Below are 55,741 nucleotides of genomic sequence, written 5' to 3'. Positions count from 1 at the left end.
GTTTACCCGGGCAGCCGAGCGACTTGGCATCACGAAAGCCGTCGTCAGCCAACAGGTCGCCCGCCTTGAAGCCGAATTGCAGACCACGCTCCTCGTGCGCACGACGCGGAGGCTCGAGCCGACCGAAGCAGGCCGCCTTCTGCATGCACGTTGCGTCATGATCCTGCGGGACGTTGAAGAAGCGGTCGCCGAGGTCGGCGAGGGCAACACCGAAGTGGCCGGTGTGCTGCGCGTTTCCGCGTCCAATGATTATGGGACGATCGTGTTGGCCCCGATCGCCGCCCGTTTTCGGCAGAAATTTCCGGCCTGCGGCGTCGAGCTGTTCATTTCCGATGCCATAATTGATTTGATCGGCAGCAAGATGGACTTGTCCATTCGGGTCGGCTGGCTGGAGGACTCCAGCCTGCAGGCGCGCCGCATCGGCACCTTCCGGCAGATCCTGGTGGCTTCGCGCGATTTTGCCGCCAAGGTCACGGTGGACCAACCGGAAGATATCTCTTCCTTGCCGCTCGTTGCCAATTCCGGCCTTCGCAAGCCGTTCACCTGGAGCTTCACCCGAGGCGGTTTCGAGCGGCGAACCGTCACCATGCGTGAGACGTTCTCCATCAACTCGACACCGGCCGTGCTGGAAGCGACGCTCGCCGGCGGCGGACTGGCGGTTCTGCCGGACTATCTGGTCGTCGACTATCTATCGCAGGCCCGCCTGGTCCATATGCTCCCTGACTGGGCGCTGCCCTCCGGCGGCATTCACCTGGTCTACCCGCCCGCGCGCTTTCGCCCGCAGAAGGTGACGCGGTTCGTCTCCATGCTCATGGAACAGATCCGCGAATGAAAGCGCATGCCCCCCGAGAGGCGCAGTCGTTCAGTTGAGCGAAGGCTTCCGGTGCGGTCGATGACTGGCCTGATGCATGTCGCCCAGAAGTGTGCAGCGGTTCTGGGACAACGACATGCAGCCAAACAAAAACCTAAAGCGCGTCGCCTGAATCCGTTTCAGCGCGACGCGCTTTAGTTGTCGTGGAAGAACCGGCGGCGGAAGCGCCGCTCGAAATCCGGACGCTTGCAGACATAGACAGCGCAGGATCTGGTATCGGCGCTCGGCACGTAAGCACGCGCCCTCACCTCGCCCGCGTCGCAGAAGCGCTCGTCGCGCACATAGCGGTCGTAGAGCGGCAGCCCCGGCACGCGCGTCGACTGATAGCGCAGGATGACGGCGCCCTGCCTGGCGATCGTCGCCTGCACCCGGTTGCAGCTCATGCGCGTCGGATCGTAGCGCGATGCCGCCTGCGCCTCGGCGGCCATCAGCAGCAAGCAAGCGGCAAGCAGAATGGTCTTCATGGTTCCTCTCCTAAAAGCAATTCCAGGAAAAGTGCGTAGCGGTTAGGCTCGGCGACTTCGCCGTAGCCTTCCGTCCGGAATTGCGCCAAGCAAACGCTTGGAGCGGTTCGAGGTTTCCGTGAAACGGCGGACCGCTTTCCACCGGCGAGCACCTCATTCTCCACAACGCGGGGCGGCTGTCAAAACTTCCATACGCCGCTCCAATTTCTCCACGATGAGGACGAGATGCCGACAGCGCCCGAGCGACACGCCCCGAGCGACCCATCTTGTTTTCTTGCTCAAACTATCCTATATCCGCGGCATTGAATTTGGCCGATCGATCGGGCCGCGATCTTCGCGTTTGCTGACGTCTATCTCCAAAATTTCGATACCGCCGGCCGGGCGTTTGGTCCGGTCAAACAAAAGCAAATGTGAAGGGCATTCTATATGGCAACTGGTACGGTCAAGTGGTTCAACGCCACCAAGGGCTACGGCTTCATCCAGCCTGACAATGGCGGCGCGGACGTTTTCGTCCACATCTCCGCTGTTGAGCGCGCTGGCATGACCAGCCTGGCTGAAGGCCAGAAAATCAACTTCGAGATCGAGCAGGATCGCCGCACCGGCAAGTCCGCCGCTGGGTCTCTGAGCAAGGCAGCCTGATTTGGCTTAAGCATTTTGCAGCCAGGCGTAACCGCTTGGCGCAGCAAGGTGCGACAAAGTAAAGGCGCGCGCCGAACGAAGGTTCGGGGCGCGCGGCAAGTCACGGATGTACTGACGGCCGCGCGATAAGCGCGCCGGAGCGAAAAGACCCGACAAGCTGGAACAGCAGATAGCTGCCAGCCCGGACCAGACGCTCCCGATCAGGCTACCGGCACAGGAAGGCGGGCATTGCCCGCCTTTTTTGTTGTCTGAATTTTGGGCGAAACTGCCTCCTTCTCCCCGTTTACGGGGAGAGTGCCCGGCAGGGCGATGAGGGGCGGCGCCAACGTTTCAGAACTGCCATTTTGGCTGACTTAGTAAGGCCGGCGCGGCCCCTCATCTGGCTGCCGCCATCTTCTCCCCGTGAACGGGGAGAAGGAAGCTGTCGCCCAGCCTTTCGCCAATCGTCGGCGTCAGCTAGGCACCCACTCGATCGGCACGTGCCCGTTATCCGCCTCGACGCGCTTGAGCCATGCGGCGACGGCTGGATAGGCGTCGAGCTGGAAGCCGCCCATCCCGGCGGTGTGGGTGTAGGCATAAAGCGCGATGTCGGCGACGCTGTAAGCGCTACCGGCGAAGAAGGCGTTCTGCTCCAGGTGCTTGTCCATGACGCCCAGCGCCTTGTTGCCGCGCTCCAGCGTCTGCGCCAGCCGTTCCGGCGTGGCGTCCTTCGCCCGTTCCGGGAATGTCAGAAGCGCCTTGCGCACCGCGATATAGGGCTCATGGCTGTACTGTTCGAAGAACAGCCATTGGTAAGCCAGCGCGCGTCCATACTTGTCGCCCGGCAGGAAGCGCGTGCCTTCGGCAAGATAAAGCAGGATGGCGTTGCTCTCGGTAATGCGCCTGCCGTCGTCGAGCTCGAGCATCGGCACCATCGCGTTCGGATTCTTGGCGACGTAGTCGGGCCTGCGCGTCTCGCCGGTGTGCGAGTTCACCTCGACCCGGGTGAAGGCAATGCCGAGCTTGGCCATCAACAGCCGCGGCTTGTAGCAATTGCCGCTGCCCGCCATGTCGTAAAGGATCATGCCACATACCTCGCGCGTTTGATCGCTAAATGCATGTCGCCCAGAAGTGTGCAGCGGTTCTGGGACAACGACATGCATCAAAACAAAAAGCTCAAAGCGCGTCGCCTGAATCCGTTTCAGCGCGACGCGCTTTAAGCCTCTAACGCGCCACGGCGGGTTTCATCCAGTGATTTGTTTTTGAGAAGAACCATCAGCGGCGCTGATGGTTTTGGGATCGAGCATCAGCGACGCTGGTGCAGGGGCACGATCTTGTTGTTGGCGTCGAGCAGAGCGTCGACGGAAAGCGGTTCGTCCTTGAAGATCACGCCGGCAGGCGCCGGGCGGGCAAGATGGAAACCCTGCAGCAGATCGACGCCACCCTCGAGTGCCACGCGCAGATGCTGCGCGTGCTCTATGCCTTCGACCAGCACCTTGGCGCCGCGCTCGTGCAGCATCCCCACCAATGGCCGGAAGAAGCGCTCGGCGGCGGCATGGCGGCAGAGCTCGGCGAACCAGCCGCCGTCGATCTTGACGATGTCGGGCTCAAGCAGGTTGATGCGCGCCTCGGTCGAATGTCCCGTGCCGAAATCGTCGATGGCGATGCGGATGCCGTCGCGCCGCATTTCGCGCACGAGGCTGGCAAGAACGTGATCGTCGGCGGCCTGCTCGGTGATCTCGCAGACCAGCAGGCCCGGCTCCAGCTCGAAATCGCCGAGACGCCTGGTCATCAGCCGGATTTCGGCGAGCGCGCGCCCGAGATGGTCGTTGATCAGCGGATTATAGTTGAAGAACAGCGTCAGTCCCTCGACGCCGATGTTGCGGTAGTTGCCGAGATGCAGCATCCGGCACATCGTCTCGACAAACAGCCGGTCGGCCGCGGGAATGCCGTCGAAAAAGATCGACGGGGTCACCGGCTCAGCGATACGCCGCGGCTCGATCAGCCCCTCGACGGCGACCGCCTTGAGTACCCCGCCCTCCGGCGCGAAAATCGGCTGGTAGGCACTCCACAACCGGAATTCGCCATAGATGCCGAACTGCAGGCCGATTTCGTCGGCGAAGATCGCCGTGGCGACGTCGCGCCGCCTCTCACGCCTCCCGCTCATGGCGAGACCTTGCGCCCGAACACTTTCGCTGGCCGGGCCCGCCGCGCCGAAGCCGTAGGGTTTGGGGCAGCCGATGCCTTGCTCTCGTCGGCCGCCGGCTGTTGCGCGCCCGTGCTGAAAACGCGAAAGCTGGTGGGGGCAAGCTCGGGCCGGGCGAGCACATAGCCTTGCACCATGGAGGCACCGGACCTCTCGGCAAGTTCCAGCTGCCAGCCTTCCTCGATGCCTTCGAAGACGGTGCGGATACCTTGGTTCTCGAAGCTCTGCACCATCGCCGTCAGCAACGCGAAGCCGGCGCCGGATTCCATCAGCTGGGTGATCCAATGCGCATCGAATTTGACGATGTCGGGCTTGAGCTCCTTGATCCGGTTGATGTCGGATTCATCGGCCCCATAGTCGTCCACCGCGATGCGGAAGCCATTGGCCCTAAGCGCCTCGACAAAGGAGTAGAGCGTTTCCTGTGACGCCGACTTCTGCTCGGTGACCTCGCAGACGATGCGGCGCGGGTCGATGCCGGCTTCGTGCAGCACCAGCCGCATGTCGCGCAATGCCTTGTCGGCGATGCTGCGATCGGTGAAGACCGACGGGTCGAAATTGACGAAGACCGACGCCTCTTGCGGCAGGCAGGCGCCGGCGTTCAGAAGATGCAGCGTGCGCGTCAGCGCCTCGATATGCAGCCGGTCGCCAGCCGGGCAGGTACCAAAAAATGCCGCAGGCGACTGCGGCTCGCCGTCGCGAAACGGCCGGATCAGCCCCTCGAAGGCCACGACCGAAAGCTTGCCTTCGTTGAAGGCGAAGATCGGCTGGAACGCGCTTTGCAGCGTATAGATGCCCCAGACACCGGTCGAGGTGCCGTCATCATGACGGATGATGTGGGCAAGCCCGATGCTACGCGACAAAGCTTCCTCGTTCCGTGCAACTGGCGCAATTCGATCTGCGATCCTGCCAGCCAAGGGTTTACCGGCCGTTGATGAATTTAGCGTTGCCGCTCACGCAGGCTTAACCTTGGTCACGCCTCCTTGACCTCTGGCTCATCGCTCAATGCTTGCGCTTCGCCCGATGATGCGACATGAGAGGCGCCGCGGTCGCTCCTGGCCGCCTTTCCTAGGAGACATTTCGTCATGGCCTTTCTTGCCGACGCCCTTTCCCGCGTTAAGCCTTCCGCGACCATCGCGGTGACGCAGAAAGCGCGCGAGCTGAAAAATGCCGGCCGTGACGTGATCGGCCTCGGCGCCGGCGAGCCGGACTTCGATACGCCCGACAACATCAAGAACGCGGCGATCGAGGCGATCCGCCGTGGCGAGACCAAATATCCGCCGGTTTCCGGCATCGTGCCGCTGCGCGAGGCGATCGCCAGGAAGTTCAAGCGCGAGAACAATCTCGATTACCGGCCGGAGCAGACCATCGTCGGCACCGGCGGCAAGCAGATCCTGTTCAACGCCTTCATGGCGACGTTGAACCCTGGCGACGAGGTTATCATCCCGCGCCCCTACTGGGTGAGCTATCCCGAAATGGTGGCGATCTGCGGCGGCACGTCGGTCTTCGCCGACACCTCGATCGGCAACGGCTTCAAGCTGACACCGCAAGTGCTTGAAAAGGCGATCACGCCGAAGACCAAGTGGCTGTTGATGAACTCGCCGTCCAACCCGTCTGGCGCCGCCTACACCGAGGCCGAGCTCCGGGCGCTGGCCGATGTCCTGCTCAAGCATCCGCAGGTCTGGACGCTGACCGACGACATGTATGAGCACCTGACCTATGGCGACTTCGTCTTCAAGACCATAGCCGAGGTCGAGCCGAACCTCTATGAGCGCACGCTGACCATGAACGGCGTCTCGAAAGCCTATGCCATGACCGGCTGGCGCATAGGCTACGCCGCCGGCCCGGTGCCGCTCATCAAGGCGATGGACATGATCCAGGGTCAGCAGACCTCGGGCGCCTGCACCATCGCGCAATGGGCATCCGTCGAGGCGCTCAACGGTCCGCAGGATTTCATCGCCAGGAACAAGGCGATCTTCCAGGGCAGGCGCGACCTCGTCGTCTCGATGCTCAACCAGGCGCGCGGCATCTCCTGCCCGTCGCCGGAAGGCGCCTTCTACGTCTACCCGTCCTGCGCTGAGCTGATCGGCAAGAAGACCAAGACGGGCAAGGTGATCGACAATGACGAGGCCTTCTGCTCGGAACTGCTGGAGGCGGAAGGTGTGGCAGTGGTGTTCGGCTCGGCCTTTGGCCTCGGGCCGAACTTCCGCATCTCCTACGCCACGTCGGAAGCGTTGCTGGAGGAAGCCTGCACGCGCATCCAGCGCTTTACCGCGTCGCTGACCTGACCGACGCAAAGCCGCCAAACGAGAGAACCCGGCTTCACGCCGGGTTTTTTCTTGAGCGTCGATCGACGTCACGCCTGCTGCTTCGCCCGCCTGGCAGAGCGCGCTTCGGCCGGCGCCCGCGACAGGCGCTGATCAGCCGTTATATTGCTCGTCGGAAACTTGCTCCAGCCAGTCGGCGTGGACGCCATCCAGCGCCTCCTGCATGGCAACATGGGTCATGGCGGTTTTCGATCCGGCGCCGTGCCAGTGTTTTTCGCCCGGTGCGAAGGAAATGACATCCCCTGCCCTGATCGCTTGGACCGGCCCGCCCCAGGTCTGGACAAGTCCGGCGCCTGCGGTGACATAGAGCGTCTGCCCAAGCGGATGCGTGTGCCAATGGGTGCGCGCGCCGGGCTCGAAACTGACCAGTGTCGCTCTGAGCCTCGCCGGCGCTTCTTTCTCGATGATCGGCGTCTGCAGCACCCGCCCGGTGAAATACGCCTCCGGCGCGACGATCGTCGGCACGCTGCCGCACGCAATGATCTTCATCTGGCAATCCTTCAGTTTGGGTACCCTGCCCTGCCCTGGTGCTGGCTACCACCCCAGCCGCGGCCAGAAAAGGCCGGCTCGACCGCGATAGGCCTGGTAGTCGCCCGCCAACGGCGTACGCGAAAATTTCTTCTCTTCGCCCAACGCCGCAAACACATAGAGGACGGCCATCCCGGCGACCGGCACCACCGCCCAGATGGACCAGGTCGCGATCCCCCATCCAATCCAGAAGATGATGTAGGACGAATAGAAAGGGTGGCGGATATAGCGGTAGGGGCCATCGGTCAGCAGGCTGTGCGGATTGTCGGACGCGAAGGCGAAGTGCAGCCGCGCCTTGCGCGACGTGGCAATCGCCCACCAGAATAGGGCAGAGCTTGCCAGTTCGACGGCGAGCCCGGTGAGCTTTGCCGGAACCGGCTGCGATTCGATCCACAGTATGGCGAGAAAGAAAAGCGCCGTGGCAATCACCGCCGCCGAAATCACGATGGCGCCTGGTGACGTGGCCTGCAATTGGAAATGCGCCCGCATCGACCAAACATATTGGCCAATGGTCGCAATGCTGCAAATCGAGACCAGAAGATCGAGGACTAGTTCCATTGTCGGGATTCCACGGTGGTTGCGATGCAGCCGGTGGTCATGCCGGCCGTCTATTCTAGAAATCCTTTCTTAACCACATGCCTAAAGAAGATATAGAGCCCCTGATGCGATGTTGGCCGCCAGGCAAATCTGAGGGTCTAATCCAGCATGAGCGTCACTGACCGCACAATCCGCACGCCACAGGCCGATTTGCGCCTCAGCCAGTCGTCTGGTTCGGGCATGCCCATCGTCATGATCCATGGCTCGGGCAGTTCGCGCGCCGTTTTTGCCCGTCAGTTCGACAGTCCGCTCGCCGATGCCCACCGATTGATCGCCTTCGACCTGCCCGGCCATGGCGACTCCTCCGATGCCCGCGACCCGGCCGCAGCCTATACGATTACCGGCCTCGCCCAGACCACAGCCCGCCTTCTCGATAGCCTGGGCATTGGCCAGGCTATCATCTTCGGCTGGTCGCTTGGCGGCCATGTGGCGATCGAACTTGCCAGCTTCCACCATGCGGTGAGCGGTCTGGTGCTGACCGGAGCGCCGCCGGTGTCGAGAGGGCCGCTCGGCATGCTGCGCGGTTTTCACGCCAACTGGGACGTGCTGCTCACCTCCAAGAAGGTTTACTCCGAACGCGACATCGAGCGCTTTGAGGCGCTTTGCTTCGGCGACAGCGCAAGTCCGTCTTTCCGCGAGGCGATAAGGCGCACCGACGGCAGGCTGCGCTCGGGCGTGGCGTTCGGCATGTTTGCCGGCAAGGGCGCCGACCAAAAACAGGTAATCGAGCATGCCCCGTTCCCGGTCGCGGTGATCAATGGAGAGCATGACCCGCTCGTGCGGCTGAGCTACTTCGAGACGGTGGCCTACGCCTCGCTGTGGGAACAGTGCCATGTCATATCCGGCGCCGGCCATGCACCGTTCTGGGAAAAGCCGGACCTGTTCAATCCGCTGCTGTCACGCTTTGCCGAGACGGTAGCGAAGCAGAGCGCAGCCAGGCCGGAGCGCCGAACCGAGGCCGGCTGAGCCTGTATTGACACCTTCCGGTTCTGGCTTCTTGACCATCATCATCGATGGGTGGCGGGGACGACCCAATTGGCGGGCGACGGCTTGGTCTCAATGGCTTTCTAACGGCTGCGCTCTTGCCCCTCGCCGCCTGACAAACAAAATGACGACCCGGCCAACCCAAGCCAGCGAATATCCTATTTTTCTTGCCCTCCCGGCAAACCCGTGTGACGATGGCCTTGGGAAGGGGTGGATAAACCCCGCCCGCGACGGCCGAGCAGGCCGGCCGCCGCTCTGCATAGGGTGCGATCGGACGCAAAACCGGTTTCCACTTTTGCTGATCGCTCTCTTGGGAAACGCCTGAGTGGAGGTCAGCCATGGGTACTCGCGCCGGAGGACGACGCACGGGACCGAAATGCATTGCCATAGTCGGTCCCTTTGCAAGCGGTAAGACAACACTTCTCGAAGCAATACTCGCCCGCACGGGCGCCATTCCCCGCCAGTCACCAGTTTCATCGGGCAACACCGTTTCCGATCATTCGCCCGAGGCCCGCGCCCACGCCATGAGCGTCGAGGCGACCTTCGCTACCACCGAATTCATGGGCGAGCAGCTCACCTTCGTCGACTGCCCCGGCTCCATCGAATTCGCTTTCGAGGCCGAGCCGGTGCTTGCCGCTTGCGACCTCGCGGTCGTCGTCGCCGAGGCCGACGAGAAGAAGATCCCGGCGCTGCAGCTCATCATGCGCAAGCTCGACGATCTCGGCGTGCCGCGCATCCTGTTCCTCAACAAGGTCGACAAGGCGATTGCCGGCGTGCGCGACACGCTGAAGATGCTGCAGCCGGCAAGTTCGGTACCGCTGCTGCTGCGCCAGATTCCGGTGCGCAAGGACGGCGTCGTCATCGGCTCGATCGATCTGGCGCTGGAACGCGCCTATATCTACCGCGAATACGCCGAGAGCGAAGTCGCCGAAATTCCTGGCGACGACAAGGCGCGCGAACTGGAAGCGCGTTTCTCCATGCTGGAGACGCTCGCAGACCATGACGATCATCTGATGGAGCAATTGCTGGAGGAGATTGAGCCGCCGAAGGATGCGGTCTTCGACGATCTCTCGGCCGACCTGCGCACCGGCGCTGTGACGCCGGTGCTGATCGGCACGGCCGAAAAGGGCAATGGGGTGCTGCGCCTGTTGAAGGCCATTCGCCACGATGCGCCGGATGTCGAGGCAACGAGGAAGCGCCTTGGCGCGCCGGACGGCCAGACGGTGGTGCAGGTGATGAAAACCATCCACACCGCACATGGCGGCAAGCTCTCTGTGTCGCGCATGCTTTCCGGCCAACTGGCCGACGCGACCGAGCTTTTCGTTTCCAATGGCGATACGGCGAAGGTTTCCGGTATCTACAGGATGCTCGGCAAGGACCAGATCAAGCAGACATCCGCAAAGGCAGGCGACACGGTCGCGCTCGGCAAGCTCGACAACGTCAAGACCGGCCAGACGCTGAGTTCGGCCAAGGGCGGCATCCGGCCGCTGGTCGCGCTTGAGCCGCCGCAGCCCGTCTTTGCCTTCGCGCTTCGCCCCAAGGAGCGCAAGGACGAGGTCAAGATGTCGGCGGCGATCCAGCGGCTGGCCGAGGAGGATCCCTCCCTCAACCTGCGCCACAACCAGGACTCCGCCGAAACCGTCCTTTCGGGCCACGGCGAAATGCATCTGCGCGTGGTGCGCGAACGCCTCGAGGGCAAGAACCAGATTCCGATCGAGGGCCATGCCCCGGCGGTGCCCTACCGCGAGACGATCCGCAAATCGGTACAGCAGCGTGGCCGCCACAAGAAGCAGTCCGGCGGCCACGGCCAGTTCGGCGACGTGGTGATCGAGATCAAGCCGCTGCCGCGCGGTTCCGGTTTCCAGTTCTCCGACACCATCACCGGCGGCGTGGTGCCGAAGACCTACATCCAATCGGTGGAGTCCGGCATTCGCGACTATCTGAAGACAGGGCCGCTCGGCTTCCCGGTCGTCGACGTTGCCGTCAACCTGTCGGACGGCTCCTACCATGCCGTCGACTCCTCCGACATGGCCTTCCAGATGGCGGCGAAGCTCGCCATGAAGGAAGGCATGGCGGCCTGCTCGCCGGTCCTGCTGGAGCCGATCATGAAGGTCGAGATCGTCACGCCTTCCGACGCCACCTCGAAGATCATCGCGCTGATCCCGCAGCGCCGCGGCCAGATCCTAGGCTATGACGCGCGACCCGACTGGCCGGGCTGGGACGTGGTCGAGGCGACCATGCCGCAGGCGGAAATCGGTGACCTGATCATCGAGCTGCGCTCGGCGACGGCTGGCGTCGCCAGCTACAAGGCCGCTTTCGACCATATGGCCGAGCTCACCGGCCGCCTCGCCGATGAGGCGATGAACGCCAACGGCAAAGCCGCTTGAGCAATTCCAGGAAAAGTGTGAGCGGTTTTCCGTCCGGAATTGCGTAAAAACAAGGAGATAGTGCGTTTCACCGTTTTCGTGAAACGGTGAAACGCACTAGCAGGTCGGCCCGCCTGGCGGCTTCCGCTGCGGATATGAAAACGGCGTCCGGATGATCCGGACGCCGTTCCTATTGCGGACCGTTTTCCTGGGAGGCAACGACGGGTCCGCCGCATCCGGAAAAAATGGTTCGGACGCGGTAGCTGCCTGAGCCCGGTCATTTCGAGTGATGCCCCCATCTCCCGAACCGACCAACCGCGTCCTATGATCTACTTAATCGATAGAGTGCGTCTGCGACATGTTACCTGATGTTACATGTCACTGTTACGTGGCGGATTCAGTCGTTCTTCCGCAGGCTCGAAGGCACGCGGGCAACAAAAAAGCCGGATCAATAAAGATCCGGCTGAGTTTGATTGGAAGTGCCGATTAAGGCTAACCTCCAGAGGGGAACACTCGAGGGCGCTAATGGGAGGAGAACGCGCCCTGGAGATGTGAATATATATGTGCTCATCATGCCCAAGAAACAAGCATCTATTTTGCAACACACGCATGCAAAAAGACGCAGGCTGTGGTCCAACTTGTTCCCGGAACCGATAGGACCAGGAAAAATGGCTGAAATCATGGGCCTTTCCGCGCCAAAAGCGATTGCTGATATGCGAAATGAGCCGATTTTGTTCCGGAAATACGCTGAATCCCAAATGATGTGGATTCGGGCAGCCCGAGTTTATTTTTGCGGCAGGAGAGTCTGATGCGGACTTTTTCGGCAATCGCCGGCAGCGCGCTATTCCTTGTCGTCGCGCCGGGCGTTGTCGCCGGACTGGTGCCATGGCTGCTGACCGACCACTACCGCAAACCTCTGTCGGTTGTGCCGGGCTTCGTGGCTGCGGGCTCCATTCTTGTGGTTGGAGCGGCCGCGGTCCTGCTTCATGCCTTCGCCCGTTTTGCCCTCGAGGGCCTCGGCACGCCCGCTCCCGTCGCGCCAACCGAGAAGCTGGTCGTCGGCGGCATCTACCGCCATGTGCGCAACCCGATGTATGTAGCGGTGCTGTCGATCATCCTCGGACAGGCGCTGCTTTTTTCCAGCTGGTCGGTCATCATTTACGGGCTGATCACCGCGGCCGCGATGATCTCCTTCGTCAAACTCTATGAAGAGCCGACGCTCGCCAGCCGCTATGGCGCTGAATACGAAACCTACCGCCGCGCCGTCCCCGGCTGGCTGCCGCGGCTGACGCCCTGGCGTGGGTGAACTGCGCCCTACTTAATAAGACCAGCTACGGGCCTTCGCGATGATGAAATCGCGGAAGACATGCAGCTTCGCCTGGTTCTTCATCGCGTCGGGATAGGCGAAGTAGGTGTCGAAGGACGGCACCTCGGTTTCGGGCAGCAACTGCACCAGGTTCGAGTCCTTGTTGATCACATAGTCCGGCAGCATGGCGATGCCGGCGCCGCCCTGCACCGCGCGCTTGATCGACAGGATGTCGTTGATCTGCAGCGTCGGCACCCGCTGCGCGCCCTCGAAATCGCCGACCGTCTCCAGCCAGTTCAGCTCCGACAGATGCGATGGCACCGGCACGCCGAAGGTAACGATGCGATGGTTCCTGAGCTCGGCGATCGAGGCCGGCCTGCCGAACTTCGCGATATAGGACGGCGCCGCGTAGAGATGGAAATGCACCGTGAACAGCCGGCGCTGGATAAGATCCGGCTGTTGCGGCTGGCGCAGCCGTATGGCGCAATCGGCCTGGCGCATGGTGAGATCGAGCTCCTCATTGGCGAGGATCAGCTGCAGGCTGATCTCGGGATAGAGCTCGATGAATTCCTGCACGCGCTCGGTCAGCCAGCCGGCGCCCAGGCCCACCGTGGTCGTCACCCTGAGCACGCCCGACGGCCGGTCCTTGGTCTCGGTCAGCCGCGTCTTGATGGTTTCCAGCTTCATCAGCACGTCATGCGCCGTGCGGAACAGCATTTCGCCCTGCTCGGTCAGCACCAGGCCGCGCGCATGGCGGTGGAACAGCGCCACGCCGACGTCATGCTCGAGCGCGCTGACCTGCCGCGAAATGGCCGATTGCGACAGATGCAGCGTCTCGGCGGCATGGGTGAACGACCCGGCCTCCGCCGCTGCGTGAAATACGCGCAATTTATCCCAGTCCAGCGCCATGATTCCCCTCGCGTTGCCTTTGGCGTCTGAATGAAAAATCAGGCTTTTAAACGGCTTTTCTCAGCCGGCTTGTTATTCCGCCGCTTCGCGGTGAACCTCGATTCCCGCCAGGTATTTCTCAGCCTCCAGCGCCGCCATGCAGCCAAGCCCAGCCGCCGTCACCGCCTGGCGGTAGATGTCGTCGGTGACGTCGCCGGCGGCGAACACGCCGGGCACGTCGGTGCGGGTCGAATCCGGCGCCGTCCACAGATAGCCGTTCGGCTTCTGCTTCAGCTTGCCGGCAAAGAGTTCGACAGCCGGCGCATGGCCGATCGCAACGAAGACGCCATCGACCGGCAGCTTCGATTCCTGGCCGGTCACCACATTGCGCAGCGTCAGGCCTTCTACCGAAGGCGGCAGCGGCGTCTTGCCGGGACGGCCGGTGATCTCGTCGACCACCGTGTCCCAGATGATGCGGACATTGTCCTTCTTGAGCAGCCGCTCGCGCAGGATGCGCTCGGCGCGGAAATCGCTGCGCCGGTGGATGACGGTGACGCTCTTGGCGAGGTTCGACAGATAGAGCGCTTCCTCGACCGCGGAATTGCCGCCGCCGATTACCGCGACGTCCTTGCCGCGATAGAAGAACCCGTCGCAGGTGGCGCAGGCCGAAACGCCGAAGCCCATGAAGGTCTGCTCCGACGGGATGCCGAGCCACTTGGCCTGCGCGCCGGTGGCGATGATCAGCGCATCCGCAGTGTAGACGGTGCCGGAATCGCCCGTGGCGCGGAACGGCCGCACATTGAGGTCTACCTCGGTGATGATGTCGTTGACGATATCGGTGCCGACATGCTCGGCCTGCTTCAGCATCTGTTCCATCAGCCACGGCCCCTGGATCGGGTCGGCAAAGCCGGGATAGTTCTCGACATCGGTGGTGATCATCAGCTGACCGCCCTGCTGCAGGCCGGCGACCAGCATCGGCTTCAGCATGGCGCGAGCGGCATAGACCGCCGCCGTGTAGCCGGCGGGACCGGAACCGATAATGAGAACGGGTGCGTGTCTGGTGTTCATGAAAAAAGTCCCCTGCGGCGCAAAGCCGTGGCTTGTTGGGCTTAATGTAAGGGTTGCCACCCATGGCAGCAAGACGAACGGATCGTCGTCCCCGGAAAGCTGTGGCTGAGCAGGTATTCGCGAAATCGCGACTTTTGTTACGCCTGAAAAATCGCTTCGGCCAATGCATGTCGCCCAGAAGTGCGCTGCGGTTCCGGGACAACGACATGCATCAAAACAAAGACTTAAAGCACGTCGCCTGAATCCGTTTCAGCGCGGCGCGCTTTAGGGCTGGCGCGGACACAAAAGTCGTTTAATTACAAAATTGCGAAAGATTCTTGCGCACAGCCGGGACAGCCATGCCGCTCAAAGCCGACCTCGACGCCATCGACTGGAAGATCCTGCGCGAGCTGCAGAGCGATGGGCGCATGACCAACGTCGAATTGTCCGGCCGCGTCGGCATCTCGGCGCCGCCTTGCCTGCGTCGCGTCAGGCGGTTGGAGGAGGCCGGCATCATCCGTGGCTATCGGGCCCTGCTCAACGCGCCGGCGCTCGGCATGGATGTCGTCGCCTTCTGCCTCATCGGCCTGCATCATCAGGCCGATGCCGAGCTGAAGACCTTCGCCGAACGCACGCGCGGCTGGCCGATCGTGCGCGACGCCTGGATGGTCTCGGGCGAATCCGATTTCCTGCTGCACTGCGTGGCGAGCGACCTCGGCACCTTCCAGACCTTCGTCATCGAGGAACTGGCCTCCGCCCCGAACGTGGACACCGTACGCACCGCCTTGACCATCCGCCGCGTCAAGGACGAGGGGCTGGTGGCTTTTCCGGCCTGATGTGCCGGATTCCGAAAAATTCTTCGAAAAAGCAGCAGCTTAGCGCCCGGCCTTGAATCAATCTGCGATCAGAGCGATCGGATCGCGGTGAGCAGGCCCTTTAGGTCCGTCGCATCGCGCAACGGCGAAACCGAAAGCCTGCCCATCGCGGAGGCATCGCAATCGACTAGCCAGCCTTGCTGTAAGCCAGCGCGCCGGCCGGCTTCCATATCGGCTGTTTTGTCGCCGACGATCAGCGAGCGCCTCAGGTCAAGCTCAAGCCGGCGGCCCGCCTCCAGCAGCATGCCCGGATTGGGCTTGCGCATCGGATGATCGGCAATCGCCAATGGGCCGGCGCCGGCCTCGTGGTAGGCGCAGGCAAGCACCATGTCGACGAAGGCATTCCGTTCGCCCAGAAGATCGAGCACGCGCTTGTTGACCCGGGCGAAGGCGTCCCAACCGAAATAGCCGCGCGCGATACCGGACTGATTGGTCACGACAACGACCGGAATGCCGTGTTGGTTCGCGGCCTCGATGACCGGCGCGACGCCGTCGCGCAGCACCATCGCCGCCGCATCGTCGGGATAGCCGGTATCGACATTGATGGTGCCGTCACGATCGAGGAACAGCGCCGGCCGGCCGGCTGGAAAGCTTCTGGCGCTGGTCCGCTCGACCCACAGGCCGGGCTCGGCAAGCGGAAAGCCCGAGCTCTCAGCCATCGCTGAGACGCGCTTCGACCGCCTCGCACAGATGATGGTAGAGGCACAGATGCCCCTGCTGGATGATCGGCGTCGAGGTTGACGGCACGTTGAGCAGGATGTCGGTCAGCGGCTTGAGCTTGCCGCCGCTCTCGCCTGTCAGGCTGATCACCGTCATCCCCATCGCCCGCGCCTGCTCGGCGGCGGCAAGGATGCTCGGCGAGTTGCCGCTGGTCGAAATCGCCAGCAGCACAGCGCCTTCCGAGCCATGCGCCTCGACCTGGCGCGAGAACACGGTGTCGAAGCCGTAGTCGTTGCCCCAGGCGGTCAGCACAGCGGCGTTGGCCGGCAGCGCAATGACGTTGTAGGCCTTGCGTTCCTTCAGGAAGCGGCCGACCAGCTCGCCGGCGATGTGGATGGCATCGCTGGCCGAGCCGCCATTGCCGCAGATCAGCAGCGCCTTGCCGTGTGAAAGCGCCGTCACGACCGTGCTCACCGCGCGTTCCATCTCGCCGGTGAGGTCGCGCTCGACCATCGTCGAGATCGCCGCCGCGGAGCGGACCAGGTAGTCGTTCAAATCGGACATGAGACCCTCAGTTTGCGGCACGCAGCTTGCCGATCGTGTTCGTCGTGCTCTTGCCGGCGACAAGGTCGACCAGCACCACGCGCCCACCCGCCTTTTGCACCACATCGGCGCCGACCACGGTCTCGATCGTGTAGTCCGCGCCCTTGACCAGGATGTCCGGCAGGAGCGCCTCGATCAGCTTGAGCGGCGTGTCTTCCTCGAAGACGACGACGGCATCGACCGAGGCAAGCGCGGCCAGCACGCAGGCGCGGTCGTGCTGGTTGTTGACCGGGCGCCCCGGCCCCTTGAGCCGGTGCACCGAGGCGTCGCTGTTGAGGCCGAGCACCAGCCGGTCGCACTGGCTGCGCGCGGCATGCAGCAGGCTGACATGGCCGGCATGCAGGATATCGAAGCAGCCATTGGTGAAGCCGACAGCCAGCCCCTCTTCCTTCCACGCCGCGACCATCCTGGCTGCGGCATTGGCGTCAAGAATGGCGTCGGTATGGGCAGTCGGCCCATGTGAGCGGAACAGCGCGCCGGACAGCTCCTCGACGTTCAGCCGCGCAGTGCCGCGCTTGCCGACGACGACGCCGCCGGCCGCATTGGCGATGACGGCCGCGTGCACGCGGTCGGCCCCGGCCGCGAGTGAAAGGGCGAATGTCGCAATAACCGTGTCGCCGGCGCCCGAAACGTCGAACACTTCACGCGCTTGCGTGGAGATGTGGCGGGCATCCTCGGCGGAGACCACGCTCATGCCTTTCTCGCTGCGCGTGGCGACGATGAATTCGAAATCATGCGTGGCGATCAGGTCGCGCGCAGCGTCCACGATCTCGTCGTCGCCGAACACCTTGCGCCCGACGGCCTCGCCAAGCTCCTTGCGGTTCGGCGTCACCGCCGTCGCGCCGGCATAGCGCGCATAGTCTCGTCCCTTCGGATCGACCAGAACCGGCTTGCCGGCATCGCGGCAGATCGCGATAAGCTCACCGGCGACACCGTCGAGCAGGATGCCCTTGCCATAGTCGGAGAGGATGACGATGTCGGCGCGGCCAAGCGCTGCCTGGAAACGATCGATGAGCTTCGCCCGCTCGGCGGAAGAGAGCGGCTTGATCTCTTCCTCGTCGAAACGCAGCACCTGCTGGTTGAGCGCGCTGAAGCGGCTTTTCGACGACGTCATGCGGTCCTGGCGCTGCAGAAGCCCGTCCGTGTCGACGCCGATCTCGCCGAGCATGCGCATCAGATTGTTACCCGCCTGGTCGGCACCGATCACCGAGACGGGTATGGCGGCCGCACCCAGCGAAACGATGTTGGAGACGACATTGCCGGCGCCGCCCATGTTCAACGTCTCGCCCCTTCCATGCAGCACGGGGATCGGGGCTTCCGGCGAGATGCGCTCGATCACGCCGCTGACGAAGCGGTCGAGAATGAAATCGCCCACCACCAGCACGGTGACGTCGCCGAACCGGGCGATGGTGCGATGCAAAGGTTCGGGGGAAGGCAAAGGGTGCTTGATCATCTCACTGCGCCTGAGGGCGGATTCCGGTCGGTTTGAAGCTCGGGATTTCTGGCACTTGTCACGTTCGCGATGCCGATATACCGCAATTCGGGCGAGCGCAACGGCAGGCCTGACGCCGACCGCGGCCGGCTGAGCAATCAGCTCCTCTGCAGGGCAACATGGACGCCGAGGCCAACCAGCACCGCGCCGCCTGCCCGTCGCATCAATCGCTGAGCGTGCCCTGAACGCCGCAGCCGCTCGATCACCGCGCTGGCCAGGAACACGCACGCTATGTCGGCCGAGGAGAACATCAGATTGACGATGGTGCCCAGAACGACGAACTGCATCCAGACTGGAAACCCGGCCGAGGTGTCGATGAACTGCGGCAGGAACGCCATGAAGAAGATCGCCGTCTTCGGATTGAACACCTCGACCGTGATGCTCTCGGCGAAGGCGCGGCGGGCCGATTTCCGCTCGATCAGGGGTAAAGCGACGTCGCCTTCCGCCTTGGCGCGGAACAACGAGATGCCCAGCCAGATCAGATAAAGCGCGCCGACGAGTTTGACCGCCATGTAGAGCGGCGGCACAGCATGGAACAGCACCGACAGGCCGGCGGCGGCGGCAAAGACATGCACATATCCCCCGAGATGGATGCCGAGTGCCGCAGTCAGGCCGGACCAGCGCCCGCGCGCCATGGTCTGCGCGGCGGCGTAAAGCATGGCGGGGCCTGGGATGTAGGCGAAGATCGCCGTCGTGGCGAAAAACGCGATAAGCAGTTCGGTCGACGGCATTTGTCCCTCATGGTCGGGTTTCAGGTTATTCAGTCCGCACGCGGAATGGCTTTGGATTGGCCTTTGCGGACAACCGCAATGAAAGCAGCCATGACTTTCTTGTGGAACGACGGACTGAATGCGCCGATGCGCGCACCCGGTTCGAAATAGGCTGACGATTCCAGGATATCGTGGTTGTACTCATCGACTATGACCCAAAGAGGGATAGGGTCAAGGCTGACGCGGCGACGTTCAATTTCCGGAATGGCAACGGCGACACGATCGCGACCCGGCTGCGTGGAGGTGATTGCGAGGATGAAGAGGTTCGTGCCGCCGGCTTTCCCGGGAAGGACGGCCACGAAGGCAACGGGGCGTTTCTTGCGGCCTTCTTTCTCGCCGCCACCATGTTGGCGATACCACAGATATGGATATCGCCAGACATCGGCGGCTATGGGTCTAATCACGATCCAGCTCGGCAGTGTATTGCTCAAGCATCTCGACATGTTCGGCCGGAGCGTCCTTCGCCGCGTAAACGCGGCGGCTATCGTTGACGAAGCGAGCCTCGTAAGTCTCGATGCTCATCAGGACGTATCTCGGCTTGTTGTGACGCGTGATGGAGACAGGATGCTGGCTCGCAGCCGCAAGCACATCTCCGAGATTCTGTTTCAGATCGGTCGACGGATAGTGTTTCATGAGCGCTCCATTTTGTACATAATAGACAAAAAAGACAAAATAGACAAGTTCGAGAACCTCAAGGCGGCGCGACGCCTGCTTTGTCGACAGCCCGGCTGGCCTCCCCTATAAGAGCCGGAATCGGAAGCAAACAGAGGCCTTCATGATCATTGTCACGGGCGGCGCCGGCATGATCGGCTCCAACATCGTCGCCGCGCTCAATGCCGAGGGGCATGACGACATCGTCGTCGTCGACGATCTCACCGACGGCCACAAGATCGCCAACCTCGCCGATCTTCGCATCGCCGACTATCTCGACAAGGACGATTTTCTCGCCCGGCTGGAGGATGGCGGGCTTGGCCGCATCGAGGCCGTCTTCCACCAGGGCGCCTGTTCGACCACCACCGAGTGGAACGGCAAGTTCATGATGGAGGTGAACTACGCCTATTCGAAGCGGCTGCTGCATGCCTGCCTGGCGCTGCGTGTGCCCTTCCTCTATGCCTCCTCAGCTTCGGTCTATGGCGGCGGCAGCGAGTTCCGCGAGGAGCCGGATTTCGAGCGTCCGCTCAACGTCTATGCCTATTCGAAAAAGCTGTTCGACGATTACGTCCGCCGCAACGTCTTCGATACCGACCATTCGCAGGTCGCCGGCCTGCGCTATTTCAACGTCTATGGACCGCGCGAGGCGCATAAGGGCGCCATGGCCTCGGTCGCCTTCCATCTGTTCAACCAGGTCGAGCGCGGTGAAAACCCGAAATTGTTCGGTGCGTATGGCGACTTCGGCCCTGGCGAGCAGAGCCGTGACTTCATCCATGTCGGCGATGTCGCGGAAGTCAATCTGTGGCTGTGGAAACGCGGCGCGAGCGGCATCTTCAACTGCGGTACCGGCCGCGCCCAGCCGTTCCGCGCCATCGCGGAGACGGTCATCGATACGCTGGGCAAGGGCGAGATCGAGTTCATTCCCTTTCCCGATCACCTCAAGGGCAGCTACCAGAGTTTTACGCAGGCTGATATGTCCCGCTTGCGCGCGGCCGGCTACAATGGCCAATTCCGCACTGTCGAAACCGGCGTCAGGGACTATGTCGAATGGCTGAAGGCCCAACGATCCTCGTGATCGGCCCACGCTGGGTGGGCGACATGGTGATGGCGCAGTGCCTGTTTGCGGCGCTGAAGGAAAAGCATCCGAACGCCGCCATCGACGTGCTGGCGCCGGCCTGGGCGGCACCGCTGGTCAAGCGCATGCCCGAGATACGCAGCCAGATCGACTTTCCGCTGATGCCGGGAGCGCTCGAATTCCGCAGCCGCAGGCGCTTCGGCCGCCTTTTACGCGGCCGCTACGACATGGCCTATGTGCTGCCGGGAAGCTGGAAATCGGCGCTGATACCGTTCTTTGCCCGCATCCCACGACGCGTCGGCAATCTGCGCGAAATGCGCTACGGCCTGCTGACCGAAATCGTGCCGCTGCCCGAAGCGCTGAAACGGCGCACGGCGCGCGCCTATTTCGGCCTTGCGCGCGGCGGCACCTTTCGCGCGCCGAGGCTCACCATCGACAAGGCCAATCAAGCCGATTTGCTGGCGCGCTTCGGACTGACCGGCCGGAAGTTCGTCGCCTTGATGCCCGGCGCCGAGTTCGGCCCGGCAAAACGCTGGCCGAGCGATCACTATGCCGGGCTTGCCCGGGACATGATGGCGAGGGGCCTGGGCGTCGCGCTGCTCGGTTCGAAGAACGACGCCGACGTGACCGGCGAGATAGCCGCCCTGGCGCCGGGCGCCATCGACCTTGCCGGCAAGACGCGGCTGGAGGATGCCATCGACCTGATCGCCGCGGCGAAGCTTGCCGTGTCGAACGATAGCGGGCTGATGCACGTCGCGGCGGCCGTCGGCACGCCGATCATAGGCATCTACGGTTCGACATCGCCAGAAAACACGCCGCCGCTCAGCGAACGCTCGGAGCTGATCTGGCTGCATCTGTCCTGTTCGCCCTGCCACAAGAAGGTCTGCCCGCTCGGGCACCTCAACTGCCTGAAGACGCTTGATGTCGCTCGTGTCACCGCCGCGGCCGACCGCTTGCTCAAGGTTCCGGCAGCCGCATGAAAGTGCTGATCGTCAAGACATCGTCGATGGGCGATGTCATCCACACTTTTCCCGCCGTCGAGGACGCAATACTCAATCGCCCCGACATAGATTTCGACTGGTGCGTGGAGGAGCCGTTTGCCGGGATCGTGGCTCTGCATCCGGCAATTGGAACCATCCACAAGGTGGCGATCCGGCGCTGGCGCAAGACCCTTTTCGCCGGCGGCACATGGCGCGCGATGGCCGGACTGCGCGGGGCGCTCCGTGCCTGCCGTTACGATCTTGTCATCGACGCGCAGGGCCTGTTGAAGTCGGCCCTGGTCGCCATACAGGCCGGCGCGCCGATTGCCGGCTTCGACCGGGCCAGCGCCCGCGAGCCTTCGGCAACGCTGTTTTATCAGCGCAAATACGCCGTGCCGCGCGACCTGCACGCCATCGAGCGCACAAGGCGGCTGTTCGGGCTGGCGCTTGGCTACCAACCCGATCTGTCGACGCTTCGCTCCGGCATCGTGCCACCGGCGGGCGATCTTCGCGGCGTCGAAGGCAAAGCCGCCTTCCTGCTGCACGGCACCAGCCGCGAGGACAAGAAATGGCCGGTCGAGGATTGGATCGAAACCGCGCGCCAGCTGACCGACCGGCGGTTCACGCCGGTGGTCACCTGGTCGAATGAGGCGGAAAAATCTGTGGCGGAAGCCATTGCCGGAGCCGTGCCGAGGACGGTGCTGGTCCCGAAATCGCCGCTCGCGGACGTTGCGGCAATCCTCGGTCGCTCGACGCTCGTCATCGGCGCCGACACCGGCCTCACCCATCTTGCCAGTGCCTTCGGCCTGCCGACCGTCGCCATCTTCCTGGCGACGGAGCCAGGCCTGACCGGCCCGCGCGGGCCTTTCGCGTCGACCTTGCTGGCGCCGGCTGGCGGCAAGGTTACGCCGGCTGAAGCACTGGCGGAGGCGGAACGGCTGCTGGCGCTCAGATCGGCAGCGCCAGCGTGAGGACCTTTTCAGAATTCGCTTTGGCGAGTCGAATAGCGCGGTTTTCGAGAACCGGAGCGGAGCGTACTTAAAGTACGTGAGCACCGGAAGCGCAGAAAACCGCGCTAGTCGGCCGCCGGAGTAGAATTATCAAAAGGTCCTCAGATGAACTGGACCTGGACGATCTCATATCCGCGGGCGCCGCCCGGAGCATTGACCTCGATGGCGTCGCCGACTTCCTTCCCGATCAGCGCACGCGCGATCGGCGATGAAATCGAGATGCGGCCGGACTTCACGTCCGCTTCCTGGTCGCCGACGATCTGATAGGTCTTCTTTTCCTCGGTGTCCTCGTCGACCAGCACCACGGTCGCGCCGAACTTCACCTTGTCGCCGGAAAGCTTCGAGACGTCGATGACCTCGGCGCGCGCGATCAGATCCTCGAGCTCGTTGATGCGGCCTTCATTGTGGCTCTGCGACTCCTTCGCCGCGTGATATTCGGCATTTTCGGACAGGTCGCCATGCGAGCGCGCTTCGGAGATCGCCTCGATGATGCGAGGACGTTCCTCCTGCTGGCGCCAGCGAAGTTCTTCCTTCAATGACGCGAACCCCTCGCCTGTCATCGGGACCTTGATCATATGCCTGACCTTTCCTGCCGCCACCCCCGCTTTCCGGGAGCAGCCTTGTCGAATGGGTACAAAAAGAAAACGGTCCGGCAGCCTCGGGCTAACGGAACCGTTTCACCACAATTTCCTCGAATATAGCGATCTTCGCGCGATTTTCACGCCCAAAAAATCAACTTTGGTAAAATCATCAGCGCGTTCGCCGGACCCATGCGGCAAACCCGGCGAGCAGCGGCAAAAAACCGGCTGCGATCGCTCGCAGCCGGTTCGAAAAACCTTGGAGTTGGAATCAGCTCCTCAGGAAATGATCGATCTGCTCGGACAGCATGCCGTATTCGCGCGAACCTTTGCCCGTCCGCTTCTCGATTTGCTGGAGCTGCTCCTGGGCGCCGGCAAGGTCGCCGATCTGCAGATGCGCCTCGCCGAGATATTCACGCACCAGCGTGTAGTTCGGATCGATCCTCAGCGCTTCCTCGTAATAGCCGAGGCCGACGGTGACGCGGCCCGAATGGCGATGCGAATAGCCGAGATAGTTGAGGATGCGCGGATCCTGCTTGTTGGCAGCAAGCGTCAGCACCGAGATCGCTTCGTCATAGCGTCCGGCCATCGCCAGATCGTGGCCCGCCTCATAGATGCTGTCGTCATCCAGCATGCCATATTGCGGCACGACGCATTTCTTCTTCTTCTTGTCCCAGACCTCGCCCTTCTTGCATGTGGTCGTCGTCTGGCCACTGCCACCCTCGCCGGCGGCAAAAGCCGGGGCAACAAACAGCGGCAGCGCCGCGACAGCCATGACCTGAATAAGCAAACGTCTGCGCATCGAAGCCTCCTTGAGGGCGTGAGAATGCCAGACTAACGCCGCTCTGGTATTCTTTCATCCCGAAAATACCGGCGGCGGCCCAACTATTTTGGACGGCTTTACCTCCAGACGTGACGCGCGCCGCAAATCCGCTATCATCGGGCCAAGCGCATCACGTGGAGAAGGCCGTGCAGCAGCGCCTCGAAAAGGAGTGGGAACTTTCGATCGATCCCGACACGGTGCGCCTGTTCATACTCAAGGCCAAGGCGCTGAGCGCCGCCGTCAACGAGGACTATGACGACGGCGCCGAGCACGAGGTCGAGTTCGACGGCGACAGGCGTGCCGGTCATCACCATGACGGCCTTGTCGAGGAAGCCTCGGAAAACCTCACCGAGGAAGAATTCCGCGAGCTGATCAACGATCTCAATGTCGACGAAGCGGCCGAACTGATCGCGCTCGCCTGGGTCGGGCGCGGCGATTATGACGCATCCGAGTGGGCCGACGCGGTCACAGCCGCGAAAGAACGCTCCAACAGGCGCACCGCCAAGTATCTGCTCGGCCTGCCGCTGCTTGCCGACTGGCTGGAGGAAGGCCTTGAAGCCATTGGCGCGTAACGCACCGGTAACCGATTGTGATCGGCAAGGCTGCTGGCGCAGGCAACTTCGCAACGCGACCGCCGTTTCGGGGCGATGGCAGCGCTGAGCTTTTCGCGACTATGCAAACTGGCGCTGCCTTTGGCGGCCGCGATCCTGCTGGTTACGCCGGCCCTGGCCAAGCACCATCATCGGCACAAAAGACACGTGCCGCCGACCAGCCTGAGCGCCGCTCCGGCACCGGAAACGCCCCTGGCGACGCCGGTTCCGGGGCCGCGTCCTCAAGATATGGAGAACGGCGCCGACAAGTCCGGGCAAGACAAAAGTCGCCTCGAAAGCAATGACGACCTCCTCAACCAGGAGAAGTCGCATCCGAAATGGGATGCCCATCCGCCGCGTTCGAAGGGCGCTGAATCCGAGCCGCAGACGCCGGCAGTCGTTCCGACGCCGCCGGAGAAACCGGCCGAACTCGAGCCGGAACCGCCCGGCACGGCGCCGCAGCCGCCGGAAAAACCCGCACCTCCGGGCGAGGAAAAGATGCTTCCCGATCCACGCTCGGCCGACATGCCGGCCGACAGGATGCCGGCGGAAGAAACCGCCTGCCGCGAACGGCTGAAGGTGCTTGGCGTCGAATTCGAGGAACACAAGGCCGAGCACGATCCCGAGATCGGCTGCTCGATCCCCTACCCTGTCGTCCTAAAAACACTCGGCAAATCCATCGGCATCAGCCCTGGCACCGAACTCAACTGCGAGATGGCCGAGGCAGCGGCGCGCTTCATGGCCGACGTGGTTCAGCCTGTGGCGAAGGCCGAACTCGGCGCCGACCTGAAGTCGATCAACCAGGCCTCGGCCTTTGTCTGCCGCCCGCGCAACGGCACGCGCAAACTGTCGGAACATGCCTTCGGCAACGCGCTCGACATCGCCTCTTTCACACTGACGGACGGCAAGAAGATCGAGATCGGCCCGACGCCACCCGAGAAGGACGCGAAATTCCTCGACGCGGTGCGCAAGGCCGCCTGCGGGCCGTTCAAGACGGTGCTTGGTCCGGGAAGTGATCCCGATCATGCGCTGCATTTCCATCTGGATCTGGAGCCACGCCGTCACGGCGGCACTTTCTGTCAATAGGCAAATCCCGGAAGTCTTGGCTATTCCTAGCCAAGAACAGCGCCGCAATTCCGCCCCAGGCATGAATGCCGGCGCTGATCTTTCCTTTACTCTTGCCGACTAGACTTGTGCCATCGGAAGCATGATCCCAATTGGGATCAGCTCTTGGGGACAGGATGCCTTTCGATGGCTGGAAGACTTGGTGCCATGCTTAGCCTGGCGCAACGGAACAAGTGCGCGCAGATCACGATTGTCGGGCTGGCCGCGGGCGCCATCGCCACGATATCGGCCTGCACGACCGGTGACGTCTTCGCGCTGCAGCCGGCCGTCGATGTCGGCAGCCAGACGGCAGCCGTGCCGCAGCCCGAAGCGCCGCAATATTCCGGCATGCAGCGCCTCGTCCCATCCAACCCCTACATGACCCAGGCCGCCTATCCGCGCATGGATGAGCCGATGTCGCCGGTCGAGCAGATACCGGCCAGCGAGATCGACTGCCGCAACGAGCTGAAGCGGATGGGTGTCGTCTATCAGGATGTGCAGCCGATCCATGAAGGCCAGTGCGGCATCGATTATCCGGTGAAAGTCTCGGCGATCGGCAGTGTTGCCATGAAGCCGGCGGCGACGCTGACCTGTAACATGGCCGCGACCTTTGCAGCCTGGACGAAAAACGAGCTGCAGCCGGCCGCCCGCTGGCGCTATTTCTCCGGCGTCAAGGCAATCCACCAGGGCTCGAGCTATTCCTGCCGCAACATCGCCGGCGAAGGCGTCCTGTCCGAGCACGGCAAAGGCGACGCGCTTGACGTGATGAGCATCGAGCTCAACAATGGCGACGACATCGACGTCCGCAAGCCCGGCCTGTTCGCCTTCCGCACCCGCGGCTTCCTCAACAATGTGCGCGCCGACGGCTGCCAGTATTTCAACACCGTGCTCGGCCCCGGCTACAATTACGACCACCGCAACCATTTCCATTTCGACGTCAAGAACCGCAAGAGCGGTTACCGCGCCTGCCGCTGAGGCACTGCTGCCCAAACTGGGCCACACCGCATAGAGTGGTTGTATGGGTCAGGGAGTGGTTTCTCGTGAGTGAGCGAAGCCTTCGGCGGCGTGCGGCGGTCTGGCTGGCGGCCTTCTGCGCGGGCTATTTGGCACTTGCTTATGTCGCGGCGCCGGAATTCTGGACATTCCGGGATCGCGGCTTCCGCACGCACCCCTTCGAGATGGTGACACATACGCCGCAAGGCATTCCCGGCGACCCGGTCAATGTCGGACTTGTCGGCACCAAAAAGGAGGTCGTCCACGCTTTCGCCGTCGCCGGCTGGGACACGGCCGACGCCATCACGCTGCGAACCGCGATCGACATCGGCGAAAGCATCTTGTTTTCCCGCCCCTACCCCGATGCGCCGATGAGCCGCCTGCTGTTCGAAGGCCGCGCCCAGGATCTTGCCTTCGAGAAGCCGGTCGGCGACAGCGCCGACCAACGCCACCATGTCCGCTTCTGGCTGACGGACACGGTCGGCGACGACGGCCGCCCGCTCTGGCTGGGCGCCGCGAGCTTCGATCGTGGCGTCGGCCTCAGCCACGACACGGGCGCAGTCACCCATCATATCGGTCCCGACATCGACGCGGAGCGCAACTTCCTGATCGGCGACCTGAAGGCCGCGGGCCTGCTGGCATCGACCAGTGAGATATCGGGGATCGGCGCCACCAAAGAGGGGCGCAACGGCAGCGGCGATCCCTATTTCACCGACGGCATGGCCGTGATCGGCGTGTTGAAGACGCTGCAATGACGGCGCCTTCTGCTCAGGTCATAACGATCACGATCTTGCCGAACGGTCCTTCTTCCAGATGCTGGAGCGCCTGCGACACGTCGTCGAAGCCATAGACCTTGTCGATGACCGGCTTGATGTTGAGCGCCTCGATCGCCTGGTTCATGCGCTCGAACGCGCGCCGATGGCCAATGGAGATGCCCTGGACGACGATGCGGTTGCGCATGAACGGTATGATCGGAAAGCTGATCTCCATCGCGCCGAGCAGGCCAATGATCGATAGCCGGCCGTCGGCGGCAAGCGCGTTGAGCGACCGCCGCGCATTGTCGCCGCCGACCATTTCCAGCACGTGGTTCACGCCGAGCCCGGCCGTCAGGGCGCGGGCGGCTTCGTCCCACGCCGGCTGGGTGCGGTAGTTGATCGTCTGCCAGGCGCCGAGGTCCCTGGCGCGCTTCAGCTTCTCGTCGCTGCTCGAAGTGACGATGGCGCGCAGGCCGAAGGCGGCGGCGAATTGCAGCGCAAACAGCGACACGCCGCCCGTGCCCTGGATCAGGATGGTCTGGCCCGGCACCGGTCTTGTCGCCTCCGCCATCGCGAACCAGGCGGTCAGCGCCGCGATCGGCAGCGTTGCGGCCTCGATGTCGCTGAGCGAGGCCGGCGCCGGCACCGCGGCGTCCTCGCCGAAGACGACATGCTCGGACAGCATGCCTGAAAGCGAGGAGCCGAGCGTATGTTGGTGGAGCACCGCCGGTGCATCGCCGTCCGGCCAGTCGGCGATCACCTGCCCCAGCACCCTTTGTCCGACCTTGAAGCGGCTGACGGCGCTGCCGACCGCCACGATCTCGCCCACGGCATCCGAAGTCGGCACGAACGGGAAGGAAAGATCGGGGATCAGAACGCCGTCGACGATCATCTTGTCCTTGTAATTCAGCGAGACGGCTTTCGTCCGCACCAGAAGCTCGTGCGGGCCTGGCTCGGGGATCTCGCCTTTCACTGGCTGCAGCTTCGAAAGGCCGAGACCGCTCATCTGCCAGGATCTGTTGCTGTCGGTGCCCATGCGTCGCGCTCCTTGTTGACGGTGCGCGAAAGATTTATGCCATCTAACTATGGAAAATAGTGCCGCAATACGGGATATTCGACGACAAATTGAAGACTTTAAAGCTACAATAGGAAATCGAAATGGACTCGGCTGATCTCCAGGGTGTCGTCGCATTCGTCAACGCCGTCGAAGCCGGCAGCTTCACCGGCGCCGGCGAGCGGCTGCATGTGACGAAGTCGGCGATCGGCAAATCGGTCGCTCTACTGGAGCGGCGGCTGGGCGTGCGCCTGCTCAACCGCACCACGCGCAGCCTTAGCCCGACCAGCGAAGGCATGAGCTATTACGAGGCCTGCGTGCGGGCGCTTGCCGAGATCGAGGCCGGGCAGGCGCTGCTCGCCTCGCGCCGGCGGATCCCGTCGGGCAAGCTCCGGGTCGATGTGCCGCTCGCCTTCGGCCGCCGATGTGTCGCGCCGGTGCTGTTCGACATCTCCAGCCGGTTCCCCGACCTGACGATCGAGATCTCCTTCAACGACCGCCGCGTCGACCTGATCGAGGAAGGCATCGACCTTGCCGTGCGCATGGGCGACCTCGACGATTCTTCGTCGCTCGCGGCGCGCCGCCTTTATGCCCAGCGCTCGGCGATCTGCGCATCTCCCGCCTATCTCGAACGGCACGGCCGCCCGCAATCCATCGACGACCTCGCCCGGCACAGCGTCATCGGCTATGGACGCGAAGGCGTCGTCCGTCCGTGGGCCATACGCGACGGTGCCGGACGTCTCACCACCTTCGTGCCCAAGGCGCGGCTTGTCCTGGGCCACGGCGAGCCGATGCTGGACGCCGCGCTTGCCGGCTGCGGCATCGCCTCGCTGCCGACCTGGCTGGCCGGCCAGAGCCTGAGGCGCGGCGCGCTTGAAATGGTCCTGTCCGATTATCTGGTCGAACACATCGTCGTCCATGCCGTGTGGCCAGTCACGCGCGCGCTGACGCCAAAGCTGCGCGTGGTCATCGACGCGCTTGTCGGGCATTTCTCGGCGCCGATTTGGGATGCGGCCTGAACAGAGCAAATTGTCATGTTCCAAAAATACCGGCAGGCTATTTTCGGATGCACCGCAGCAATGCTATTGACCGCCCATGCTTTACGTTGAAATCGCCGTCGTGGCCGTCCTCATTCTGGTGAACGGCCTTCTGGCAATGTCGGAGCTCGCCATCGTCTCGTCGCGGCCCGCCCGCCTCAAGGCGATGATCGACCGCAACGTCAAGGGCGCCGGCCGCGCGCTGGCGCTCGGCTCCAACCCCGGCAAGTTCCTGTCGTCGGTGCAGATCGGCATCACCCTGGTCGGCGTTCTCTCGGGCGCGTTCTCGGGCGCGACGCTCGGCGAACGGCTGGCGCAATATCTGGCCTCGACCGGCATCCGCGAAACCATCGCCGACCCTGTCGGCGTCGGCATCGTCGTCGCTTTGATCACCTATGCCTCCCTGATCGTCGGCGAGCTGGTGCCGAAGCAGATCGCCTTGCGCGATCCCGAGCGCGTCGCCGCCCGCGCCGCGCCCGCAATGACGGTCCTTGCCACTGTCTCGGCCCCGCTCGTCTTCCTGCTCGACCTCTCCGGCCGCACCATTCTCTGGCTGCTCGGCCAGAGCGGGGAGACGGAAGAGAAGGTTACCGACGAGGAGATCAAGATGCTGGTCGCCGAGGCCGAGCATCACGGCACCATCGAATCCGACGAGCGGCGCATGATTGCCGGCGTCATGCGGCTCGGCGACCGCGCGGTACGCGCGGTGATGACGCCGCGCACCGAGGTCGACTGGCTGAACCTGCAATCCGACGAAGCAGCGGTCAGAAGGCTCTTGATGGAAACCCAACATTCGCGCCTTCCCTGCGGTGACGGCAATGTCGATGCGATGGTGGGTGTGGTGCAGACGCGTGACGTTCTGGCGGCGATTCTCGGCGGCAAGCCGCTGGAGCCGCGCCAGCATGTGCGCGCCGCCCCTATCGTGCATGACCAGGCCGACGCGCTCGATGTCCTGCAGAAGCTCAGGGAATCCGACGTGCCGATGGCGCTGGTCCATGACGAATACGGCCATTTCGAAGGCATCGTCACACCGGCCGATATCCTCGAAGCCATCACCGGCGTCTTCCGCTCCGACCTCGAGGCCGGCGAGGAGGAGAACGCCGTCAAGCGCGAGGACGGCTCCTGGCTGCTCGCCGGCTACATGCAGGCCGACGAGATGGCCGAGGTGCTGGGCATCGACCTGCCCGAGAACCGCGACTACGAAACCGTCGCCGGCTATGTGCTCTCGCATCTCCACCATCTGCCGACGACCGGTGAATGCGTCGATGCGCAAGGCTGGCGCTTCGAGGTTGTCGACCTCGACGGCCGCCGCATCGACAAGCTGATCGCCACCCGCCTGCCAGACGGCCACCGCCCGGTGGCGCGCTGAGTGGTCGGAAAGGTTCGACTAATGCATGTCGCCCAGAAGTGTGCCGCGGTTCTGGGGCAACGACATGCATCAAAACAAAGACCTAAAGCACGCCGCCTGAATCCGTTTCAGCGCGACGTGCTTTAGGCGTCGGGGCGGTTGACGCGGCAGTAAGGCTTCGCTTCCTCACTTAGGATTGACCGGCTAGAAAGCTTTGAAGCGCTGCAAAAGCGTCTATATCGGCACCATGGATGCATCGAGCGAACACGCGCTGAACGACGAGCTTCTTTCGGACATCCAACGTCTGTCCTTCGACTATTTTCTGAAGGAGGCCAGCCCGGTCAACGGGCTCGTCGCCGACCGCAACACCGCTGCATCGCCCGCCAGCATAGCCGCCGTCGGCCTCGCTTTGTCGTCCTATCCTGTTGGGGTCGAGCGTGGTTTCATGACGCGCACCGCCGCGGTCGAGCGGACGCTCGCCACGCTCCGCTTCTTCTGGAGCGCGCCGCACGGGCCGGAGCCCGACGCCACCGGCTACAAGGGCTTCTACTATCATTTCCTTGACATGAAGACCGGCCGTCGCGTCTGGAAGTGCGAATTGTCCACGGTCGATACGGCGCTTCTGCTTGCCGGCGTCCTGGCAGCCGGCGCCTATTTTGATGGTGACGACGCGCCCGAGCTGGAAATCCGTCGGCTTGCCGATGCGCTCTACCGCCGCGCCGACTGGCGCTGGGCGCAGAATGGCGGCGCCACTGTCACCCATGGCTGGCGGCCCGAAAAGGGATTCCTGCGCTACCGCTGGGAAGGCTATGACGAGGCGCTGATCCTTTACATGCTGGGCCTCGGCTCGCCGACCTTTCCGCTCCCGCCCGAGAGCTATGCTGCCTGGCTGTCCAGCTACAAATGGAAGAAGATCTATGGCCGGGAATTGGTCTATGCCGGTCCGCTCTTCATCCACCAGTTCTCGCATATCTGGATCGATTTTCGCGGCATTCGCGATGCCTTCATGCGCAATGTCGGCAGCGACTATTTCGAGAACAGCCGCCAGGCGACTTTTCTCCACCGCGACTATACCATGCGCAATCCCAAGGGCTTCGTTGGCTACGGCGAGAATTGCTGGGGCCTCACGGCCAGCGATGGCCCGGACCTGCGGCAGAACCAGGCGGCGGCCGGCGGACGCCGCTTCTTCGGCTACCTGGCGCGCGGTGCGCCCTTCGGTCCCGATGACGGCACGCTGTCACCCTGGGCGGCGATCGCCTCATTGCCCTTTGCACCGGAGATCGTGCTGCCGGCGCTGCGCTATTTCCACGAGATCGACCTGCACGAAGGCAATCCTTACGGCTTCACCGCGAGCTTCAATCCCACGATCGCCGACGCCGCCGGCCGACCTTGCGGCTGGGTGTCGCCGGACCATGTCGGCATCAACCAGGGCCCGATCGCGCTGATGATCGAGAATTACCGGTCGGACTTCCTGTGGCGGCTGATGCGCGGCGTGCCGGCCATCGCCAAGGGCCTACAGCGGGCCGGTTTTTCGGGCGGCTGGCTATAAGGATGAGCTTACCCTTGGTATCGCCGGGCAGCGTCCGAACCGGCCTCTGCCGGTTCCGCTCAATGCGCGTCCGGCGGCGGCGCCTTGGGCGTCACGTTGCGCAGGAACGGAACCAGTGCCGTGGCAACGACGAAAGCCGCCATGATGACCAGGAACGCATCGGCATAGGCCATCGTCGAGGCCTCGCGATAGGCCAGCTGCCAGAGCTGCTTCAGCGAGGCCGCGTGACCGTCACCGACGGCGCCGGGCAACTGGCCATAGCGCTGCGCCACATTCTCCAGCAGACGCATGGCCGCCTCGTTCTGCGGCGTCAGATGCGAAGCGATCGTCAGGAAATGGAAGTTGGTCCGGTTATTGAGGATCGCACCGCAAATGGCGATGCCGACCGCGCCGCCGAGATTGCGCATGGTGTTGAACAGGCCGCTGGCATATTTCAGCCGGTCCGGCGGCAGGCTGCCGAGGCCGAGATTGACGCTCGGCGCCACGGCGAAGACCTGCGGGAAGCCGCGGAACAATTGCGGGATGAGAAGCTCGGCGGAGCCCCACTGGCTGGTGATGGCGCTGAAACTCCACATCGACGCCCCGAAGGACGCCAGTCCGAACATCATCAGCCAGCGCGTGTCGAAGCGCTTGGCGAGGAATATGTAGACCGGAACGCCCACCATCGAGGCGACACCGGTGGAGAACACCGCCAGCCCGGTTTCGAGCGCGTTGTAGCCGCGCACATAGCCCAGGAACAGCGGCGTCAGGTAGATCGTGGCGAAGATGCCGATGCCGGTGACGAAGGACAGAAAGCAGCCGATGGCGAAATTGCGATTGCCGAAGGCGCGGAAGTCGACCACCGGCTGCGCATAGGTCAGGCTGCGGATGACGAACAGAACCATGGTTATCCCGGCGACGATGGCGCCGTCGCGGATCGTCGCGTCGTCGAACCAGCTCCAGCGCGAGCCTTCCTCCAGCACATATTCCGCCGTGCCGAGACTGACCGCCATCAGGGCCATGCCGATATAGTCCGCGCCCTTCAGCAATGACGGATCGGCTTTGTCGATCTTGACCAGAAGCGCAACGAGGATCGTGATGATCACGCCCGGAACGACATTCACGTAGAACAGCCAATGCCAGTTCAAGGTGTCGGTGATCCAGCCGCCGATGACGGGACCGAGCGTCGGCGCGATCGAGGCAATGCTGCCGACGACCGCAGCGGCGTAGACGCGCCTCGGGCCCTGGAAATAATGGAAGGACGAGGTGAACACCGTCGGGATCATCGACGCGCCGAGGAGCCCTTGTAGCGCCCGGAACACGATCATGCTTTCGATGTTCCAGGCAAATCCGCAAAGCATGCTGGCCAGGGTGAAACCAGCCGCCGATATGGTGAAAAGCCATCTGGTCGAGAAGACGCGGGTGAGCCAGCCCGACAGCGGAATGACGATGATCTCCGCCACCAGGTAGGAGGTCTGCACCCAGCCGATCTGGTCCTGCGCGGCCGAGAGGCCGCCGCCGACATCCTGCAGCGAGGAGGCGACGATCTGGATGTCGAGCAGCGCGATGAACATCCCCACGCACATCACCATGAACGGCAGGACGCTGGCGAGGAAGGATTGCTGGGCGGCGGCTGGCGCTGACATGGCGCTCTCAGCGCGATCCGGTATCGACCGTGACGACCGTCGACAGGCCGGGCCGCAACGCGACCTTGCCTGCCTGGTCTCCGTCGATCGCGATCCTGACCGGGACCCGCTGCACGATCTTGGTGAAATTGCCGGTCGCATTCTGCGGCGGGATGACGCTGAAGATCGCCCCGGTGGCCGGGCCCAGGCTGGTGACGTGGCCCTTGAGCGGCTGATCCGGGGCGACATCGGCATAGACCGTCGCGGCCTGTCCGTCGGCCATCGCGCGCAACTGGTCCTCCTTGAAATTGGCGTCGACCCACAGGCCCGACGCCGGCACGATGGTCAGCAGATAGCTGCCCGGCGAAACATAGGTCCCCACCTGCGCCAGCCTGTTGCCGACAATGCCGTCGATCGGCGAGCGGATTTCCGTGAAGCCAAGGTCGAGCTCCGCCGTATCGAGATCCGCCTTGGCGGCCGCGACTTCGGCCGTCGCTTCCGAAATCTGGGTGTTGAGGACGTCGAGTTGTTGTCTCGACGCTGCAAGCGCCGCCCGGGCGGCGGCGACGGACGCCTGCGCCTGGCCGTCGGCCGCGGCGCTCTTTTGGGCATCCTGTTGTGAACCGGTCCTGGCGCTGGCAAGCACCTCGTAGCGCTTGGCATCCAGTGCCGTGAACAGGGCGGCGGCGCTCTTGGCCTCGAGATCGGCCTGGGCCTGCTCGATCAGCGAGTTCTGCAGCGAGACCTGGGCGCGCAGATTGTCGAGCGCCGATTGCTTCTGCTGCACCGATGCTTGCGCACGTTCCAGAGCCGCCCTGAAGGGCCTGTCGTCGATGCGGATGACCGGTTGGCCAGCCGCGACATGCTGGTTGTCCTCGACCAGGACCCGGTCGATATGTCCGGCGACGCGTGGCGCCAGCGGCGTGACATTGCCGCCGACATAGGCGTCGTCGGTCGTCACCAGGAAGCGATTGGCCTGCCACCACTGCGCGCCATACCATCCGGCGGCGGCGATCGCGATCAGCGCTGCCACGAGCAGCAACGGCTTGCGCCGCTTCCTGGCGGGCTTCGGAACTTCAACGATCGAGGGCTGCAATTCATCCGGGGAAAGAGCCTTGTTCATCTGCTGTGCGCCTCTTCCCGGCCGCCATAAGTGTTCTCGACCAGCGGCAGGCCCGAACCCTCGCTGCTAAAGCGGTAGCGTTGCCGCATGCGATCGCTGGCCTTGGGTCCGGTCGCCATGGTGAAGCCGCCGCTGTCGAGCTCCCTGCCGGTCTGCCGGTCGACAAGAACGGGATCGGCCCAGCGTCCGTCCGCCGTATCCACCACGACAAGGCTCGGGCCTTCAGGCGCCAGATGCCTGTTGCCCCAGGCAAGCAGGGTAAGAAGCACTGGCCGGAAATCGCGGGCCTTGGCGGTCAGCACATATTCATGGCGAAGCGGCCGTTCGCAGTAGACACGCTTCTCGAACAGCCCGCGCTCGACCAGGCTGTTCAGCCGCCGCGTCAGGATGTTCGGGGCGATATCCAGGCTCTTCTGGAACTGGTCGAAGCGCGTGAGGCCCTGGAATGCGTCCCGCAACAAAAGGATGCTCCACCACTCGCCGACCTCGTCAAGGCTGCGCGCTATGGGGCATGGGCGCGTTTCGAAGCTCGTCCTGGCAACCATCTTCGTGACTCACTTTCAATATGCAAGTCACACGATCGCCGCATCGGCGCCGCGCGACAGGGCAAAATCGCGCCTGGCCTTGCCACCGGCGAGCGCAACGACGCGACGGGCGCCCTGCCCTTTGGCCAGTTGGACAAGTAGCGAGCCGACGCCGCCGGCGGCGGCAGGAACCAGCACCGTCCTGCCGGCCGGCGGACTTTGCCGTAGCAGATGCAAGGCGGTCAGCCCCTGCACCATCAGGGCGGTCGCGTCTTCGAACGAAAGCGCATCCGGCAGCGGCACCACGAGGCTGGCATCGATCGCCACATATTGGGCATAGCCGCCGAATGGCCGGGCCGAGAGGAATAGTGGCGCGGCGACGCGCTGCCGCAACAGGCGCCGGTCCACGCCCTCGCCGACAGCCTCGACGGTACCTGCGACTTCGACGCCGGGAAACGCCGGCAGGCCCGGCGTGACGGCGTAGCGATCGGCGCGCATCAACACTTCGAAGAAATTGATGCCGGCCGCTCCGACCTTCACCAAAACCTCGCCGGCACCCGCGACGGGCGCTGCAAGGTCGACGACCTCCAAGACCTCCGGACCACCAAAACGGTTGAATTGGATGGCTTTCATGGCAGGCTCCGATCGCTATGGCGTCGGCCGCCCTTTGCCACTATCTGCGCAGTCGCCGCTACACACTCATTTGTCCGCTGCACACCAGGAGGTGACCATGGCCCGCATGATCAAGCGACTGCCGATGCTCCCCGCGGAACGCGCGCTGAAAGTGATCTCGGGCCGCTGGAAAGCAGTGATCCTCTATTACCTCTTCGACGGTCCGCGCCGGCTGTCGGCGCTCAAGGCGCTGATGCCCGGCATCACCCAGAAGGTACTGATCGACCAGTTGCGCGAGATGGAAGAGCACGGGCTGGTCAGCCGCGAGATCTTCGCGGAAGTCCCGGCGCGCGTCGAATACTCCGCGACGCCGCTCGGCCTCAGCCTCGAGCCCATCCTTCTGGCGCTTTGCCAGTGGGGACAGCATCACGCCGACGAGCTCGACGAGCGGGCGCATCTTGCCGATTGCATCATCAGGCCGAGGCCGACCGCCGAAGCTTCCGCAAATTAAAAAGGGCGGCGCAAGCGCCGCCCTTCGGGAGGATGATGTCTATCGTGGCTCAGGCGGCCTGGGCTTCGCCGGCGATCGCATCGGCGGCGCGGGCGGCCTTCAGCACCCTCGCCCACCAGGCGACGTCGTTGACCAGCGCGGCTGCCGCCTGGTTCAGGTGCTCGATGTCCTCGAGCTTCTTTTCGCCCTGGCGGACGGCAAGGAAATCGCCCCAGGCGATATGCACGGCCGACTTGACCGGCGCCATCTGCAACTCGACGGCGATCAGGCGGAGCTGTTCGACCGCGCGCGCGCCGCCGACCGAGCCATAGCCGACAAAGCCGGCCGGCTTCTTGTTCCATTCATTGGCGGCGTAATCGATGGCGTTCTTCAAGACACCGGTCGGAGCGTGATTGTATTCGGCCGCGGTGAAGATGAAGCCGTCGAACTCGGCCACCTTCTTCTGCCAACGCTGCGCCACTTCGTTCTGCGACGGCGCCCAGGCCGAGGAAGCGACCTCGTCGAAGAAGGGCAGCGGCCAGTCGCGCAGATCGACGACTTCGACGTCGATATCGGCATGGGATTTGGCGATCTTGGCGATCCACTGCGTCGGCACGTCGGCGAAGCGGGCGGCGCGCGTCGAACCGACGACGATGGCGATTTTGGGCTTGGACATAAGGGGGCTCTCCTTGCGGGAATTTCTGGTATCGTTTGGATACCGGCGCTATATGTGATACTGACAACTTGGCGCGCAAGGAGGCACGTTTTTGTTACTGAGGCACCCGCACAACACCGAGGACTGCCGGGCCGTGTCGGAAATCCTGCAACGGGTCGGCGACAAATGGACTGTGCTCGTCGTCGGCAAGCTCGGCGGCGGAGCGATGCGCTTCAATGAATTGCGCGCCGCCGTCGGCGGCATATCGCAGAAGATGCTGACCACCACTTTGCGCGGCCTGGAGCGCGACGGCTTCGTCACGCGCAAGGTGTTTCCGACCATCCCGCCGCGTGTTGACTACGAGCTGACCGAACTCGGCCACGAGCTGCTGGTGCCGGTCGGCGCGCTCGGCGCATGGGCGCGCAAGAACACAAATCGGGTTCAGGAAGCGCGCGCGAAATTCGACAGCCAGCAGGCCTGAAACCCTTGTAGTTCAAGGAATTTTGAACCGACGATGAAACCCGTGCGCCTCAGCGCCGGCCTCGTCAGACCTTCCGATTTTGATCGGATCCGCTGCGATCTCGAGCTAGCCTGTCAGTGTCGCCGCGCAACCGCTTCGCCAGGGACAACAGTCTTTAGCCGGCAACTCATCAGGCGCTTGGAGCGGTAGTGTCGCAGCATGCCGTCGAGCAGCTTTGCACTCGCCCCGCCGTCTTGCCCACCGCCTTCAAGTCCCGCATGCAGGCAACGCGCGGGAGGTCTTTCGTGACCTCCAAATAGGCCGTTATGCCGAGCAGGTAGACCAGAGCGACAAGGGCTGCCACGAGCCAGCCGTTCAGCATGTGTTGACGCATTGTCTTTCCCCCGCGCCTCAAAGTGGAGCGCGAAGGCAACCATTGGATGCCGCGAAGCGCATCTCCCGCGGAAGCGTTGTTACAAAACCGCAAGCTTCTTGAGAATCGGGACGCGTCAGCCCTCGGCCGGAATCGGCTTCGGCTTGCCCTCGCCGTCGAGCGCCACCATGACGAAATCGGCATGGGTGACCTTCTCCATCAGATCGGACAGGTAGCGTTGCGCCCAGGCCTCGACCTTGAGCACCATCGAGGTGCGGCCGACGCGCTCGACATGGGTGTAGATGCACAGCGTGTCGCCAATCTTCATCGGCTTGGCGAAGGACATCTCCTTGACCGCGGCCGTCACCACGCGGCCCTTGGCGCGCTCGGCGGCGCGGATGCCGCAGGCAAGATCCATCTGCGCCATGACCCAGCCGCCGAAAATATCACCGGCGGCATTGGCGTCGGAGGGCATGGCGAGCGTCCTCAAGGTGAGATCGCCAAGAGGTTTTCCGTCCGCGTAGTGCACCATGGCGAAATCCTTAGAGGTCAGTTCAGTTGCGTATCAATGCGACCGTCATGTCGCAAGCTTTGGTGAAAGCGAAATGCACACCGCCGCGCCGGTCGCTTTTTTCACAAGCCATGCCGGAAGCCACGGCGACGCTGCAAGCCGGCAATGTCTAGGGTAAGCCGGAATTTGCGGAGCCCGCCCTTCCACCATGCAGACTTATGATTTCATCGTCGTCGGCTCCGGCTCGGCCGGTTCGGTGGTTGCCGACAGACTGTCGGCTTCGGGACGTTTCTCGGTGCTGGTGCTGGAGGCCGGCGGAACCGACCGGCGCTTCTACGTCCAGATGCCGCTCGGCTACGGCAAGACCTTCTTCGACCCGACCGTCAACTGGAACTACAAGGCCGAGCCGGATCCCGGCCTCGGCAACAATGCCGACCACTGGCCGCGCGGCAAGCTGCTCGGCGGTTCGAGCTCGATCAACGCCATGGTCTTCATCCGCGGCGCGCGCGAGGATTTCGATGCCTGGGCCGCCGCCGGCAATCCGGGCTGGGCCTATGACGACCTCCTGCCCTCTTTCAAGGCGATGGAAGACAATGCGGCGGGCGCCGACCAGTGGCGCGGCGTCGGCGGCCCCCTGCGCATCACCGACTGTACAAACGCGGTGCACCCGCTGACCAAGCGCTACCTTGCCGCCGCACAGCAGGCCGGGCTGCCGCTCAATCCTGATTTCAACGGCGCCGCCCAGGAAGGCGTCGGCATCTACCAGATCACGACGAAGAACGGCCGCCGCATGTCCGCCGCCCGCGCCTTCCTGCGGCCGGCGATGAAGCGTTCCAACGTCCGTGTCGAGACCAACGCGCTGGCGACGAAGATCCTGTTAGAAGGCAGGCGCGCCGTCGGCGTCGAATATGAGCAGAACGGCGAGACGAAAACCGCCCGCGCCGGCCGCGAGGTGATCCTTTCGGGCGGCTCGATCAACACGCCGCAGCTGCTGCAGCTGTCCGGCGTCGGCCCGTCGGCGCTGCTCGGCAATCTCGGCATCCCGGTCGTCCACGCCAACGGCAATGTCGGCGCCAATTTGCAGGACCATGTCGGCATCAACTACACCTTCAAGGGCAAGCTGCCGACGCTGAACCAGATCCTGCGGCCCTGGTGGGGCAAGCTGCTGGTCGGCATGCAATACATCCTGCTGCGCTCGGGTCCGTTGTCGCTGTCGATGAACAATGCCGGCGGCTTCTTTCGCACCGACCCGTCGATGACGCGGCCGAACATGCAGCTCTATTTCCAGGCCTTCTCGACGGTCATTCCGAAGAGCGGCGAGCGCCCTATCCTGACGCCCGATCCGTGGCCCGGCTTCTCGATCGGCTTGTCCAACTGCCGGCCCTCGAGCCGCGGCGAGATCATGATCCGCTCGAAGGATCCGCGTGCGTATCCGAAAATCACGGCCAACGCCTATTCGACCAATGCCGACGTCGACGAGATGCTGGCGGCGGTGAAGTTCGTGCGCAAGATCGCCTCGATGCCGGCCATGGCGGAGATCATCGAGGAAGAGGTTCTGCCTGGACCGTCGATAAAGTCGGACGCCGACCTGATCGAGGATTTCAGGAAACGCTCGGGCACCGTCTACCATCCGGTCTCGACCTGCCGCATGGGGCCGGATGCCGCGCGCGCCGTCGTCGATCCGCGGCTGAAAGTTCATGGGCTGGAAGGCCTGCGCGTCATCGATGCTTCAATTTTCCCCGACAACATCACGGGCAACACCAATGCCGCCTCGATCCTGACCGGATGGAAAGGCGCCGAGCTGGTTCTGGAGGATCAAAAATGAAAATCACCGACGTCAAGACCTGGGTTGTCGGCAACCCGCCGCCCGGCATCGGCGGCAAGTATTTCATCTTCGTCAAGCTCACCACCGATGGCGGCGTGGTCGGCTATGGCGAGGCCTACAACGCGACCTTCTCCGCGCATATCACCGCGAAAATGATCGAGGACATGGCCGAGCGTTATCTCGTCGGCCGCGATCCGCACGACATCGAGAATTTCTTCCGCCGCGCCTATTCCTCCGGCTTCACGCAGCGTCCCGACGTTTCCGGCATGGGCTGCTTTTCGGCGCTGGAAATGGCCTGCTGGGACATCGTCGGCAAGGAAGCGGGCAAGCCGGTCTACAAGCTGCTCGGCGGCCAGGTGCACGAGACGCTGCGTTCCTACACCTATCTCTATCCGCACACCGGCAGCGTCCATTCCGAGGACGCGCCGGACGGCAGGAATGTCTACAACGATCCCGACATGGCCGCCGCCTGTGCGCTCGAATATGTCGAGCAAGGATTTAACGCCGTCAAGCTTGATCCGGCCGGCCCCTATACCGCCTTTGACGGCCACCAGCCGCGCCTCATCGATATCGACCTCTCCGCCCGCATGGTCAAGGCGATCCGCGAGGCTGTCGGAAACAGGGCGGACATCCTGTTCGGCACGCATGGCCAGTTCACCGCATCCGGCGCCCTGCGCATGGCGAGAGCCATCGAGCCCTACGACCCGCTGTGGTTCGAGGAGCCGGTGCCGCCGGACATGCCCGAGGTAATGGCGCAAGTCGCCCGCGGCACATCCATTCCAATCGCCACCGGCGAACGGCTGACGACCAAGTTCGAGTTCGCCCGCGTCATCGAGAACCGCGCCGCCACCATCCTGCAGCCGGATCTCGGCCGCTCCGGCGGCATTCTCGAAACCAAGAAGATCGCCGCCATGGCCGAGGCCTACCATATTCAGATCGCGCCGCACTGCTATTGCGGCCCGATCGTCGGTGCCGCCAACATCCAGCTTGCGGTGACGCTGCCCAATTTCCTCATCCTGGAATCGCTGAAGCAATGGGACGGCTTTCACGCCACCTTGCTCAAGAAGAAGATCGAATGGCAGGACGGCAACGTCATCCCGTCGAAGGAGCCTGGCCTCGGCGTCGAACTCAACGAGGCGGTTTGCGAGGCGCATCCTTACACCGGCAAGGACCTGCATCTGCAGATGATGCAGACGCCGCTGATGCCTTGACCCGCGCTTACGCCTTCATCGGCCTTGGCCATCTCGGCGGCAACCTTGCCGCCAGCCTGCTGCGCAACGGCTTTGCCGTCACCGTCTTCGATCGTGACCCGGCGGCGGTGGAGCGCCTTGTCGCACTCGGCGCCACGCCGGCGGCGAGCCCGGCGGATGCCGCTGCCCGCACCGGCAACGCGATCACCTGCCTGCCCTCGCCGAAGGTCAGCGAAGCGGTGCTCGCCGGCCCCGACGGATTGCTTCAGGGCCTGCCCCCGGGCGGCACCTGGATCGAGATGTCGACCAATGGCCGCGACGAGATACTGCGGCTCGCCGCACTCGCTTCGGCAAAAGGCATCGAGACGCTGGAATGCCCGGTGACCGGTGGGGTGCATCTGGCGGCCGCGGGCAGGATCACAGCGCTGGTCGGCGGCGACGCTGCCCTCTATGAACATCACCGGTCGGCGATCGAGGCGATGTGCGCGAAGTCGTTCCTGATGGGTCCGGTCGGCTCGGCGGCGGTGATCAAGGTGATCACCAACATGCTGGCCTTCATCCATCTTGTCGCCGCCGGCGAGGCGCTGATGCTGGCCAAACAGGGCGGGCTTGACCTCGCCCAGGCCTACCACGCCATCGTCGCCTCTTCCGGCAACAGCTTCGTGCACGAGACCGAAAGCCAGCTTGTCCTCAACGGCTCCTACGATATCGGCTTCACCATGGACCTGGCGCTGAAGGACCTCGGCTTCGCGCTGGCCATGGGCAGGGATTTCGGCGCGCCGCTCGATCTGGCGTCTCGCGTCAACGCGATCTTCGAGGAAGGCAAGCGTGCCTATGGCGGCGATGCCTGGTCGACCCGGATCGTCAAGCTGCTCGAGGATGAAGTCGGTGTTGAGCTTCGCGCGCCGGGCTTCCCGGCCAGGCTCGAACCGTAGCCGGCAAAAAATTTAGTCAGCCATTTCAGTCACCTGACTGCACCGGCTGAATCAACCCCTCAGCCAGTTGATTCAACCTCTCAGCGTCAGCGCGCCGGGCAGGATCTCGAAAGTCGCCGGAATCCGGCCTGGCGACTCGCCGTCTATGTCGACCAGCGCGGCGTTCTTCTCGATATCGCCGAGCGGTTCGACCAGCACCTTGCGCCCCCGCAGGATGGTGATCGCCGGATGGTTGCGATGCCGTCCGCCATAGAGCAGGCGGATGTCCCTTATCAGGCCGAGCTTGCCGGCGGCGCGCAGGATGACGATGTCGAACTGGCCGTCGGCGAGGTCGGCGTCCGGCGCGATCATCATGCCGCCGCCGAAAAATTTCCCGTTGGCTACCGCCACCAGCGCAACGCGCGCCTCGACCGGCTCGCCGTCGTCGATGGTGATCCGGACGTCCTGGAATCGGTAGCGGATGAATTCCAGCACCGTGCGCCAGAAGAACAGCGCCTTGGCCGAGACCCTGCCCTTGCGCTTGTCGACGTTGACAGCGCGATCCGTCGCGCCGGACAGGCCGAGACTGGCGATGTTGATGAAGTGACGGCTGGCCAGCGCGCCGTGGTCGTCGATGTAGCAAATGCGACCGGCGTCGATTTTCCGCGCCTTGGCATCGGCGATACGCTTCAGTGTGGCGTCGATGCCGCGCGGCAGGCCAAGCCCGCGCGCGAAGTCGATGCCGGTGCCGCAAGGCAGAAGCCCCAGCGCGCTTTCGCGGCCGGTCTCGTGCTGCGCCTGCAGCAGCCCGTCGGCCACCTCGCTGGCGGTGCCGTCGCCGCCGGCCGCGATCACCAGGTCGCATCCGCCGGCGGCGAGGTCGATCGACAACCGCTCGGCGTCGCCGCTGGCTTGCGTCTCGCGCAGCTCGAAATCGCCGAAATTCCTGTTGAGCGACACCGCCGCCTGCGCCCAATGCCGCTTGAGCCTGCCGCCGCCGGCAATCGGATTGAGAACCACCCCGACCTTCAAACTGACCTCCCCCGAGGCAGGCTGTCCAAAACGCGCGGCGGATGCCGCGCTGGCGCCCAAAAGCCTTTGCCGGCCCAAAGCCTTGCCGGGCCAAAGTCTTTTGCCGGCATTGAAACGCGGACCGGGCGGCGGGGCAAGGCTCCAGTATCCGAGTGCAACAGAAAAGCGGGGCAGGCTGTCCAAGGAGCTCGGCCGGCAAATTCCGAGGCTTTTGCCATTGGTCCCCGATAATCCCGCTATCCACAGGGCCGAGGGCATTCCGCAAACCGCTTACCCGGCGTACGTTAAACCCATCTCAGGCGGCTACCGAACGCCCAGCCGAAAGGCAAAAGCGCAAGGCGGATTTCCTGAGGCCCGTACGGCCCGGAACGACGGCAGGTTCGCCTGTTGGAGGGAAGGATGCCGAGACCTACGGGTGCCGCGGAAAGCGTGCCAACGCCGACGGCGGACCGATGCTGCCATGAAGGCCGGTAAAAACCTTCGATGGCACGCTGGGCGAAGCCCGCAAGGGTGGAGATCGGCGTGGTCTGGAACGGGCGCTGCCTTCGGGTGGCGACTGGCAGGACCGTCAAAATCAAGGCTGGCCTGGCGCGACGACTTTACGGAAGTTGCTGCCATAACCGGTTCCTGATCTGACAGGGAGGCGCTGGGAGAAATCCCAGCGCCAACTGTCTTTTTGGAGCGGCTTTCCCGGCAGTCTGTTGCCGACGCATCGCCAAGCCCGCGAGTGGCCCGTTCGTGGATCGGCGCTGCAAACTGAACCCTGTACCGCCGACTGGCCAGGGCCGGCACCAAACTGAGCACGTCCACGACTGAGGCATTTCAGCCACAGTCTCCGGCTGAGCAACCTTCGGCAACGTCCCATCCTCCACATTTCACAATGGCGGCCAAATCCCGCCTTGTTCGGCGTGGATTGATGCAGGGGGAGAGATAATTCGAAGGGACAAGATCGTGATCAAGACCGCCCTTGTCGCCATGACCATCGTCGGCTGCGACTGCGACGCCAAGCTGTGTGAATATATCGGCGAGACGCCGGCCAAATGGAAAACGATCGCCGACTGCGAAGCGGCGATGAAGGGCCAGATGCTGCATCAGCGCAATTTCAACTATCCGCTGGTTTCGGGCATCTGCCGCGTCAAAGGCTCGGCCTCTTCGTCCGAGCTTGCCGCGAAAGCCTCCAGGCCGGATCTGAAGCCCAGGAACCGCGTCGTCGAAACCATCGCCCCGCTGCCGCCCGAACTCAACCGCCGCCCGAGCGTTCCGGTCGGCGCAACGGTGACGGCCAGCGAGACGGAAGCCGCGAGACCCGTCGCCTTCGATGGGTCGGTCGATGGCGGCCGCGCCGTGCTTTACCGCACCAAGGCAGGCTATGCCGTGGTCAAGACCGATCTCAGCCGCGCCGCCGGCGCAACGGTGGACGCGGCGAAGCGGTCCGCAAGCTGGCTGGCTGGTCTGACTGGTCTGTAAGCTCGCCTACGGTTTGAACTTCAGGGTCTCCCAAAACTTGTCGATCAGTGGCTGTTCGGTGGCATTGTCCTGATCGCCGATGCGCGTGATGAAGAGCAGTCCCTGATCGGCGGTGCCGAAGCCGACGATCTCGAAATCCGCGCTGTCGGTGCGCGTCTTCACGGTGGCTTTAAGCCCGGTCAGCGCCTTGCCGTCGGCAAGCTTGCGGGTCGTCGGCGCCTGCGTCAGTTGCCCGCCCGCCTGGATCGTTTCCTTGGTCATCTCCTGCAGCATCAGCTGGTTGAGGGAGACCGGGTTCATCTTGTCGTATTTCTGCACCACGACGAGGGTGCCGAGCGCCGAAGCCATCAGATACTGGGCGATGCCGTCGCCGAGATCGGTCTTGGTAACCGAATTGCCGCTTGGATGGACGAAGGAAAATGTGCCGCCGGAGAAGGTGGCGAAATCATTGTGGTCGATGCGCACCTTGCTGGTCCTGCCGCCGGGCAGGGTCACGTCGATATCCTCGCCCGGATCGATGTCGACCGTGACGCCATCGATCGTCAGCTTGAAAGCCTTCGGATCCTCGGCGCGGGCAGGCCCGGCGCACAGCATGATCGCGGCGAATGCCGCAGCCGCAAATTTCCTCCGCATAGTCCTGTCCTCCCCGCGCGGTTCCATTCAATGCGTTCGATGGCGGCCTCGCTTCGGCAGCCGAGCTGTTTCCCGCTTATCATTCCCCAGTGACAATCGGATTGCCGGAACGGCCGGCGCGCACCGATGAGCCTGATCCTGGCGACGCGAGCCGCAGCCTCGTATTGATAAAGCCGACACATTGCAGGAGGATAATGGACAGGAAATCAATGGCCTTGGGGGGCGTCATGATCTTTGCCGTTCGTTTCGCGTTGTGCCTGCTGCTGGCGCTCGCTCCACTGCATGCTCGGGCGCAAGGCGACGACAAGGCCATGATGATAGCCTCCGACGACGCCGACATGGCAGCAGCGATCGCAAAGGCGCGATCCAGCCTGGATGAATTCCTGGCTTTGTCCGACACTCCGCCGCCGGGAACCGGCAGGTTCAAGCTGAAGGTGATGGTCGCCGACGGAAACGCGACGGAGCATTTCTGGGTCATCCCCTTCAAGCGGACCGAGACCGGCTTCGTCGGCATATTGGCGAACGAGCCGGAAATCGTTCAAAACGTCGTCCTCGGCCAGGACATCGAGTTCACCAGGGACGATATTTCCGACTGGGGCTACACCAGGAACGGGCACCAGGTCGGCAGCTTCACCGTCTGTGTGATGTTCAAGAAGATGTCGAAGGAAGAGGCCGACTCCATGCGCGCCGCATATGGCTTCGACTGCTGAGCCTGCTAGAGCAATTCCAGGAAAAGTGTGAGCGGTTTTCCGCCCGGAATTGCGTAAAAAACAAAGAGATAGGGCGTTTCGCCGTTTCCGTGAAACGGTGAAACGCACTAGCCGGCCGCCTCGTCCTTCGCGCCGACCTTGCGCACCAGCGCCGCTGTCGCCAGCATCGCTCCGAGATCGGCGATCATCGGCGCTATATGCGTCTTGTAGTCGAGCGGCACCGAGATATCGGGCAGCTCGAAGAAGTTCTTGTTTTGCGGCAGCAGCAGAAAGCCGTCGCTGCCGTTGAGCGCGACGCGTGCCGGTTCCTTCTGCCATGTTTCGCTCAGCCACTTCAGCGCCAGCGCCAGCCTGCCGGTCACCAGCGGCCGCGCAGCCTCGGCATTGTCGGTACGGAACTCGTAGGCGGCGTCGAGTTCCGGTACGCCGCATGACAGTTCTTCCACCTTGCTGGCGAACATGCCGCGAAAGAAGCCGGCGACCATATTGGCCCGCCGCGCCGCCACCAGTATCCCCGGGAACGGCGCAGTGGTCTCAAACGCGATGATGATGCCCTTGAACACCATCGATGTTGTCTTGCCGTTCCTCTCCAACAGCGTCACCTCGTAGAGTTCGAACGGAAAGCCTTCGTACCGACCGGAAATGACATCCTCGAAATACGGGCGGTTGAACGTGCCAACCGTTTCACGCGGCAACCGGTCGAAGGACTTCGGCGGCGCGCCATGTTGATAGCGCATGTCCTGGATGAAGCCGAAGATGATCGGCAGCAGCGTATTGCGAAACGATTGCTGCAGTTTCCTCGCCGGCTTTACCGCCTGGAAATGGAGCAAGCCAGCGGCCACGAAGCCGCTGACATAAAGGAACACATGCGGCGTCGACAACCACTGCTCGTTCGGATCGGCGAGCTTGTTGAAAAGCCAGGCCACCAGCGCCACGACGACAAGCAGCGATCCGATGAACGCCGGCACGCGCCAGCGGGTCTGACGATAGGCCGACGCTCGCCCGGCCTCATAGGCCTCGATGTCCTTCCTGATGCCGGCGATCACCGCTTCGCTCGGCATGAAATCCGCCGTTTCCATAGCCACCCCCACCGCAAGCCTGAGCCTATGATAGCCGCTTTCGCAGGCCGCGTCAGTGCAGCGCGTCGGTTGTCGCGCGCGAGGCAAGATCAAATCAGAAATCGGCTCGAGCACAGCCAAAGATCGCTTCGAGGCGAGCCGCAACCTTTCGCTTCAATGCGCCTTCCAGCGCCTCCACCGGCACCAGCCGCTCGTGGCCATTGGTGGCGAGGCGCGCGAAGAAATGCAGTTCATACGCCGCGATCATACCGCGCGTGGCAGTATCGGCACTGACATCGACGGTCAGGATCGACCCTATACGACCTGGCCATGGCTGGCGCGTAAGGGCGGTGCCGAGGAAATCGCCAAGCCCATAGGCGACCACGCTGTCGCCGATCCGCTCAGCCGGCTGCGCGACATGGGCGTGATGTCCCACGATCAGCCGGGCGCCATGGTCTGTAAGCTTCCTCGCCAGCGCTCGCGTCGCCGGTCTTGGAAAGTGCCGGAACTCCCAGTCCCAATGCGGCACCGCGCAGAGCAGATCGACGCCGGAGACAACGCCGCGCGGCCATTCGGCAGGATCGTCGCGCATCGAGACGCGTTCTATAAACGGCGCGGCATCTGTGTTGCGCCAAAGCGTGAAAGCGGCAAAGCCGATCGTCAGCGATCCGGCTGCATGATGCTGGACAGACCCGCCCGCCACCGTGCCTATGGTACGGATCTCGAGCCGTTTCAGCGCCGCAAGCGTTTCCTCGAAGCCGGCGATGCCCTGATCGAGCACATGGTTGTTGGCCAGCGACAGAACGACCCTGTCGCGTGCGATGCCCGCGCTTGCAAGCGCATCGGCCAGGAAACGCTCGCTCATCGCGTGATGCGTGCCGAGCCAGGTGCCCACCATGGCGCGTGGACGCTCGACGATCGGGCTTTCGCAATTGCCGACGACGAGGTCGGCGGATGAAAGCAGCGCGGCGATCGCCGGATCGCATTCCGGCGCATCGCGATTGGCCACGGCCGAGATGTCGCCGACGAACGCCAGCCGCACCTTCCGCATCGGCGGCGGATCAATCAGCACCGCCGCCGGCGCCGCGAAACCGCTCCTGTCGCCGCCAAGCGACGGCTTCAGGAAACGCGGCAACCACGACAGTTTGTAGGAAAGCGGATAGTTCGACACGGGCCTGTCCAATCTCGCCCTGTGTAGACTGTCTGACGAGCTGGTAGAAGCCGGCCGCCGAATGATCCGACAACGGACATCACCCAGGCTCGGCCGGGCCAAAATACGTGTATGCTCCGCCACGTCACGCAGTGGAGGACGATAATGTTGCTGAAGACTGTCTTTGCAGCCGCCCTGTCGGTGTTCCTGCCGGCGTCCTTCGCCTGGGCGGAGACGCCGGACGCGGCCAAGTCCATGTTCGAGGCGAAGAGCGTGACCGACCGGAACACGGCGCTGTCGACGCTGGAGGCGGCAGCGGCCAAGGACCCGGCAGCGGCCTATGCCGCCGGCGCCGGCGAATTCTTCACCGCGCTGGAGCTCCTCGCCAGCGGCCTGCATCGCCACGGCTTCGAGAGTCCGAAATCCTTCATGCTGCCGCTGATGCAGTTGCCCGTGCCGGACAATCCCAACCCGGAACCGCTGACCTACGAAGAATTCCGCGCCATCCTGGTCGCCTTCCGCGACCGGCTCGAAAAATCCGCCGCCACGCTCGGCTCCGTCCCTGCCGGCGCCGACATCGGCATGATCGTCGACCTCACCCATGTCGGCATCGACCTCAACGAAGACGGCGCGATCGCGCCGGACGAAAGCCTCGCCGCGATCATGGCCTCGCTCTCGCGCGGCAGCGTCGACACGAGCGATGCCGCGCCCTCGCTGACTTTCCGCTTCGACCGCGCCGACGGCTTCTGGCTGCAGGGCTATGCCGAATTCCTGATGGCCCAGGCCGATTTCTGGCTGGCGCATGATTTCCGCAATGCCTTCGACGGTTCCTTCCACATGCTCTTTCCGAGGGCAAATCTGCCATTGCAGGATACACTCGTGCCGCTGGACGGCGGCATGAGCGGCAACATGTTCACCTCCGAATGGCGCCTCGCCGACTTCATCTCTCTGGTGCATCTCGTCAACTGGCCGGTGATCGAGCCGGAGCGCCGGCGGGCGGCGCGACGCCACCTGCTGGAGATGATCCGGCTGTCGCGCGAGGACTGGAAAGCGATCCTGGCCGAGACCGACAACGACCGCGAATGGCTGCCCGGACCGCAGCAGAAGGGCGTCAACCCGCTGACCGGCCTCGAGGTCGGCCAGGAACAGGTGCAGGCCTGGCTCGCCACGCTGACGGTGGCCGAAGACCTGCTCGATGGCCGCGTGCTGCTGCCGCATTTCCGTATCAGCGGCAAAGGCATCAACATGAAGCGGTTCTTCGACGAGCCGAAACCTTTCGATCTCGTGCTATCGATCACCGGCCCCGGCATCGCGCCCTATCTCGAAAGCGGCAAGATCCTCAGCAGCGACGATTTCGGCCAGATCCAGAGCCAGTTCGGCGGCGCCGGCTTTTTGACTTTCGCGCTGTGGTTCAACTGAGGACCAATCCACAGGCTAAAGGATAGCGCCCTGATAGAGTACGGCCTCGGCCTCTTGAGGGGCAAAGCGCCGCGCCAGGGTGCGAAACGCGCTGTGGACGCCGTCGCGATCGAGGTTGCAGCTTCTGAGGTGCCGGACGGCCCGCGTCGGATCGAAGGCGGTGCGCCCGTGCAGGACCCGCTGATTGTCGAAGACCAGCACCTCGCCCGGCTGCAGCTGGTGCTGGAACTGGTCTGCCGGATTGCAGATCAGCCGCGTCAATTCGGCAAGCGCCTCGATCAGGCCGTCGATCTCCTCGATCGAACCGGCTTGTGGCGCCAGGCAGCGGTCATTGTAGCGTATGCCGGTGACAGCGCCGCTCGCATCGAGGCTGATGACATGCGCCTCGGCGCTGAAAAACACGTCCCCGGCGTGCTCACGATGGAATGTAACGCCATGCCGCGCGAGCAGGTCGAACAAATGAGGCGTGTCGCGGCGCATCCGCTCGGCGACCTGAAAGCCGTCGACCATTAGCGACGTGCCGCCGCTGCCGGCGCCGGTCCTGATGGCATGGAAGAAGATGAAGCCCGGCGGTGAATAGCGGAACGGCTCGTCGGTGTGCGGGATCTGCGCACGCGCCGTCTCTCCGGCCACCCGCGCGTCCGGTCGTGAGATGAGGTCGAAAACCTTGCCGTAGCTGGTCTCGCGCACGGGACCGTAGCGGCCGGCGACGCGCAGCGTCGCCTCGGGCTCGGCCGGAACACCGGTCAGCATGGCGATGCCGTGGTCGCGCAAGGCACGCAGCGATTGGAAAAGCGCCTCGTCGTCCTCGACCACGGCATCGAAAGCAAAGCAGCCGAGCCGGCCCGCGAGATTGCTGCTCCACAGCACCGGCCGGAAGCGTTCCGCCCCCGGGTCGCCGACCCGTCCAGCATGAGCAGCCAGAAAGCTCGCCGCGAAGCGCGAGACATGGCCGTCCTGCCAAACCACGTCCATCTTTCCGCCCGACGAGATTTCGATCGACGTTGCCCGGGCATCGGCGGGAACGTCGGCGGGCGTCAGCCAGCGCTTTCCGGAGGCGGTGTCGCCGCATGTCTCGCATTCGCAGGCAAGCCGCAGCCAGCGCATCGACAGCTGGCCGGCGCTGCCGTCATCGAATTCGACCTCGATGCGTGTTCCTTCGTTGCGCACCGAGCGCAAGGAACAAGGCATCGCAAGAGCCTGATCGGCGGGGACGGACTGCGTTTGCATATCGAGCATCGCGATGGCTTCCTTGGGTTGAGCTGCCTTCAACAAGGTTAGGTCTTTCTCGGCCATTTCTGCAAACGAGTTTGCTTTCGCAAGTTTTGAGGTAAGCTCAATCCATGACGTTTCTTCGCGACCTTCCGCTATCGGCTTTACGGGCGCTGGCCGCCACCGCGCGCACCGGCAGTCTCACGCGCGCCGCCGACGAACTCGGTGTCACGCCGGGTGCCGTCGGCCATCAGTTGCGGCAGTTGGAGGATCGGCTTGGCGTCAAGCTGGTCAGGCGCGAGGGTAACGGCATCGCGCTCACGCGTATTGCCGAGGCGGCATTGCCCGACATCGACCGCGGCTTCGACGCGCTGACCTCCGGGCTGAGGCGGCTGCGTTTCGAACGCCGCGCCGATACTTTCACCGTAGCGGCCGATCCCTCCTTCGCCTCGCTTTGGCTGGCGCCGCGCCTCGGCAATGTCCGTGCGGCTCTTGGCAAGCTGGATGTGCGCGTCGTCGTGTCGATCGCGTTGGACGCGATGCTGGAGGAAGGCATCGACCTCGCCATCAGCTACCGCAACAGTTCGGCTAGGGATCTCGCATCGGCCGATCTCTTCACAGAAAGGGTTATCCCCGCCTGCGCCCCGGCCTTGATGCGAAACCGCTCCGACCGGGATGGCGCCGCGGTGCTTGACCGCCTGCCTCTGCTGCATATCGATCAGACCATGGGCGACGACGTCTATCCCACGTGGCGGGACTGGTTCACCGCCGCTGGTCTGCAGCGGAAAGACCTCGACCACGGGCCGCGGTTCCCCTTGACGGTCCTGGCAGCGCAAGCCGCAATCTCCGGCATGGGGGCATTGCTCGCCAGCGAACTGGTGCTGAGAGAGCATCTCGGCTCCGGTCGGCTCGTCGAGATCGCCCGCGACGTTCCAGCATTGACCATCAGGCGCCGACTGGTCTGGCCGGTGGACGGGCCGAAGGCCCGCCGCGCTGCCGCCGTCGCCGCGGCGCTTGCCGCGGTTGCGACGGCGGAGGCGGGCGATCCCCTGCTGGTCGGGTCATGACGCCTCTCCTGACAGCCTGCTGTCAGCAGCGTCTGCGGGCCGCCGGCGCCCTTTCACTCCGCTCTTCCCATTTTGGCCGAGTCCTCCCATATTCGGGTCATGGCCAAACGTCCTGACAAGAAAACGCCTTCGCCGGCGCAAGATGGCGCGCAGAAGCGGCGCAGTCCGCTGACCGAATTCCTCGACGCCGCTGAGCCGCTTGAGCCCGGTGGTTTTGCCGAGGCACCGCAGGCTGACTTTTCCGGTGCGCCGCTGACCGGATCGATCTCCGATTGGGCCGGACAGATCGAGCGCGAGGCGGAAAAGCAGCCTAAGGCAAAAGCCCCGAAGAAGATCCCCGAACGCTCGTCGGCGCCGGGGCGCACGGCGCGTGGCACCTCGATGGGCGGCGCTGCCTCGGCGAAGGAGCGCGCGGCCGCCGGCCTCAACCCGGTGGCCGGCCTCGACATCAGCCTGGAGGACGCCGAGTCGGTTTCCTCGGGCGGCGTCACCGCGACCGTCGCGGCGCTATCGGCGCTGATCGAGTCCGGCAATCCGCTGCACAAGGACGGCCAGCTCTGGACGCCGCATCGTCCGGCCCGCCCGGAGAAATCGGAAGGCGGCATCGCCATCAAGATGGTGTCGGATTTCGAGCCGGCCGGCGACCAGCCGACCGCCATCAAGGACCTCGTCGAGGGCGTCGACCAGAACGACCGCACCCAGGTGCTGCTCGGCGTCACCGGCTCCGGCAAGACCTTCACCATGGCAAAGGTGATCGAGGAGACGCAGCGCCCTGCCCTGATCCTCGCGCCCAACAAGACGCTGGCCGCGCAGCTCTATTCCGAGTTCAAGAAATTCTTCCCCGAAAACGCGGTCGAGTATTTCGTCTCCTACTACGACTATTACCAGCCGGAGGCGTATGTGCCCCGGACCGATACCTATATCGAGAAGGAATCCTCGATCAACGAGCAGATCGACCGCATGCGCCATTCGGCGACGCGCTCGCTGCTCGAGCGCGACGACGTCATCATCGTCGCCTCGGTGTCCTGCATCTACGGTATCGGCTCGGTCGAGACCTACACCGCGATGACCTTCCAGATGCAGGTCGGCGACCGGCTCGACCAGCGCTCGCTGCTGGCCGACCTCGTCGCCCAGCAATACAAGCGCCAGGACATTAACTTCGTCCGCGGCTCGTTTCGCGTGCGCGGCGACACGATCGAAATCTTCCCCGCCCACCTGGAGGACCGCGCCTGGCGCATCTCGATGTTCGGCGACGAGATCGAACAGATCACGGAGTTCGACCCGCTGACCGGGCAGAAGACCGGCGAGCTGAAGAGCGTCAAGATCTACGCCAACTCACACTATGTGACGCCGCGCCCGACCTTGAATCAAGCCATCAAGTCGATCAAGGAAGAACTCAAGCATCGCCTGCAAGAGCTTGAAATGGCTGGCCGCCTGCTGGAGGCGCAACGGCTGGAACAGCGCACGCGCTTCGATCTCGAAATGCTGGAGGCGACCGGCTCCTGCGCCGGCATCGAGAACTATTCGCGCTATCTCACCGGCCGCCAGCCCGGCGATCCGCCGCCGACGCTGTTCGAATATGTGCCGGACAATGCGCTAATCTTCATCGACGAAAGCCATGTCACCGTGCCGCAGATCGGCGGCATGTATCGCGGCGACTTCCGCCGCAAGGCGACGCTGGCCGAATATGGTTTCCGCCTGCCCTCCTGCATGGACAACCGGCCGCTGCGCTTCGAGGAATGGGACGCCATGCGCCCGCTGTCGGTCGCTGTCTCGGCGACGCCAGGCGGATGGGAACTGGAGCAGTCCGGCGGCGTCTTCGCCGAGCAGGTCATCCGCCCGACCGGCCTGATCGATCCGCCGGTCGAGGTGCGTCCGGCCAAGAGCCAGGTCGACGACGTCGTCGGCGAGATCCGCGATACGACCCGGGCCGGCTATCGCACGCTGGTCACGGTGCTGACAAAGCGCATGGCTGAGGACCTCACCGAATATCTGCATGAGAACGGCATCCGCGTTCGCTACATGCACTCCGACATCGATACGCTGGAGCGCATCGAGATCCTGCGCGACCTGCGCCTCGGCGCCTTCGACGTGCTGGTCGGCATCAACCTTCTGCGCGAAGGCCTCGACATCCCCGAATGCGGCTTCGTCGCCATCCTCGACGCCGACAAGGAAGGGTTCCTGCGCTCCGAAACCTCGCTGATCCAGACCATCGGCCGTGCCGCCCGCAACGTCGACGGCAAGGTCATCCTCTATGCCGACCAGATCACCGGCTCGATGGAGCGGGCGATGGCCGAGACCAACCGCCGCCGCGAGAAGCAGATGGAGTGGAACGCCGCCAACGGCATCACGCCGGAATCGGTCAAGTCGCGCATCTCCGACATCCTCGACTCGGTCTACGAAAAGGATCACGTCCGCGCCGACATCTCGCAGTTCACCGACGGTGCCGGCGCCATGATGGGTAACAACCTCAAGACCCATCTCGAGGCGCTCGACAAGCAGATGCGCGACGCCGCCGCCAATCTCGACTTCGAGAAGGCCGCACGCGTCCGCGACGAGATCAAGCGGCTGCGCGAGATGGAACTTGCCATCTCCGATGACCCGCTGGCGCGCGAGGTGGAAAGCCAAAGTCCTGCATCAGGCCGCGAGAAGGGCAAGCATAACAAGGGCGTGGCGAAACATCGTACGGTCGAGGAACAGGAGCGGTTCCGCAAGCTCGATGAAGCCCGCGCCGCCGAAGAGGCGGCCAAGGCTGCCCGGCCCAACCTGTTCCGCAAGCCGGCGCTGGATGAGATGGGCGCCGATGGCGCCGTACCGGTGAAGAAGCCGTTGTTCGCCAAGCCGTCGATCGACGACATGGGGCCCGGCAGCGACATGCCGACCCCGGCCGGCGCGGTATCGCGCTCGCTGTTCAAGAAGCAGTCGGCGCAGGAAGCGCACGGCTCCGACTTCGGCATTCCCGGTGAGGCTACCAAACCGCTGTTCAAGAAGAATTCGCTCGACGAGATGACGGTGCGCCGCACCGAAAAACCGGTCGAAGGAAAAGTGCCGGCAAAGCCAAAGCCAATCTCCCCCCATGTGGGGGAGATGTCCGGCAGGACAGAGGGGGGCGCGAAGGAACGCGACGATTCCCCTAAACCAATCGTTCGCCAGCGCGCCGGCATCGGCTCCTACGAGGATCCAGGCGACGAGCGCCGTCAAAAGCGCCGGACAAGCAAGACCGGGCGCCCGGGGCGGTAGCACTTTTCCCCTTCTCCCCTTGTGGGAGAAGGTGGATCGGCGCGTAGCGCCGAGACGGATGAGCGACTATCTGAGGTGTCAAGTTGCATTTGCGAACTCGATGCGCGCGTCGCGTGCTTTTGCATTGAGGATGACGAGCAGCTTGCGGGCGAGCGCGATGCGTATGACCATTTTCTCTTTGCCGGCGGCCTGCAACCGCTGATGGAATGCGGCCATGTGCGGATCGTATTTGGCAACGATGCGGGCAATGAGGAAGAGCAGCGAGCGCGGCCCCGCGCGACCGCCACGCACCGGCCGGCGACCGCTGCGCTTGCCGCTGTCGTTGG

54 protein-coding genes and 2 pseudogenes (1 of these 56 cut by a window edge) are annotated in these 55,741 nt (G+C 63.7%); 27 read left to right on the top strand and 29 right to left on the bottom strand.

What is annotated here, in order from left to right; translation table 11 throughout:
* Positions 1-832 carry the 3' portion of a LysR family transcriptional regulator gene (locus YU3_RS0121325; RefSeq protein WP_027168156.1) on the top strand. Its footprint begins 59 nt before the window's first position, so only the last 832 of its 891 coding nucleotides appear in the window; its start codon lies beyond the left edge, outside the window; the stop codon is at positions 830-832.
* 173 nt (positions 833-1,005) lie between these two features.
* Here YU3_RS0121325 and YU3_RS0121320 read toward each other — a convergent pair whose 3' ends face one another.
* Positions 1,006-1,335: a hypothetical protein gene (locus tag YU3_RS0121320; RefSeq protein WP_027168155.1), complete on the bottom strand. Its 330-nt coding sequence runs from the start codon at positions 1,333-1,335 to the stop codon at positions 1,006-1,008.
* 426 nt (positions 1,336-1,761) lie between these two features.
* On the opposite strand from YU3_RS0121320, the gene YU3_RS0121315 reads away from it, so the two are divergent.
* On the top strand, positions 1,762-1,974 hold the full coding sequence (locus YU3_RS0121315; protein WP_027168154.1) for a cold-shock protein: 213 nt from the start codon (positions 1,762-1,764) through the stop codon (positions 1,972-1,974).
* A 452-nt stretch (positions 1,975-2,426) separates the two neighbouring features.
* Here YU3_RS0121315 and YU3_RS0121310 read toward each other — a convergent pair whose 3' ends face one another.
* The 3 genes from YU3_RS0121310 to YU3_RS0121300 form a co-directional block, all read right to left on the bottom strand.
* Complete coding sequence (locus YU3_RS0121310) at positions 2,427-3,038, bottom strand: glutathione S-transferase family protein (RefSeq protein ID WP_027168153.1); 612 nt, start codon at positions 3,036-3,038, stop codon at positions 2,427-2,429.
* A 221-nt stretch (positions 3,039-3,259) separates the two neighbouring features.
* Positions 3,260-4,120, bottom strand: a complete 861-nt coding sequence (locus YU3_RS0121305) for an EAL domain-containing protein (RefSeq protein WP_027168152.1) — start codon at positions 4,118-4,120, stop codon at positions 3,260-3,262.
* Positions 4,117-5,019 carry an EAL domain-containing protein gene (locus YU3_RS0121300; RefSeq protein WP_027168151.1) on the bottom strand — a complete coding sequence of 301 codons (903 nt, stop codon included), beginning with the start codon at positions 5,017-5,019 and terminating at the stop codon, positions 4,117-4,119. Before YU3_RS0121300 ends, YU3_RS0121305 begins: the two co-directional genes overlap by 4 nt.
* A gap of 222 nt (positions 5,020-5,241) precedes the next feature.
* Between YU3_RS0121300 and YU3_RS0121295 the strand changes: the two genes are divergently transcribed.
* Positions 5,242-6,444, top strand: coding sequence for a pyridoxal phosphate-dependent aminotransferase (locus YU3_RS0121295; protein WP_027168150.1), 1,203 nt, complete (start codon positions 5,242-5,244; stop codon positions 6,442-6,444).
* A gap of 132 nt (positions 6,445-6,576) precedes the next feature.
* Here the strand turns inward: YU3_RS0121295 and YU3_RS0121290 are convergent, their stop codons facing one another.
* Both YU3_RS0121290 and YU3_RS0121285 read right to left on the bottom strand, forming a co-directional pair.
* On the bottom strand, positions 6,577-6,972 hold the full coding sequence (locus tag YU3_RS0121290) for a cupin domain-containing protein (RefSeq protein ID WP_027168149.1): 396 nt from the start codon (positions 6,970-6,972) through the stop codon (positions 6,577-6,579).
* 45 nt (positions 6,973-7,017) lie between these two features.
* Positions 7,018-7,569, bottom strand: a complete 552-nt coding sequence (locus YU3_RS0121285) for an isoprenylcysteine carboxylmethyltransferase family protein (RefSeq protein WP_027168148.1) — start codon at positions 7,567-7,569, stop codon at positions 7,018-7,020.
* 147 nt (positions 7,570-7,716) lie between these two features.
* On the opposite strand from YU3_RS0121285, the gene YU3_RS0121280 reads away from it, so the two are divergent.
* From YU3_RS0121280 to YU3_RS0121270, 3 genes are all read left to right on the top strand, one after another.
* Positions 7,717-8,574 (top strand): alpha/beta hydrolase, encoded by an 858-nt coding sequence (locus YU3_RS0121280; protein ID WP_027168147.1) that lies wholly within the window; start codon positions 7,717-7,719, stop codon positions 8,572-8,574.
* Positions 8,575-8,930: 356 nt separating this feature from the next.
* Positions 8,931-10,979: an elongation factor G gene (locus YU3_RS0121275; protein WP_027168146.1), complete on the top strand. Its 2,049-nt coding sequence runs from the start codon at positions 8,931-8,933 to the stop codon at positions 10,977-10,979.
* A gap of 787 nt (positions 10,980-11,766) precedes the next feature.
* Positions 11,767-12,264, top strand: coding sequence for an isoprenylcysteine carboxylmethyltransferase family protein (locus YU3_RS0121270; RefSeq protein WP_027168145.1), 498 nt, complete (start codon positions 11,767-11,769; stop codon positions 12,262-12,264).
* Between the two features lie 12 nt (positions 12,265-12,276).
* Here YU3_RS0121270 and YU3_RS0121265 read toward each other — a convergent pair whose 3' ends face one another.
* Complete coding sequence (locus tag YU3_RS0121265; RefSeq protein WP_027168144.1) at positions 12,277-13,173, bottom strand: LysR family transcriptional regulator; 897 nt, start codon at positions 13,171-13,173, stop codon at positions 12,277-12,279.
* Positions 13,174-13,245: 72 nt separating this feature from the next.
* Positions 13,246-14,220: a thioredoxin-disulfide reductase gene (gene trxB, locus YU3_RS0121260; RefSeq protein WP_027168143.1), complete on the bottom strand. Its 975-nt coding sequence runs from the start codon at positions 14,218-14,220 to the stop codon at positions 13,246-13,248.
* Positions 14,221-14,558: 338 nt separating this feature from the next.
* Here trxB and YU3_RS0121255 point away from each other — a divergent pair, with 338 nt between their 5' ends.
* A complete protein-coding gene (locus tag YU3_RS0121255) occupies positions 14,559-15,035 on the top strand; it encodes an Lrp/AsnC family transcriptional regulator (RefSeq protein ID WP_027168142.1) in 477 nt (158 codons plus the stop codon).
* A 68-nt stretch (positions 15,036-15,103) separates the two neighbouring features.
* Here YU3_RS0121255 and YU3_RS0121250 read toward each other — a convergent pair whose 3' ends face one another.
* The 6 genes from YU3_RS0121250 to YU3_RS39485 all read right to left on the bottom strand — a co-directional run bounded on the left by YU3_RS0121250 (position 15,104) and on the right by YU3_RS39485 (position 19,232).
* Positions 15,104-15,733, bottom strand: coding sequence for an HAD family hydrolase (locus YU3_RS0121250; protein ID WP_027168141.1), 630 nt, complete (start codon positions 15,731-15,733; stop codon positions 15,104-15,106).
* Positions 15,726-16,298 (bottom strand): SIS domain-containing protein, encoded by a 573-nt coding sequence (locus tag YU3_RS0121245; RefSeq protein WP_027168140.1) that lies wholly within the window; start codon positions 16,296-16,298, stop codon positions 15,726-15,728. Before YU3_RS0121245 ends, YU3_RS0121250 begins: the two co-directional genes overlap by 8 nt.
* A gap of 7 nt (positions 16,299-16,305) precedes the next feature.
* Complete coding sequence (gene rfaE1, locus YU3_RS0121240; protein ID WP_027168139.1) at positions 16,306-17,790, bottom strand: D-glycero-beta-D-manno-heptose-7-phosphate kinase; 1,485 nt, start codon at positions 17,788-17,790, stop codon at positions 16,306-16,308.
* 137 nt (positions 17,791-17,927) lie between these two features.
* Entirely contained in the window at positions 17,928-18,560 is a 633-nt protein-coding gene (locus YU3_RS0121235) for a LysE family translocator (RefSeq protein WP_027168138.1), read from the bottom strand.
* Between the two features lie 29 nt (positions 18,561-18,589).
* The gene (locus tag YU3_RS0121230) at positions 18,590-19,030 is read right to left on the bottom strand and encodes a hypothetical protein (protein WP_245273585.1); all 441 of its coding nucleotides are present in this window, start codon (positions 19,028-19,030) and stop codon (positions 18,590-18,592) included.
* Entirely contained in the window at positions 18,996-19,232 is a 237-nt protein-coding gene (locus tag YU3_RS39485) for a type II toxin-antitoxin system Phd/YefM family antitoxin (protein WP_027168136.1), read from the bottom strand. Before YU3_RS39485 ends, YU3_RS0121230 begins: the two co-directional genes overlap by 35 nt.
* 142 nt (positions 19,233-19,374) lie before the next feature.
* On the opposite strand from YU3_RS39485, the gene rfaD reads away from it, so the two are divergent.
* The 3 genes from rfaD to waaC are packed head-to-tail and all read left to right on the top strand — an operon-like array spanning position 19,375 to position 22,276.
* Positions 19,375-20,325, top strand: coding sequence for an ADP-glyceromanno-heptose 6-epimerase (gene rfaD / locus YU3_RS0121220; protein ID WP_027168135.1), 951 nt, complete (start codon positions 19,375-19,377; stop codon positions 20,323-20,325).
* Entirely contained in the window at positions 20,298-21,305 is a 1,008-nt protein-coding gene (waaF, locus tag YU3_RS0121215; RefSeq protein ID WP_027168134.1) for a lipopolysaccharide heptosyltransferase II, read from the top strand. Before rfaD ends, waaF begins: the two co-directional genes overlap by 28 nt.
* Entirely contained in the window at positions 21,302-22,276 is a 975-nt protein-coding gene (waaC, locus tag YU3_RS0121210; RefSeq protein WP_027168133.1) for a lipopolysaccharide heptosyltransferase I, read from the top strand. The genes waaF and waaC overlap by 4 nt, the downstream gene beginning before the upstream one ends.
* Before the next feature lie 140 nt (positions 22,277-22,416).
* Here the strand turns inward: waaC and greA are convergent, their stop codons facing one another.
* Both greA and YU3_RS0121200 read right to left on the bottom strand, forming a co-directional pair.
* Positions 22,417-22,890 (bottom strand): transcription elongation factor GreA, encoded by a 474-nt coding sequence (greA, locus tag YU3_RS0121205; protein ID WP_027168132.1) that lies wholly within the window; start codon positions 22,888-22,890, stop codon positions 22,417-22,419.
* A 274-nt stretch (positions 22,891-23,164) separates the two neighbouring features.
* Positions 23,165-23,695 carry a tetratricopeptide repeat protein gene (locus tag YU3_RS0121200; protein WP_027168131.1) on the bottom strand — a complete coding sequence of 177 codons (531 nt, stop codon included), beginning with the start codon at positions 23,693-23,695 and terminating at the stop codon, positions 23,165-23,167.
* A gap of 167 nt (positions 23,696-23,862) precedes the next feature.
* On the opposite strand from YU3_RS0121200, the gene YU3_RS0121195 reads away from it, so the two are divergent.
* The 4 genes from YU3_RS0121195 (at position 23,863) to YU3_RS0121180 (ending at position 27,158) form a co-directional block, all read left to right on the top strand.
* The gene (locus YU3_RS0121195) at positions 23,863-24,288 is read left to right on the top strand and encodes a DUF3775 domain-containing protein (protein ID WP_027168130.1); all 426 of its coding nucleotides are present in this window, start codon (positions 23,863-23,865) and stop codon (positions 24,286-24,288) included.
* Positions 24,289-24,363: 75 nt separating this feature from the next.
* Complete coding sequence (locus YU3_RS0121190; RefSeq protein ID WP_027168129.1) at positions 24,364-25,392, top strand: extensin family protein; 1,029 nt, start codon at positions 24,364-24,366, stop codon at positions 25,390-25,392.
* 165 nt (positions 25,393-25,557) lie between these two features.
* Positions 25,558-26,385 carry an extensin family protein gene (locus tag YU3_RS0121185; RefSeq protein ID WP_027168128.1) on the top strand — a complete coding sequence of 276 codons (828 nt, stop codon included), beginning with the start codon at positions 25,558-25,560 and terminating at the stop codon, positions 26,383-26,385.
* Between the two features lie 65 nt (positions 26,386-26,450).
* The gene (locus YU3_RS0121180; RefSeq protein ID WP_027168127.1) at positions 26,451-27,158 is read left to right on the top strand and encodes an LssY C-terminal domain-containing protein; all 708 of its coding nucleotides are present in this window, start codon (positions 26,451-26,453) and stop codon (positions 27,156-27,158) included.
* 13 nt (positions 27,159-27,171) lie between these two features.
* On the opposite strand, the gene YU3_RS0121175 is transcribed toward YU3_RS0121180, so the two are convergent.
* Positions 27,172-28,194, bottom strand: coding sequence for an NAD(P)-dependent alcohol dehydrogenase (locus YU3_RS0121175; RefSeq protein WP_027168126.1), 1,023 nt, complete (start codon positions 28,192-28,194; stop codon positions 27,172-27,174).
* Positions 28,195-28,316: 122 nt separating this feature from the next.
* Between YU3_RS0121175 and YU3_RS0121170 the strand changes: the two genes are divergently transcribed.
* From YU3_RS0121170 to YU3_RS0121160, 3 genes are all read left to right on the top strand, one after another.
* A complete protein-coding gene (locus YU3_RS0121170) occupies positions 28,317-29,231 on the top strand; it encodes a LysR family transcriptional regulator (RefSeq protein ID WP_027168125.1) in 915 nt (304 codons plus the stop codon).
* Positions 29,232-29,307: 76 nt separating this feature from the next.
* Positions 29,308-30,618 (top strand): hemolysin family protein, encoded by a 1,311-nt coding sequence (locus tag YU3_RS0121165; protein WP_027168124.1) that lies wholly within the window; start codon positions 29,308-29,310, stop codon positions 30,616-30,618.
* Between the two features lie 226 nt (positions 30,619-30,844).
* Positions 30,845-32,146 (top strand): glucoamylase family protein, encoded by a 1,302-nt coding sequence (locus YU3_RS0121160; RefSeq protein ID WP_036259150.1) that lies wholly within the window; start codon positions 30,845-30,847, stop codon positions 32,144-32,146.
* A gap of 59 nt (positions 32,147-32,205) precedes the next feature.
* Here the strand turns inward: YU3_RS0121160 and YU3_RS0121155 are convergent, their stop codons facing one another.
* From YU3_RS0121155 to YU3_RS36995, 4 genes and pseudogenes are all read right to left on the bottom strand, one after another.
* Entirely contained in the window at positions 32,206-33,771 is a 1,566-nt protein-coding gene (locus YU3_RS0121155) for a DHA2 family efflux MFS transporter permease subunit (RefSeq protein ID WP_027168122.1), read from the bottom strand.
* A gap of 7 nt (positions 33,772-33,778) precedes the next feature.
* Positions 33,779-34,873, bottom strand: a complete 1,095-nt coding sequence (locus YU3_RS0121150) for an HlyD family secretion protein (RefSeq protein WP_027168121.1) — start codon at positions 34,871-34,873, stop codon at positions 33,779-33,781.
* Positions 34,870-35,418: a helix-turn-helix domain-containing protein gene (locus YU3_RS0121145; RefSeq protein WP_027168120.1), complete on the bottom strand. Its 549-nt coding sequence runs from the start codon at positions 35,416-35,418 to the stop codon at positions 34,870-34,872. The genes YU3_RS0121150 and YU3_RS0121145 overlap by 4 nt, the downstream gene beginning before the upstream one ends.
* A 33-nt stretch (positions 35,419-35,451) precedes the next feature.
* Positions 35,452-36,030: pseudogene (locus tag YU3_RS36995) on the bottom strand (alcohol dehydrogenase catalytic domain-containing protein); the annotation flags it as partial.
* A 97-nt stretch (positions 36,031-36,127) separates the two neighbouring features.
* Between YU3_RS36995 and YU3_RS0121135 the strand changes: the two are divergent.
* Entirely contained in the window at positions 36,128-36,520 is a 393-nt protein-coding gene (locus YU3_RS0121135; protein WP_027168119.1) for a helix-turn-helix domain-containing protein, read from the top strand.
* A gap of 49 nt (positions 36,521-36,569) precedes the next feature.
* Here the strand turns inward: YU3_RS0121135 and YU3_RS0121130 are convergent, their stop codons facing one another.
* On the bottom strand, positions 36,570-37,175 hold the full coding sequence (locus YU3_RS0121130; protein WP_027168118.1) for an NADPH-dependent FMN reductase: 606 nt from the start codon (positions 37,173-37,175) through the stop codon (positions 36,570-36,572).
* A gap of 91 nt (positions 37,176-37,266) precedes the next feature.
* Between YU3_RS0121130 and YU3_RS0121125 the strand changes: the two genes are divergently transcribed.
* Positions 37,267-37,635: a helix-turn-helix domain-containing protein gene (locus YU3_RS0121125; RefSeq protein WP_027168117.1), complete on the top strand. Its 369-nt coding sequence runs from the start codon at positions 37,267-37,269 to the stop codon at positions 37,633-37,635.
* A 488-nt stretch (positions 37,636-38,123) separates the two neighbouring features.
* On the opposite strand, the gene YU3_RS0121115 is transcribed toward YU3_RS0121125, so the two are convergent.
* Entirely contained in the window at positions 38,124-38,519 is a 396-nt protein-coding gene (locus tag YU3_RS0121115) for an acyl-CoA thioesterase (protein ID WP_027168115.1), read from the bottom strand.
* Between the two features lie 187 nt (positions 38,520-38,706).
* Between YU3_RS0121115 and YU3_RS0121105 the strand changes: the two genes are divergently transcribed.
* Genes YU3_RS0121105 through YU3_RS0121095 form a run of 3 tightly spaced genes read left to right on the top strand, consistent with a single transcriptional unit; the run spans position 38,707 to position 42,448 of the window.
* Positions 38,707-40,323: a GMC family oxidoreductase N-terminal domain-containing protein gene (locus YU3_RS0121105; protein WP_027168114.1), complete on the top strand. Its 1,617-nt coding sequence runs from the start codon at positions 38,707-38,709 to the stop codon at positions 40,321-40,323.
* Positions 40,320-41,534 carry a mandelate racemase/muconate lactonizing enzyme family protein gene (locus YU3_RS0121100; protein WP_027168113.1) on the top strand — a complete coding sequence of 405 codons (1,215 nt, stop codon included), beginning with the start codon at positions 40,320-40,322 and terminating at the stop codon, positions 41,532-41,534. Before YU3_RS0121105 ends, YU3_RS0121100 begins: the two co-directional genes overlap by 4 nt.
* Complete coding sequence (locus YU3_RS0121095) at positions 41,531-42,448, top strand: NAD(P)-dependent oxidoreductase (RefSeq protein WP_027168112.1); 918 nt, start codon at positions 41,531-41,533, stop codon at positions 42,446-42,448. Before YU3_RS0121100 ends, YU3_RS0121095 begins: the two co-directional genes overlap by 4 nt.
* 72 nt (positions 42,449-42,520) lie before the next feature.
* Here YU3_RS0121095 and YU3_RS0121090 read toward each other — a convergent pair whose 3' ends face one another.
* Complete coding sequence (locus tag YU3_RS0121090) at positions 42,521-43,459, bottom strand: diacylglycerol kinase family protein (protein ID WP_027168111.1); 939 nt, start codon at positions 43,457-43,459, stop codon at positions 42,521-42,523.
* A gap of 951 nt (positions 43,460-44,410) precedes the next feature.
* On the opposite strand from YU3_RS0121090, the gene YU3_RS0121085 reads away from it, so the two are divergent.
* Complete coding sequence (locus tag YU3_RS0121085) at positions 44,411-44,926, top strand: hypothetical protein (RefSeq protein ID WP_027168110.1); 516 nt, start codon at positions 44,411-44,413, stop codon at positions 44,924-44,926.
* A 6-nt stretch (positions 44,927-44,932) separates the two neighbouring features.
* On the opposite strand, the gene YU3_RS0121080 is transcribed toward YU3_RS0121085, so the two are convergent.
* A complete protein-coding gene (locus YU3_RS0121080; protein WP_027168109.1) occupies positions 44,933-45,559 on the bottom strand; it encodes a hypothetical protein in 627 nt (208 codons plus the stop codon).
* Positions 45,560-45,786: 227 nt separating this feature from the next.
* Between YU3_RS0121080 and YU3_RS0121075 the strand changes: the two genes are divergently transcribed.
* Positions 45,787-46,269, top strand: a complete 483-nt coding sequence (locus YU3_RS0121075) for a DUF2314 domain-containing protein (protein WP_027168108.1) — start codon at positions 45,787-45,789, stop codon at positions 46,267-46,269.
* A gap of 107 nt (positions 46,270-46,376) precedes the next feature.
* Here the strand turns inward: YU3_RS0121075 and YU3_RS0121070 are convergent, their stop codons facing one another.
* Both YU3_RS0121070 and YU3_RS0121065 read right to left on the bottom strand, forming a co-directional pair.
* On the bottom strand, positions 46,377-47,348 hold the full coding sequence (locus YU3_RS0121070; protein WP_036259115.1) for a DUF3137 domain-containing protein: 972 nt from the start codon (positions 47,346-47,348) through the stop codon (positions 46,377-46,379).
* Positions 47,349-47,442: 94 nt separating this feature from the next.
* The gene (locus YU3_RS0121065) at positions 47,443-48,498 is read right to left on the bottom strand and encodes a CapA family protein (protein ID WP_036259145.1); all 1,056 of its coding nucleotides are present in this window, start codon (positions 48,496-48,498) and stop codon (positions 47,443-47,445) included.
* A 141-nt stretch (positions 48,499-48,639) separates the two neighbouring features.
* Here YU3_RS0121065 and YU3_RS0121060 point away from each other — a divergent pair, with 141 nt between their 5' ends.
* The gene (locus YU3_RS0121060) at positions 48,640-49,896 is read left to right on the top strand and encodes a hypothetical protein (RefSeq protein WP_027168105.1); all 1,257 of its coding nucleotides are present in this window, start codon (positions 48,640-48,642) and stop codon (positions 49,894-49,896) included.
* A gap of 15 nt (positions 49,897-49,911) precedes the next feature.
* Here YU3_RS0121060 and YU3_RS0121055 read toward each other — a convergent pair whose 3' ends face one another.
* Positions 49,912-51,135: a TauD/TfdA family dioxygenase gene (locus tag YU3_RS0121055; RefSeq protein ID WP_198021692.1), complete on the bottom strand. Its 1,224-nt coding sequence runs from the start codon at positions 51,133-51,135 to the stop codon at positions 49,912-49,914.
* A gap of 104 nt (positions 51,136-51,239) precedes the next feature.
* On the opposite strand from YU3_RS0121055, the gene YU3_RS36990 reads away from it, so the two are divergent.
* Positions 51,240-52,175: a LysR substrate-binding domain-containing protein gene (locus YU3_RS36990; protein WP_051334017.1), complete on the top strand. Its 936-nt coding sequence runs from the start codon at positions 51,240-51,242 to the stop codon at positions 52,173-52,175.
* Positions 52,176-52,274: 99 nt separating this feature from the next.
* On the top strand, positions 52,275-55,415 hold the full coding sequence (uvrB, locus tag YU3_RS0121045) for an excinuclease ABC subunit UvrB (protein ID WP_027168103.1): 3,141 nt from the start codon (positions 52,275-52,277) through the stop codon (positions 55,413-55,415).
* 78 nt (positions 55,416-55,493) lie between these two features.
* Here the strand turns inward: uvrB and YU3_RS36985 are convergent.
* A pseudogene (locus YU3_RS36985) lies at positions 55,494-55,741 on the bottom strand (IS110 family transposase); the annotation flags it as partial.

Origin of the sequence: Mesorhizobium sp. WSM3224 (assembly GCF_000427725.1) — a bacterium.
Classification (GTDB): Bacteria; Pseudomonadota; Alphaproteobacteria; order Rhizobiales; family Rhizobiaceae; genus Mesorhizobium.
This window is presented reverse-complemented; position numbering and strand designations above follow the sequence as displayed.

Bases quoted from the DNA above. Each gene is read 5' to 3' on its own strand.
- YU3_RS0121070 (WP_036259115.1), bottom strand. From the start codon at position 47,348: ATGGAAACGGCGGATTTCATGCCGAGCGAAGCGGTGATCGCCGGCATC.
- rfaD (WP_027168135.1), top strand. From the start codon at position 19,375: ATGATCATTGTCACGGGCGGCGCCGGCATGATCGGCTCCAACATCGTC.
- YU3_RS0121275 (WP_027168146.1), top strand. From the start codon at position 8,931: ATGGGTACTCGCGCCGGAGGACGACGCACGGGACCGAAATGCATTGCC.
- YU3_RS0121190 (WP_027168129.1), top strand. From the start codon at position 24,364: ATGGCAGCGCTGAGCTTTTCGCGACTATGCAAACTGGCGCTGCCTTTG.
- YU3_RS0121165 (WP_027168124.1), top strand. From the start codon at position 29,308: ATGCTTTACGTTGAAATCGCCGTCGTGGCCGTCCTCATTCTGGTGAAC.
- YU3_RS0121075 (WP_027168108.1), top strand. From the start codon at position 45,787: ATGATCTTTGCCGTTCGTTTCGCGTTGTGCCTGCTGCTGGCGCTCGCT.
- YU3_RS0121265 (WP_027168144.1), bottom strand. From the start codon at position 13,173: ATGGCGCTGGACTGGGATAAATTGCGCGTATTTCACGCAGCGGCGGAG.
- YU3_RS0121320 (WP_027168155.1), bottom strand. From the start codon at position 1,335: ATGAAGACCATTCTGCTTGCCGCTTGCTTGCTGCTGATGGCCGCCGAG.
- YU3_RS0121270 (WP_027168145.1), top strand. From the start codon at position 11,767: ATGCGGACTTTTTCGGCAATCGCCGGCAGCGCGCTATTCCTTGTCGTC.
- YU3_RS0121245 (WP_027168140.1), bottom strand. From the start codon at position 16,298: ATGTCCGATTTGAACGACTACCTGGTCCGCTCCGCGGCGGCGATCTCG.
- YU3_RS0121280 (WP_027168147.1), top strand. From the start codon at position 7,717: ATGAGCGTCACTGACCGCACAATCCGCACGCCACAGGCCGATTTGCGC.
- YU3_RS0121185 (WP_027168128.1), top strand. From the start codon at position 25,558: ATGGCTGGAAGACTTGGTGCCATGCTTAGCCTGGCGCAACGGAACAAG.
- YU3_RS0121295 (WP_027168150.1), top strand. From the start codon at position 5,242: ATGGCCTTTCTTGCCGACGCCCTTTCCCGCGTTAAGCCTTCCGCGACC.
- YU3_RS0121150 (WP_027168121.1), bottom strand. From the start codon at position 34,873: ATGAACAAGGCTCTTTCCCCGGATGAATTGCAGCCCTCGATCGTTGAA.
- YU3_RS0121200 (WP_027168131.1), bottom strand. From the start codon at position 23,695: ATGCGCAGACGTTTGCTTATTCAGGTCATGGCTGTCGCGGCGCTGCCG.
- YU3_RS0121055 (WP_198021692.1), bottom strand. From the start codon at position 51,135: ATGCTCGATATGCAAACGCAGTCCGTCCCCGCCGATCAGGCTCTTGCG.
- YU3_RS0121255 (WP_027168142.1), top strand. From the start codon at position 14,559: ATGCCGCTCAAAGCCGACCTCGACGCCATCGACTGGAAGATCCTGCGC.
- YU3_RS0121115 (WP_027168115.1), bottom strand. From the start codon at position 38,519: ATGGTGCACTACGCGGACGGAAAACCTCTTGGCGATCTCACCTTGAGG.
- YU3_RS0121285 (WP_027168148.1), bottom strand. From the start codon at position 7,569: ATGGAACTAGTCCTCGATCTTCTGGTCTCGATTTGCAGCATTGCGACC.
- YU3_RS0121315 (WP_027168154.1), top strand. From the start codon at position 1,762: ATGGCAACTGGTACGGTCAAGTGGTTCAACGCCACCAAGGGCTACGGC.
- greA (WP_027168132.1), bottom strand. From the start codon at position 22,890: ATGATCAAGGTCCCGATGACAGGCGAGGGGTTCGCGTCATTGAAGGAA.
- YU3_RS0121170 (WP_027168125.1), top strand. From the start codon at position 28,317: ATGGACTCGGCTGATCTCCAGGGTGTCGTCGCATTCGTCAACGCCGTC.
- YU3_RS0121145 (WP_027168120.1), bottom strand. From the start codon at position 35,418: ATGGTTGCCAGGACGAGCTTCGAAACGCGCCCATGCCCCATAGCGCGC.
- YU3_RS39485 (WP_027168136.1), bottom strand. From the start codon at position 19,232: ATGAAACACTATCCGTCGACCGATCTGAAACAGAATCTCGGAGATGTG.
- uvrB (WP_027168103.1), top strand. From the start codon at position 52,275: ATGGCCAAACGTCCTGACAAGAAAACGCCTTCGCCGGCGCAAGATGGC.
- YU3_RS0121160 (WP_036259150.1), top strand. From the start codon at position 30,845: ATGGATGCATCGAGCGAACACGCGCTGAACGACGAGCTTCTTTCGGAC.
- waaF (WP_027168134.1), top strand. From the start codon at position 20,298: ATGGCTGAAGGCCCAACGATCCTCGTGATCGGCCCACGCTGGGTGGGC.
- YU3_RS0121175 (WP_027168126.1), bottom strand. From the start codon at position 28,194: ATGGGCACCGACAGCAACAGATCCTGGCAGATGAGCGGTCTCGGCCTT.
- trxB (WP_027168143.1), bottom strand. From the start codon at position 14,220: ATGAACACCAGACACGCACCCGTTCTCATTATCGGTTCCGGTCCCGCC.
- YU3_RS0121130 (WP_027168118.1), bottom strand. From the start codon at position 37,175: ATGTCCAAGCCCAAAATCGCCATCGTCGTCGGTTCGACGCGCGCCGCC.
- YU3_RS0121235 (WP_027168138.1), bottom strand. From the start codon at position 18,560: ATGCCGTCGACCGAACTGCTTATCGCGTTTTTCGCCACGACGGCGATC.
- YU3_RS0121135 (WP_027168119.1), top strand. From the start codon at position 36,128: ATGGCCCGCATGATCAAGCGACTGCCGATGCTCCCCGCGGAACGCGCG.
- YU3_RS0121080 (WP_027168109.1), bottom strand. From the start codon at position 45,559: ATGCGGAGGAAATTTGCGGCTGCGGCATTCGCCGCGATCATGCTGTGC.
- YU3_RS0121250 (WP_027168141.1), bottom strand. From the start codon at position 15,733: ATGGCTGAGAGCTCGGGCTTTCCGCTTGCCGAGCCCGGCCTGTGGGTC.
- YU3_RS0121105 (WP_027168114.1), top strand. From the start codon at position 38,707: ATGCAGACTTATGATTTCATCGTCGTCGGCTCCGGCTCGGCCGGTTCG.
- YU3_RS0121100 (WP_027168113.1), top strand. From the start codon at position 40,320: ATGAAAATCACCGACGTCAAGACCTGGGTTGTCGGCAACCCGCCGCCC.
- YU3_RS0121290 (WP_027168149.1), bottom strand. From the start codon at position 6,972: ATGAAGATCATTGCGTGCGGCAGCGTGCCGACGATCGTCGCGCCGGAG.
- rfaE1 (WP_027168139.1), bottom strand. From the start codon at position 17,790: ATGATCAAGCACCCTTTGCCTTCCCCCGAACCTTTGCATCGCACCATC.
- YU3_RS0121155 (WP_027168122.1), bottom strand. From the start codon at position 33,771: ATGTCAGCGCCAGCCGCCGCCCAGCAATCCTTCCTCGCCAGCGTCCTG.
- YU3_RS0121310 (WP_027168153.1), bottom strand. From the start codon at position 3,038: ATGATCCTTTACGACATGGCGGGCAGCGGCAATTGCTACAAGCCGCGG.
- YU3_RS36990 (WP_051334017.1), top strand. From the start codon at position 51,240: ATGACGTTTCTTCGCGACCTTCCGCTATCGGCTTTACGGGCGCTGGCC.
- YU3_RS0121305 (WP_027168152.1), bottom strand. From the start codon at position 4,120: ATGAGCGGGAGGCGTGAGAGGCGGCGCGACGTCGCCACGGCGATCTTC.
- waaC (WP_027168133.1), top strand. From the start codon at position 21,302: ATGAAAGTGCTGATCGTCAAGACATCGTCGATGGGCGATGTCATCCAC.